The organism is Citricoccus sp. (genome assembly GCF_032154715.1).
GTDB lineage: Bacteria > Actinomycetota > Actinomycetes > Actinomycetales > Micrococcaceae > Citricoccus.
In genome coordinates this window covers 1-51,150 of sequence record NZ_JALDXU010000012.1, presented here as the reverse complement: position 1 = coordinate 51,150, position 51,150 = coordinate 1, and the positions used below count along the sequence as shown (strand labels likewise).

Genomic DNA, 51,150 nt, shown 5'->3' with positions numbered 1-51,150 from the left:
GGTCCCACCGCGGGCCGGCGGTCTCGCCGGTTCCGGCAATATTCCGTGCGACGATCCCGTTATGCCGGACATGACATCGCACCCCGCCACCAGCCTGCCCGTGTCCGTCCTCGACCGCGCCAACGCGATCGAGGGGGCCACCGAGTCCGAGGTGCTCACCGGGGTCATCGCCCGGGCCCAACGGGCGGAGCAGCTGGGATACTCCCGGTTCTGGGTGGCCGAGCACCACGGCGTGCCCGGCATCGCCGGCTCCTCCCCGACCCTGCTCATGTCCGCCATCGCCGGGGCCACGGACCGGATCCGGGTGGGCTCCGGCGGGGTCATGCTGCCGAACCACCAGCCGCTGGTCGTGGCCGAACAGACCGCCACCCTGCAGGCCTTGTTCCCCGGGCGCATCGACCTCGGACTGGGCCGCTCGGTGGGATTCACCCCGGCCGTCCGGTCGGCGCTGCGCCGGGACAAGGAGGCCGCGCAGCGGTTTCCCGAGGACCTCACCGAACTGCTGGGGTTCCTCGGCAGCACCGGCCCGTTCACCGCACGCCCGCAGGACCATGCCGCCACCCCGGTGTTCGTCCTCGCGACCGGGCAGGGACTGCGCTGGGCCGCGGAGGCCGGTCTGGCCGTCGTCGTGGGCGGGCCTTCCCTGTTCCAGCGCGACGGCGAGGCAGGGCATGAGGGCCTCGCCCGCTATCGCCGCGACTTCCGCCCCTCGCCATGGTTCGCCGAGCCCTCGGTGATCGTCTCGGTGAACCTCGCCGTGGCGGAGACCCGCGAGGCGGCGCGGGACCTCGCGCTGCCCGAGGCCTGGGCGCTGGCCCAGTCCAGGGTGAAGGGAGAGTTCCGCGCCCTGGAGCCCGTCGCGGGCATCCGGGCGAGGCTGCGCGGCGACGCCGGTTCCGTCACCGACCGCGACCGGCGGCGGGTGGGGGAGAACCTCGCCTCCGGGATCCACGGCACCCCGGACGAGGTGCACGAGGCAGTCCGATCCCTGGTGGACTTCACGGGCGCCGATGAACTGCTGGCGACCGGCGGCATGAGCGATCCGGCCGGCCAGCGCCGCTCGGACGAACTCGTGGCGGAGTTGTTCACCTGAGAAGGTGACCCACCGCGTCTCAGACCCCGCTGGCCTGGCCTCAGACCAGGGTGGCGTCCACGGTGATGTCCTTGACGCCGGCGAGCGCCTGGGACACCGGGCACTGGTCCTTGGCCTGGTCCGCGATCTTCACGAAGTCCTCGGTGGAGATCCCCTCGACCTGTCCCTTGACCACGAGCACGATCCCGGTGATGCCGACGCCGGCCTCGAAGGTGACGTCCGCGGTGGTCTCCAGGTGGGTGGGGGCGGTTCCGTTCTCCTTGAGCATGTTGGAGAACTGCATGGTGTAGCAGGTGGAGTGGGCGGCGGCGAGCAATTCCTCGGGGCTCGTGGTGGCTCCGGCCTCCTCGGCCCGGGCCTTCCAATTCACGTCAAAGGTGGCGGCCTTGGACGTCTCGAGGGCGGTGGTCCCGGAACCGGTGAACAGGTCACCGTCCCACTGGGTGCTGGCCTTGCTGACGATCGGACGGGGCATGGTGTTCCTCCTGTGACGTCGGGGACTTCTCACGGTGGCACTCAGGCCACCACGGCTACCGTATCCACGATGACCGGATTCTGTCAGGGCCGATGGTCTGCGCTCTCCACCCCACTCACCACCACATTGCCCACGGGGCTGCCGGATTCGACGGCGGCCACCGCCTCCGCCGCGTCCGAAAACGGATAGACGGCGGAGGCCACGGGGGTGAAATGACCAGCGGCCACGAGCTCGGCGACCTGCGAGTAGACCGCGGTGGTGCGGCGGCGGGTGACGGGCGCACCTCCGAGCTCCCGAGCCAGGTCGTAGTCGGCCACACTGCGCAGCGGCAGCACGCCCGAACGGTTCGGGCCGGCCTCAACGAGTCCGGCTGCCTCGCGCAGGGTCTCACCACCCACGGTGTCGATCACGCCGTCCACCCCGTCCGGGGTCAGGGCCCTCACCCGCTCGGTCCAGCCGTTCCCCTTGACCACATGTCGCGCGCCCAGTTCCTCGACGATCGGCCGCTTGGATTCCGAGGCCACGCCCAGCACAGTCAGTCCGCGGTCCCGGGCCAAGCCGCAAGCAGCCGTTCCCACACCGCCCCCAGCGCCGAGCACCACGAGCGTGGCACCCTGGGGAAGATCGAGCTCGTCCAGGGCGTCGAACGCGGTGCACACGGACACCGGCAGGGAGGCCGCCTGCTCCGCGGACACCGCCTCGGGCCGCAGTGCCGTGCCGGCCGCACTGAGCAGGACCTGTTCGGCAAACGCACCGGTCCCGGCCGCCGTCGAGCCGAACACCGCGTCTCCGGGACGGAGCCCGGTGACCCCGGGGCCGACGTCGAGCACCTCCCCGGCCGCCTCGCGGCCCATGGCCATGGGGAACCGGACCTCGATCCGATCCCGGCGCAATCCAGAGCGCACCTTGATGTCCGCCGGGTTCACGCCAGCCGCGGCCAGGCGGATCAGCACCTGCCCCTCACCGGGCGTCGGGTCCTCCATCTCGAGGTGGTGCATGACCTCAGGACCGCCGTACTCCGTGTATCCGAAAGCTCGCATGCGGTCATCTAACCAGGTAGTCCGGCACCAAATGTCCACGGAATGCGGGCATTCGAGAGCTTGACATCACCTGACATGGTCTGTTGCTGCCGCCGGACCGGGGCCGGTCCGGCGGCAGATTTCCGGGCGGTGGCCGGGGATGGACCGGCCTGCCTTCTCGGCCATACTCTCCTGCTGTTCCCGCGCACTGAAGGCCTCCCCCGGCTCCGCGCGCAGGCACTGGCCCGTCCCGCCCGGGACGGTCCACTCGCAGCCGTTTCACCCTTCGGAGGACCCCCATGCGCACGTCCCGTGCGGCAGCCGCGGCCAGTTGTCTGGCCCTCGCCGTCACCCTCACCGCAGCACCCGCCCAGGCCCATCCGCCCACTCCACCCGCTCCTGAGACGGTGGCGCAGGGCCTCGTCGGCCCCCTGTCCGTCGCAGCCGGGCACCACGGTTCGGCCTACGTCACCCAGAGCTTCACGGGCACCCTGTCCAAGGTCAGCAGACGAGGGACTGTGACCACCATCCACCAGATGCGGCCTCCCGTCAGTGAAGAGCTGGGCAACGAACTGGTCGGCATCGACGTGTCGAAGGGCTCGACCTTCCACCTCGAGTCTGATCTCGGTCGCGGTCCCACCAGTCATCTCGTCAGGACCTCCGAGCGCGGAAAGCGGACGGTGGTCAGCCGGGACTTCATCGCCTACGAGAACCGCAACAATCCCGATCGTCGGCAGACGTACGGGCTCCGCGGGCTGGACGCCAGCTGTGCCGCCGAGGTGGCGGTACTCGAGGAGGCCACCGGTCTGCCCCTCAATCGCTACCGGGGCATCGTGGAGTCCCACGCCTACCAGCTCGATGTCCACGGCAACACCGCCTATGTGGCCGACGCCGCCGCGAACGCGATCCTCAAGGTCGATCTGAAGACCCGGCGCATCTCCACCGTGGCCGTGCTCCCCACCACCACCATCACGATGACGCCGGAACTGAAGGCCGGCTTCGATGCTCAACTGGGTGCCCCGGAATCGGGCTTGGCCCTGCCGGACTGCGTCGTCGGGGCGGACTACACCGTTGAACCGGTGCCCACGGACGTGCGGGTCGGACGCGATGGGAACCTCTACGTCTCCACGCTCCAGGGCAGCGCCGGAGAGATGGTGCCGATCAGCACGGTGTACAGGGTCAATCCTTGGTCAGGGAAGGCCCGGACCGTGGCCAGCGGCATGCACGGCACCACCGGCCTGGATGTGGACCGGAACGGGGACATCGTGGTGGCCGAGATGTTCGGCGGGGAGGTCTCCCTCATCAGGAAGGGCAGCACATCGGCCAAGACGCTCTTCGCGGCGGAGTCACCCGCAGACGTGTCCTTCGGCGGCTCCACGCTCTATGCCACCACGGGCACCTTAGGTGACGGCGCCCTGGTGACATTCGAGCGGAAAAGGGGGCGCGGCTGATCCGACTTCGTCGACTGGGCCGGGTTGCGCGGGTCCAGACCCGCAGAGCCCGACCCAGCGGCGGGCCGCGCTGGCGCGGTGTACCGCTGGCACCAGGTACCACTCCCGCCGGAGCCACAACGGACAACCCTAGGCCCCTACGCCCGGGTCGCCTCCTTGATCAGTTCCATGACAGCCCTGACCTTGCGCAGCCGTTCCGCCCCTGGAGCGTGCAAAGCGCACAGGTGATTGGGCAGCAAGTCATTGGAAAGCGGCTTGTACACCACCTCGAGACCGTCCACCGTGGTCGCATTGGCGGGTGGTGTATTTGTCAGGGAGTATCCGAGGCCGCGGGCCACCAAGGATCGAATGGTCTCCATGGAGGACAGCGTCCACCGGATGTTCAGCTCCAACCCCAATCGGTGAGCCTGAGCCACGATCCGTTCCACCACCGGGGGACCATCCAGCAGGATCGCCGGTTCAGCAGCGATCTGACCCCAGTCAACGGATTCTGCCTGGGCTGCGGGATGACTGGCCGGCAGGACGGCGTGAAGCCGGACCTCCCGCAGGGGCGTCATCGAGAGATCCGCCCCCACCTGGAGTGAGTACACCACGGCCAGATCGAACCTGCCCGCACGCAACTCCTCCTGGAGCCACACGGCGGAGCCCTCCACCAGCTGCAGTTCCACCTGCGGATACCGCTCATCGCAGAGCTGAGCCAGAGGCGGCAAGACCAGCTTGGCGAGGGAATGGAGACATCCCACGCGCAGTCTCCCGGAGAGCTCCTGCAACGTGTCCGTGGCGGCAGCTTGAGCCGACTCGGCCGCCTCCACGCACGTTCGAGCGTGTCCTGCGAAGGCCAGGGCCACGGGCGTCGGAACCAGGGAAGTGCCATGGCTCCGCAGGAACAACGGGGCGCCGAGTGACCTCTCCAATTGGGCGACAGCCATGGATGTGGCTGATTGGGACGCGTGGCAGCGCTTGGCCGCCTTGGTCATGGAACCCGTGTCCAGGGCTGCCAGGAAGTACTCCATCTGGCGCAACGTCAGATCCATCATCAACTCCTCTGATATCCATCATCAAATATACAAGCTTGGTGGATGATGTGATGTGGATCATGCTGGAACACAACGGTTTAGAAACTCTACGATTTGGCCGCCCCTCTCTCGAGAAGGGCGATGGAAGGACATCCGGCATGCGAACACCTATGCCTGCATCCGCAGAGTCTGCACTCAATCCGCACATCATCACCCTGGGCACGGCGGGAGGCCCTCGGTGGTGGACTCGCGGCAAAGCCCAACAGCGGTGTGGCATCTCCACAGCGGTCGTGGTGGGAGACGGGTTTTATCTCGTCGACTGTGGCCACGGCGTGGGCCGGCGTCTCAACGAGGCTGGGTTGACTATGGGCGACTTGCGCGGGGTGTTCATCACCCATCTGCATTCCGACCACACCGTCGACCTCGGCAGCCTGGCGCTGTTCGGTCTCTACGAAATGCTCGACCGCCAGGACCGCCCGGTCAAGATCATGGGCCCCGGTAATCGCGGCATGCTGCCGGATGTCTCGCCCCGCGCCGTCCGGCAGCCGCAGCCGCTGAACCCGGAGAACCCCACTCCGGGCACGCGAGACATGTTCAGGACCCTGATGAACGCTCATGCCACTGATCTCAATGACCGCATCCTCGACAGCCTGCGGCCCAATCCCTTGGACCTCTTCGACGTCGAGGACATCGAACTCCCCGAGGGCCTCGACTATCACCCGAACGACCGCCCCACACCGGAGATGGATCCCTTCGTCATCTACCGGGACGAGTACGTCACGGTGAGTGCCATCCTTGTGGAGCATCCGCCGGTCGCACCGGCCTTCGGCTTCCGTTTCGAGACGGCGGAAGGGTCGGTGACGTTCTCCGGTGACACAGCAGAGACAGCGAACATGGTCCGATTGGCCCAGGGCACCGACCTGTTGCTGCACGAGGCCATCGACTTCGGATTCGTAGAGTCGATGTACGCGGACAAGGCCGATGAGGCCTCCCGCGCCTCACGTGACCACCACTACAAGTCCCACACATCCGTCGAGGGTGCGGCCCGGATCGCGACGGCCGCCGGAGCCGGCCAGTTGGCCCTGCATCACCTGGTCCCCGGTACGGCGGACCGGTCCGTCTGGGAGCGTGGCGAAGCACTCTTCAACGGCCCCTTCCATGTCCCTGACGATCTTCAGGTCATCCCCTTCGGGCCCTCTCACCACGCAGCCCCATCCACCGCCGGAGTTGGCCTTCCGGCCGCTGCAGAGACGCGTCAGGACGTGATGATTCCATGAGCGAGACCACCGCACCCACACCGTTCACCCCGTCCGATCATTCCAGCAGCGGGCCCGAGAGGACAGTGACCACGGCGACGTCCTTGAACGACAAGGACATGCGCCGGATCCTCTCTTCTAGCTTCATCGGCACGGCCATCGAGTATTACGACTTCATCCTCTACGCCACCGCCGCATCTGTCGTCTTCAACCAAGTGTTCTTCAACGGCCTGGATCCGGCCGTCGCCATGTTCGCCTCGTTCGGGACCCTGGCGGCCGGCTACCTGGCGCGGCCGCTCGGCGGGTTGGTGTTCGGCCACTACGGTGACCGCATCGGGCGCAAGAAGATGCTGGTCTTGTCCATGATGATCATGGGTGGGGCGACCGTACTCATCGGACTGCTGCCGACCACGGCCACCATCGGCATCGCGGCACCTGTCATCCTGATCTCCCTGCGCGTGATCCAGGGTGTGGCGGTCGGAGGAGAGTGGGGCGGTGCCGCCCTCATGGCGTTGGAGCATGCTCCGAAGAAATCCCGTGGGTTCGCTACGTCCTTCGCCAATGCGGGAGGTCCAGCCGGCGCCATCATGGCGACGCTGGTGGTGTCTGCCGTCTCGGCGGCCACCGGTGACCAGTTCCTTGCGTGGGGATGGCGGATTCCTTTCCTGCTGTCAGCAGTATTGATCCTCGTGGGCATGGTGATCCGCCTCAAGGTTTCCGAATCACCGGTCTTCCAGAAGCTCTCGGAGGAGAGTGAGGAGCGCAAGCTGCCCATCGTGGAGGTCATCCAGAATCACTGGCGCGCCGTGGTCCTGGCTTTGGCCGCGGCCATGGGATTCTACGTCTGCCAGGCGATCCTCACGGTGTGGGGCGTCTCCGTGGCGGTCGAGCAGGGCCTGGACCGGTCAGCCGTCTTGAACTGGAAGGCCGCTGCAGCCGCCCTCACGCTCGTCGTCACCTTCTGGGCCGCACGCATGTCGGACCGCATCGGACGTCGGCGGATGCTGACCATCGCCGGGGTGGTCGGCATCGTCTCGGCCTACCCGCTCGTCTTACTGCTCACCGCCGGAACCATGTGGAGCTTCGCCCTCGCCATGATCCTCGGCAATGGACTCGTGCAGGGCCTGCTCTACGGACCGATCGGCGCCTTCGTCGCAGAACAGTTCCCGGGAAAGGTGCGGTACACCGGAGCGTCTCTGGCGTACCAGGGCGCCTCCGTCGTCGGTGCCGGCTTCACCCCGATGATCGCGGCAGGCCTCATGATCCTCGCCGGTGGTTCGGTGATCCTCGTCGGAGCCTTCTGGGCCGGGATGTTGGCGATCTGCACGCTTGCCGTCCTACTCACCAAGGAGTCCAGCCGCAAGGACCTCCTCTGACCGCACGGTCTGAGGGGTGCCCCCTCACCCGAACGGGATTTCACCGCGCAGAGAATCGAGGTCCCTGACCGGCTCGAGCCCCGTCCTCTCGATGAGCTTCCGGGCCGGTTTCACCGACTCCCAGACGTTCCACAGCAGAACGCCCCGGACCGCGCCGATCTGATTGACGTAGTAGACCACACCGGTGGAGTGGTCCGGTTGGCGGTCATCACCCACGGCCCAGTCCTCGACCATCCGGTGGCGGGTGTCCACCTCGCCGACGGCCTCATAGCCGAAGTCGAACAGATCAGACCAGAAGAACGGCGTGGTGCGGTAGGGGCGGTCCGCCCCGGCCATGTTGCGCCCGGCTACCGTGCCCATGGTCTCGGCCGCGGCCGCGTGCTCCACGCGGCGGACCCCCAGCAGCCGGTCCGGGTAGCGGGCCACATCTCCCGCCGCGTAGATGCTGTGCGCCCCGGTGCGCAGGTGGTCGTCCACCAGAATTCCGTCGTCCACCGCGAGCCCGGCGGCCCGGGCCAATTCGGTGCGCGGGGACACGCCCACCCCGACGACGGCCGCGTCCGCCGAGATCTCGGTCCCGTCCTCGAGACGGACCGTCACCCCCGCCCGCCGGGTGGAGCCGCCGGCGAGCCGGCCGAGCATGAGTTCGACACCGCGGTCGCTGAACTCCCGGGTCACCGTGTGGGCCAGCGACTCGGGGAACAGGTGGCCCAGCAGCGGGACGGAGGTGACCACCAGGGTGATCCGGACCCCGTTCTGGGTGAGGGCGGCGGCGAGCTCGGTGCCGATGTACCCGCCGCCCACCACCACCACGTGGAACCCGGGCCGGGCGAGCTCGCGCAGCCGCCGGTAGTCGTCCACGGTCCGGTAGTAGAGGACTCGCGCGCCGGGTTCGAGGCCGGTGAGACGGGGTTCGGCCCCGGTGGCCAGCAGCAGCTTTCCGTAACGGACCCGTTGCCCGCCGCCGAGGGTGAGCGAGCGGTCGTCCGGGGTCAGGGATGTCACCGTGGTGCCGAGGTGCAGTTCGGTGCGCTCGTCCGGGGCCTTCGCGGCACCGGGCGCCTCGGAAAGCAGGAGGGATTCGTCGAGGCGGGCGTCCTCCTGCAGCCACAGAGTCTTGGAGAGGTCCGGGCGGTACACCGGGGCGGAGGAGTCCTCGCCGAACACACCGATGCTGCCAGCCTGGTCCTCCTGGCGGATGCCGTCGATGGCCTTGGCGGCGGCCATCCCAGCACCCACGATCACGTAGTCATAGGCGTCCCGGACGGCGTGCGGCCGGGTGCCGGCCAGCCACTGCTCCAGCGTGACCTCGTCCACGATCCCACCCTCCGGAATGAGCCCGCCCGAGGCGATGGCGCGGCCGAACAGGGGCACCTCGAGGATCCTCTTCGGGCTCTTCCCGCCGAGGGAACCCCGCACCGCCAGCATCCGCCGCGCCACGTCGGCCGCCGTGGCGACCTCCGGTCCGCGGATGGCCACCTCCCGCACCTCGTGCCCCGCCCGCCCGTCCGGCTTCCGGGCCACCTCGTCCGCCACCAACCGGGCCACGGAGGCCGCGGAGACGGCCGCCATGCGCATCGTCGGAAGGATGGCGACCGGTCCCAGGGTGGTCCGCCGGAGGATGGTGGGGACCAATTGGAACCACTGCGTCGAATGGATGATGGTCACGGGCAGCCCCGAGGAACGGTAGGCGTGCTCCTGAGCCGCCTTGCCACGGTAGTACCCGTATGCCTTGTTCACGGCCGGATCGGCCGCCCCCGCGATCGAGACGCAGACCAGCCGCCCGACGCCGGCCCGGCGGGCCGCCGCGCAGATGTTGCCGGCCGTCGTCGTGAAGTATTCGATCGCCGCGGCCGCGCTCAGGGTCTCCCGGTTCAGCGCATCCACCACGGCGTCCGCGCCGGCGAGCGCCGCCTCGAGCCCCTCGCCCGTCACCGCATTCACCCCGGAACTGCGGCTGGCGGCGAGAACCTCGTGGCCGAACTCGCGCAGGCGCGCGGTGATGAGAGTTCCGATGGTTCCGGTGGCCCCGAGCACGACGACCTTCATGGTCCGCATGGTAGGGGCGCTGGCCCCGCGGATGTCAGGTTCCGTCGCCGTGCGTGTCCACAGGCCGGGAAAGGCTCGACCGTGTCAGGGTCGGCGCCAGGCCTCGCTGTCCAGGTGCGATCCGGCCATCGGGCCCATGGTGAGCATGCCGCCGTCGACGGCCCAGGAGGCACCGGTGACATAGCCGGCGTCGGGACCGCACAGGAAGGCCACGGTCGCCGCCACCTCCCGGGCATCCCCCGGGCGGGCGACGGGGATGCCGGGGCGGCGCTTGCCCTGCGTCACCGACTCATCCTCCTGGCCCGTCATCGGGGTGGCGATCTCCCCCGGGGCCACGGCGTTCACCGTGATGCCGTACTCCGCCAGCTCCAGGGCCGCCACCTTGACCAGCAGACCCAGCCCGCCTTTGGCAGCACAGTACGGTCCGGCACCCACGCGGGGCGCGTGCTCATGGACCGAGGTGATGGCGACGATGCGCCCGGCCATCCCGTCGGCCACCATCCGCCGCGCAGCCGCCTGCAGGCAACAGAAGGCGCCGTCGAGGTCCACTCGCAGCACCTGTTGCCACGTCTTGAGGTCTAAGTCCAGCAGCCTGGTCGCCGTACCGGTGCCGGAACACAGGACCAGCGTGTCCACCCCGCCCATCGCCTCGGCGAGGTCGTCCACCAATGCGGTCCCGTGGGTGGGATCAGTCAGATCCAGGTGACGGACGTGGGCCGTCGCGCCAGCGGCCTCCACCTCGGCGGCGGTGGACTCAGCGCCGCTGCGGTCCTCATGCCAGGTGAGGCCCACCTGGCGCCCCGTTCGGGCCAACGCGACGGCGGTGGCCTTCCCGATGCCGGAATCCGCACCGGAGATGATGATCCGCCGGGGCTCGAAGGCCGGCGGACGTTCTGCCGGGGCCCAGGCCGCCATCATCGGGAGACCAGCTTGAAGGTGGCAGGCCTGCCATCGTGTTCCTCCACCCAGCGGCGGATCTCTTCGTGGTCGGTGGTCGTGGTACTAGTCGATGCCATGGTGTCCCTCCCGGGGCAGATCGTCCTCGGGGCGTGCCCCGCGTGGGTCCACCGTGGAGCGCCGTGGCCGGGGCAGTCAACACCTCTATGACCGCACGGGCCACAGCATCCACCCGCCGGCCACCAGGCAGCCGGCGCAGACGAGCCAGAACACCCCGGTCCACACCACGGCCGGCACCTGCGTCAGACGGGACAGCTGGTCGACGTCGCTGGCCAGGCCCGCCGTGGAGCCGCTGCGGCCACCGGCCGTGGCGCGCATCCGGCGCCGCTGCCTCTGCAACTCCATCACGGAGCGAGGCGCCGCCAGCAGTAAGGAAAACACCACCAGGTACGCCGCCGCCACGAGGATCACGGGAGGGGCCAGCCAGGACAACGCCCCCACGGCCACCCCGGTCGCCAGCACCACCCACAACCCGTAGAGGTTGCGGATCATGAGCAGCATCAGCGCACAGGTCAGGGCCAGCAGCCACAGCCACCCGGCGGCATAACCGGCCCCGACGAGCCAGGCGCCCGCCAGTCCCACCAGCGCGGGGGCCGGATAGCCGGCCGCTAGGGTCAGCACCATCCCGGGCCCGCGCGGCCTGCCGCGGGACAGGGTCACGCCCGAGGTGTCCGAATGCAGGCGGATGCCACTGAGCCGCCGACCCGCGAGCACCGCCACCGACGCGTGCCCGGCCTCGTGCACCAGGGTCACCCCGTGGCGCACCACCCGGTAGCCGGGCGGCGTCCAGGCCGACACCAGCGCGACGACGGCCATGGCCAGTACGATCCGCCAGTCCAGTGGTGCGTGGGCAGTGGTGGCCCGCGCCCAGAGATCCGCCACGAGATCCATCAACAGGTCCATCGGCGGTGCGAGGGGCACGGAGGTGCCGTGGGCACCGTCAGAACCCGCCGGCGTCGGGGGCCATGTTGGAGAATCGCGAGTAGTGGCCCTGGAATCCGAGCACGATGGTCTTCGTGGGGCCGTTGCGGTGCTTGGCCACGATCAGGTCCGCCTCGCCCGCCCGCGGGGACTCCTTGTCATAGATGTCCTCGCGGTGCAGCAGGATGACCATGTCCGCATCCTGCTCGATCGAACCCGATTCACGCAGGTCGGACACCTGCGGCTTCTTGTCCGTGCGCTGCTCGGACCCACGGTTCAGCTGGGACAGCGCGATCACTGGCACGTCGAGCTCCTTGGCCAGCAGCTTGAGGGCACGGGAGAACTCGGCGACCTCCTGCTGGCGTGACTCAACCTTCTTGCCGGAGCTCATCAGCTGCAGGTAGTCGAGGATCACGAGCTTGAGGTCGTGCTTCTGCTTCAGGCGGCGGCACTTGGCGCGGATCTCCATCATGGACATGTTCGGGGAGTCGTCGATGAAGAACGGGGAGTCGTTGAGCCGGCCGACGGTGGCGGCGATCTTGGACCACTGCTCGTCCCGGATGGTGCCCTTGCGCAGGTCCTGCAACGCGATGGTGGCCTCGGCCGAGAGCAGGCGCATCGCGATCTCGTTCTTGCCCATCTCGAGGGAGAAGAACACGGAGGTCATGTTGTTCTTGATGGCGGCGGCCCGCGCGAAGTCCAGGGCGAGGGTGGACTTGCCGACGGCGGGACGGGCGGCGATGACGATCATCTGGCCGCCGTGCAGGCCCTGGGTCAGCTCGTCGAACTCATAGAAGCCGGTGGGGACACCGGTCATGCCCTCGCCTTGGGACCCCGCAGCCTCGATCTCGTCCACCGTGTGCTCGAGGATCCCGGACAGGGCCACATAATCCTCGGACTGCCGGGTCTCGGCGACCTTGTAGATCTCCGCCTGGGCCTCGTTGACGATCTCCTCGACCTCGCCGTCCTGGCCGTAGCCCATCTGGACGATCTTGGTGCCGGCCTGGACGAGGCGGCGGAGCACGCCCTTCTCCCGGACGATCTCGGCGTAGAAGCCGGCGTTGGCGGCGGTGGGGACCGATTGGATGAGTTCGTGGAGAACGGCCGGGCCGCCGATGCGGGAGAGTTCCTGCCGCTTGTTGAGCAGGTCTGCCACCGTGACGGCGTCAGCGGGCTCACCGCGGCCGTAGAGGTCGATGACCGCCTCATAGATCATCTCGTGGGCCGGCTTGTAGAAGTCGTTGCCCCGCAGCAGTTCCACGACGTCCGCGATGGCGTCCTTGGAGAGCATCATGCCCCCGAGCACGGACTGCTCGGCCACCAAATCCTGCGGTGGAAGAAGATGGGCCCGCGAGCCGCCGGCGCCGTCGGTGGAATCAAAATCCTCTGATGCCAAGTACTCGATTCCCTTTCCCATACCGGACGGCCCGGCAAACTCCTCGCGGTGCGAATGTCCCCAGAGGAATCCGCCGCACCGGTTGTCCCGAAGCGACGGATTCCGCAGACGATGTCGTGCCGGATGTGCGCCGTGAACCCCAGCCAATACCCGGCTCCGCCTGAAGGGGATACCCCGAGACACTACTCGCCGGTCGCCCCTCCCTCAACCGGGTATTCCACACGACCTGTGGATAACGTGTGGATTCAGCGGCGTGTTGTGTGCACAGTGTGGGGACAACTTCGGGGATTAACCTGTGTATTCCTGCGCATTCGTTGTCTGACAAGGGCTTACAGGCTTTTCAGGCTGTGGATAGAAAAGAATTTGCTTGGGGATTACGGGCGGTGATCTAGCACCACCAGCGCCATTGATGCAACCCGAGGGCCTCACTCTTCAGAGTTATCCACAGTTTGTCCACATGGTTTGTACCCGCGGTTGTATGCTCCAATACCGCTGGTTGCGGCCACCCGGGGAGCCTATGACCACCCGAGTTGTCACATCTGTCACGCCGGACACCCGTTCAGCGCCTATCGGCCTCCTGGCGATTTCACATTCCCTCCCGGTGAAGGGACTGGAATGATAGGCGCATGGCCGGCTATGAGAACAAGACGAAACCCACCCAGGCACCCGTCCAGGAGTTCATCGCGCAGGTGGAGCATCCCGTCCGCCGTGCCGATGCCGAGGTCCTGGACGAGATGTTCCGACGCGTGACGCGAGAGGAACCCGTCATGTGGGGACCGACCATGGTCGGTTACGGCAGCTACCACTACGAGTATGAGTCTGGGCACCGGGGAGATGCCCTTGCTGTCGGCTTCGCCCCGCGGAAGGCCAGCCAGTCCCTGTACGGCCTCCTCGTGCAGCCGGAGGCCCCCGAACTGCTGTCCCGGCTCGGCAAGCACAAAGTCGGCAAGGGGTGCCTCTACGTGAACACCCTGGCGGACGTGGACCTGCTGGTTCTGGAAGAACTCATGCAGACGGGCTACCGCCACATGACGGAGGTCGTCGATCAACCCCGCACCGACGGCTAACGCGGACCCGAGCCCACGGGCGGGCCGACAATTCCGGTGAGCCGGTTAAAGGCCGCGGGGGGTCCTGAGAACCGACGTGGACCATCTGGCCACTCCGTCGGTTACATCTGCAACTACTTCTGCAGTTACTTCTTCTTTGCCTTGGCTGCGACGACGTCCAGGTCGATCACGGCCAGGACATCCTCGTGCAGACGTGCGTGGGCCTGGAACCGGCCGGTCGCCTTGATGGCGGACGGCAGGGTCACGACGCGCTTGTCGATGCTGCCGCGGCCTGCGGCCTCGACAGCATCAGCCACGTCGGCGGCCTTGACGGCGCCGAACAGGCGGCCGCCCTCACCGGCGGTGACCTCGAGCTTGACCGCGGACGCCTGGAGCTGTGCAGCCAGGGCCTGAGCCTCCTCGAGGGACTTCACGGCGCGGATCTGGCGGGCCGTCTTGATCGACTCGACCTGCTTCTCCCCACCCTTGGTCCACGGGGTCGCGAAACCGCGCGGCAGCAGGTAATTGCGGGCGTAGCCGTTCTTGACGTCGACGACGTCACCGGCGGAGCCCAGGCCAGTCACTTCCTGGGTCAGAATGAGCTTTGCCATCTGGTATCTGTTCCTTCCTCGACTCGGTCGATCAGCCGCGGCCAGCGCCGGAGTAAGGAAGCAAAGCAACCTCACGGGCGTTCTTGATGGCCTGGGCGATCTTGCGCTGCTCCTGCACGGTCACGCCGGTCACGCGACGCGCGCGGATCTTGCCGCGGTCGGAGATGAACTTGCGCAGCAGTGCAACGTCCTTGTAGTCGATGACGGTGATGTCAGCGGCCTTCAGGGGGTTGGACTTTGGTTTGGGCTTACGGATTTCAGCCTTCGCCATCGTGGTGCTCCTTCGATATTCGGGAGCCCGCAGAACGGTTCTGCGGGATGGGATCGCAGGTGGATCGCCACCTGCTGTGCCGTGCGGGAAACGGTTCCCGACGACATCCGGTCAGTCAGTGCCCGAGGGCACCGGAGGCCGGTGGGTGGGGCTGGTGGAACACCAGCCCTGGATGATGCGGTGTGGGCGCAGGTCCGGGATCAGAACGGAGGTTCGTCGTTGCCCGGGGTCTCCCAGGATCCGGCGGAGCTGGAAGAGCCACCCCACGGATCGTTCTGCTGGCCGCCGCCGGCACCCCAGCCGGCGTTCCCGCCGCCCTGGCCGCCGGGGCTGCCCCCCTGGTTGAAGCCGCCGCCACCCTGACCGCCGCCGAAGCCACCACCGGAGTTGCCACCGAAGCCGCCCCCGCCGGAGCGGTTGGACTTGGTGACCTTGGCGGTGGCGTAGCGCAGCGAGGGACCGATCTCATCGACGTCCAGCTCGTACGACGTACGCTTCTCGCCCTCACGGGTCTCGTAGCTCCGGGCCTTCAGCCGCCCCTGGGCGACCACGCGGGTGCCCTTGGTCAGCGATTCGGCCACGTTCTCCGCCGCCTCGCGCCAGATCGACGCGCGGAGGAACAGGGTTTCCCCGTCCTTCCACTCGTTGGACTGGCGGTCGAACGTCCGAGGCGTGGAGGCGATGGTGAAATTCGCCACGGCAGCACCCGAGGGGGTGAACCGAAGCTCCGGGTCGGACGTCAGGTTTCCAACAACGGTGATGACGGTTTCTCCGGCCATGATGCCTCCTGTAGTGCCTAACGTCCGTGCCGTCCGGCGGTGATATCGGCGTGGGTGTGCGGCTTCCCAGAGGATGCCAACACGGGAATTACTCTGCGGTCTCCGCGGAGATCTTCTGCTCTTCCGGGCGAGTGATCTTGGTGCGGAGGATGGTCTCGTTCAGACCCAGCAGTCGGTCCAGCTCCTTGGAGGTCTCCGGGGAGCTGGTGAAGTTGATGACCGCGTAGATGGCCTCAGCCTTCTTCTGGATCTCGTAGGACAGGCGACGCCGGCCCCAGAGATCGAACTTGTCCACGGAGCCGCCGTCCTTGGTGACGACCTCCAGGTACTTCTGCAGGGTCGGTTCAACGGTGCGCTCATCCACTTCGGGATCAACCAGCACCATCAGTTCATATGCACGCATGCGAACCCACCTCCTTTGGGCTGACGGTCACGGTACTTCCGTAACAGGAGGTTCTGTGCGATGGATCTGCGCGGAGCCCGTCATGGGACGGCACGCAGAAAACCTTGGCTATCCTACCCTGTGCCCGCGCTGGCCGCGAACCGGAATCCGGGGGATCGATCCCAGTCTCACCCGCTCCGGCCCACCGGCACCAGCCCCGGGCACAGCACTGTGGACAACGCACCGCACCCCTGCCTTCGGTGCAGTGGTGCTGATCAGACGCCGTTGTAGAAGGCGGTGGCGGCCCCGGCCAGCCGTGCCGGGTCTTCGGCGCCGCACATCTCGCGGGCCGAGTGCATGGACAACAGCCCGATGCCCACGTCCACGGTCCGGATGCCCAGCCGGGTCGCGGAGATCGGGCCGATCGTGGAACCGCACGGCACGCCGTTGTTGGACACGAACTCCTGGAACGGAACCCCGGCCACCCCGCACCAGCGGGCGAAGGCGGCAGCCCCGGCGGCATCCGTGGAATAGCGCTGGTTGGCGTTGATCTTCAGCAGCGGGCCGCCGTTGGCCCGGGGGTGGTTCACCGGGTCGTGCCGTTCGGCATAGTTCGGGTGGACCAGGTGCCCGGCATCGGCCGAGAGCAGCCACGAGCCCGCGAACGACCGTGCGGCTCCCTGACCCGACACGCCCATGACGTCCAGCACCCGGCGCAGCACGTCCTCGAGCACGGGACCGGCCGCACCGGAGCGGGACGCGGAGCCGAGTTCCTCGTGGTCGAAGGCCGCCAGCACCGGGATCACCGGCGCCCCGGCGGACTCGCCGGACACTCCGTCCGCCACCACACCCCCCGCGCTGGCGTCCGCACCGGAGGCGCTCAGGGACTCCAGGGCCACCAGACCGGCGTGGACGGAGGAGAGGTTGTCCAACCGGCCGGAGGCGAAGAGCTCACCGGAGGCCCCGAACACCCCAGGGGCCTGGGTATCGGCCATCACGACGTCGAAGCCGGCCACCTCGTCAGCGTCCAGTCCGGCGGTGCGCGCCAGGACGGCCAGGATGTCGGTCGGCAGGTCCGCGTTCCGTCCGCCGTGGTCTCCCACCGGCACGGCGCCCCAGACCGGATGCAGGTGCTGCTGCCGGTCCAGCTTCAGGCCGTTGTTGACCTCACGGTCCAGGTGGACGGCCAGTTGCGGGAACCGGGCGATCGGCCCGGTGCGGACCAGGTGTTCCCGTCCGTCCACGGTCACCATGCGGCCGGCGAAGCAGAGTTCACGGTCCAGCCAGGAGTTCAGCAGGGGTCCGCCGTAGACCTCGACTCCGGCCTGCAGCCAGCCCTCCCGGGCGGTGGACGGCCGTGGCTTGAGTTTGAACGTCGGTGAATCGGTGTGCGCTCCCAGGATCCGGAACACCGGGGTGGCGGAGGTGCGGCCGGCGTCGGGAATCCGCCAGGCCATCACGGCACCGTCCCGGACCAGGACATACCCGCCCGGCTCCGCCGGGAAATCCAGGCGCTCGTCCACGCGGGCATAGCCGGCGGCCTCGAGGCGGCGGGCCACCTCGGCGGCGGCGTGATAGCTCGAGGGACTGGCCATCACGAAGTCGGCCAGATCCTGCAGGTACGCGGGAAGGTCCGGGGTCAAGCGGGGTGCGTCGGTGTCCGGTGCGGTCATGGCCCTACCGTACTGGGGCGTGGCCCTTGAGCAACCAGGGGGCCCGGTCGGGAGCATCGTCGTAGAGCCCTCCCAAGGGATCGTCCACGGGGAGCCTGCGGGCCTCGGAGGGATCGAAGCCGAGCGATTCCAGCCGGGCGGCGGCCGCAACCCGCCCCTGTCCGGCGTTGCCCGTTCGCCAGATCCGCCCACCGGGCAGGGACGCGCGCACCGGGTCCTCCCAGGGGTGGAGCATCTGCTCGACCACCCGGAACATCAGGTAGAGGGTGGCGGCCATGTGGCCGAGGATCGCCAGCACGTAGAACGTGTCGTCCATGGAGTGCTGGACCTCGGAGCCCGAGGCCCCCTTGGCCAGGTACATCCAGATGGCCCAGAAGTGCAGGACCTCCAGGAACTGCCAGATCAGGAAGTCGCGCCAGCGTGGGGCGGCGAGCGCCGCGAGGGGGATGAGCCAGATGACGAACTGGGGCGAGTACACCTTGTTGCAGAGCACGAACGCGGCCACGATCAGGAAGGCCAGGTGAGCCACCCGAGGCCGGAAGCGGCACAGCACGCCCAGCGCGAAGATGGCACAGCAGCAGGCGAAGAAGGCGCCGTAGGCCAGCAGGGACAGCTGCTCGGCGTTGATGGTCGGCCCGCCGATCTTGCCCATGGTCACGTCCCATGCGTGCCAGACCGAGCTCAGCCCCGGGCCGCGCTCCCCGGAGAAGGTGAAGAACACGCTCCACGCCTGGACGTTGCCGATCATCATCGGCAGGTTGACCGCCAACCAGGCCGCCACGGTCCCCAGTGCGGCCCAGAGGAACGGCGCCCACTTCAGGGAGCGGACCGCCAGGATGAGCAACGCGCCGAGGATCAGCAGCGGATAGAGCTTCATGGCGGCACCAAGGCCGAAGAAGATCCCGGCCAGCAGAGGCCTGCGGCCGCCGAACAGCCACATCCCCACCGCCAGCAGCGCGACCGCCCAGAGATCCCAGTTCACGGAGCCGGCCAGGATGATGCCCGGGGCCACGGCCACCATGAGCGCATCCCACGGCCGCCTTCCGGCGGACTTGGCCGTGACCACCACGGTGACGATCCACAGCACCGCGGTGAACACGAAGTTCACATCCCAGTAGGCCAGCGAGGGGTTGAGGTCCGAGAACGGCAGCGTCTGGGAGATCACCGCCGCGATCGAGGCCACCACGGACATCAGCACCGGGTACTCGAAACTCGCCCCCGCGGCAAAGGGGGCGAACGGGTCCTCGGCGAAGCCGCGGCCGCCGTAGAGGGCTGACCAGTCCGAGTAGCAGCCGGCGTAGTACACCGTGGGCTGGCCCCAGCCGTTCAGCCGGCAGGGGGACTTCAGCAGCACAGCGACGATCGCCGAGAGGGTGGTCAGCAGGATCAGGACCCGCATGGGCGTGAAGAAGGTGCCCGCCATCCGCCCGGGGACGGTGTGCCGGCCTACTGGCCCGCCGAGCATCTCGCGCATCCGGCGCACCAGCCCGTCCGTGCGGGACGGGACGGAGGCCGGGAGCGGACGGCCGGCGTCGTGACCGCCGGGTGTGGTGGACGGGGCGGCCCCGGCCTTCCGCGGGCCGGGGGCCGGGGTGCGCAGGCTCATGGGCCCCATCCTACGGAGGGGGAACGGCCCCGAGGGGAGGCGGGGAACGGCCGGAAGCCGAGGGCGGGAATAGCAAGGGTCCCAGCACCGTTGGACACGATGCCGTCCGCGGGCGTCATCCGGCGTAAAGTGGATGGGGTTGTGCCGCGCCCACTCGGATCGTCGGCACCCACCAGCGTTGAGTCCCGGAGTGCGGGACCCGGTCCGCCGCGCCCGGCGTGCGGCCCCAGGACCATCAGGACAACAAGGAGTACCGGTGTCTAAGAACCCGATTCGTGTGGCCATTGCGGGCGTGGGAAACTGCGCCACCTCGCTGATCCAGGGGGTGGAGTATTACCGCAATGCCTCCGTGGACGAGAAGGTCCCCGGGCTCATGCACGTGAAGTTCGGTGACTATCACGTGGATGACCTCGAGTTCGTGGCCGCGTTCGACGTGGACGCCCAGAAAGTCGGCCTGGAGCTCTCCGAGGCCCTGACCGCCTCCCAGAACAACACCATCAAGATCGCCGATGTCCCCGCCACCCAGGTGACCGTGCAACGGGGTCCGACCCTGGACGGTCTTGGGAAGTACTACCGCGAGACGATCGAGGAGTCGGACGCCGAGCCGGTCGACGTGGTCCAGGTCCTCAAGGACACTCAGGCCGACGTCATGGTCTGCTACCTCCCGGTCGGCTCGGAGGAGGCCGCGAAGTTCTACGCCCAGGCCGCCATCGACGCGAAGGTCGCCTTCGTCAACGCCCTGCCCGTCTTCATTGCGGGGACCCCGGCTTGGGCCGAGAAGTTCACCGCCGCCGGCGTGCCGATCGTGGGCGATGACATCAAGTCCCAGATCGGCGCCACCATCACCCACCGCGTGATGGCGAAGCTCTTCGAGGACCGCGGTGTCACCCTGGACCGCACCTACCAGCTGAACGTCGGCGGCAACATGGACTTCAAGAACATGCTCGAGCGTGAGCGCCTGGAGTCCAAGAAGATCTCGAAGACGCAGGCTGTCACCTCCAACACCTCCGCGAAGCTCGGCGAGGATGACGTGCACATCGGTCCCTCGGACTACGTGTCCTGGCTGGATGACCGCAAGTGGGCCTTCGTCCGCCTCGAGGGCCGCAACTTCGGTGACGCCCCCGTCTCCCTCGAGTACAAGCTCGAGGTCTGGGACTCCCCGAACTCCGCCGGCGTCATCATCGACGCCGTCCGTGCGGCCAAGATCGCCCTGGACCGCGGCATCGGCGGGCCGATCCTCTCGGCCTCCTCCTACTTCATGAAGTCCCCGCCGGTCCAGCACCATGATGATGAGGCCCACGAGCTCGTGGAGGCCTTCATCCGCGGCGAGATCGAGCGCTGAGCCTCCTCACCACTCTGCTCGACTGGCGCTGAAACTACCCACCGGTAGGGGTGTCGCACGCCACAAGTCAGGTGCTATCCTCCAATGGTGCCCTGATCCGTCAGGATTCGGCGCGCTTCCTTGTCGGCTTTTCCGCTCTTCACGGGCGGACAGACTCATCTGAAGGAGGTGGGGAAATTGATGATCTATGGAAATGACTCTGAGAACGGTGGCTACACCGCGTCCGGCGTCCCTCTGGCCTGGCCAGGAGTCGCCGCCATTCATCTGTCCAACCCCGCCTCCGCGCTGACCGCAACCAGCTGAGCTTCCCCTTCCCGGACCCTTCCCGTCCTGGAAGAACCGTAGAGCAGGACTCGCCTCCAGACACCCGTCTGGTCGACGTCCCCCAGCCGCTTGCCCATCGCTGAGGCCCCCACCCAGGGAATCCCAGCCATGTCTGTCCATCTCTTCACAGCGTCCGACGCCCCCACGTTCCTGACCGGACCCCCTTCAGCCACGGAAGGGGGTGACAGCACGTGAGTGAGCACTTCGATGACCACCGCGGCAAACGCCGGCGGTCCGGCAAGCAGCGCTTCGGGACCATCTTCCGCCCGGCACCCTTCCTGCCTGACCAGGAACGGTCCCCGAGCCGGGACGACATCCCCTTGCCGCCCGACTTCATCATCTTTCCCCGGTGACCAGCCGTCCCGATCCGCATCCGGCGGTCGACGGAGACCTCGGATCGGCCCCCGCGGCCGGTTCGAGGTCCTCCGTCGGCCGCCACGCTCGTTTCCGGGACGGGGGGGCAGGGCCCGTTCCCCGCTCCGTAACGTCTATGCGAGGATCACCCCCATGAACAACGCCGAGATCTCCGCGGCCGCGACGCTCGAACCGGTGGCCGACGTCGCCCGCCGGACCGGGATCCCCGCCGACGCGCTCATCCCCTACGGCCACTACATGGCAAAGGTGGACACCCGGCTCCTCCCGGGTGGCGCCGGGAACGGCACTCCCAGCACCCCGAACCGGCTCGGCCGGGTCGTGCTGGTGACCGGCATCAGCCCGACGCCGGCCGGTGAGGGGAAATCGACCGTCACCGTCGGCCTCACGGACGGCTTGAACCTCTTGGCGCAGGCCGGGGACGCCCCCGCGGCCTGGGCGGGCAAGACCGCCATCGCCGCACTCCGTGAGCCCTCCCTCGGCCCCGTTTTCGGCATGAAGGGCGGCGCCACTGGCGGCGGATACGCGCAAGTGGTGCCGATGGAGAACATCAACCTGCACTTCACGAGCGACTTCCATGCCATCACCTCAGCCCACAACCTGCTCTGCGCCCTCGTGGACAACCACCTCCACCGGGGCAATGCCCTCGGCCTCGATCCGCGGACGATCTCGATCAAGCGGGCCCTGGACATGAACGACCGAGCCCTCCGCGAGACCATCATCGGCCTCGGCGGCCGCACCGAGGGGGTCCCCCGGGAGAACGGCTTCGAGATCACGGTGGCCACCGAGACCATGGCGGTGTTCTGCCTGGCCACCGACCTCGAGGACCTCAAGGACCGGTTGTCCCGCATCATCATCGGCCGGACCCGTGACCAGCGGCCGGTCACGGTCGGGGATCTGGGGCCGCACGGTGCGCAGGGGGCCATGGCGGTGTTGCTCAAGGACGCGCTCCACCCCAACCTCGTCCAGACCCTGGGCGGCTCGGCCGCCTTCGTCCACGGTGGGCCCTTCGCCAACATCGCCCACGGGGCCAACTCCATCACCGCCACCAACACCGCCCGGAGGCTCGCCGACCTGGTGGTCACCGAGGCCGGATTCGGCGCGGACCTGGGGGGTCAGAAGTTCATGGACATCACGTCCGTGGCCGGGGGCTTCCCGCCGGCGGCCAGCGTCATCGTCGCCACGGTGCGGGCCCTCAAGCTCAATGGCGGGATGGCCCTGCGGGAGCTCGACCGGAACTCCGGGGGCGCGGAGCAGCACCATCTCGAGGCGCTGGAGGCCGGTGTCGCCAACCTGGCCCGGCATATCGAGAACATGGCCGCCTACGGGGTGCCCGTGGTCGTCGCGATCAATCGATTCCCCCAGGACACCGAGGCCGAACTGGACTGGCTGACCGGCTGGTGCGCGCGCCGGGGCGTGCCCGCCGCGGTGGCGGAGGTCTGGGCCCGCGGCGGGGCGGGTGCCCTCGGCGTGGCCCGCCGGCTCCTCGAGGTGCTGCCCGCCGAGGGCGTGGACTCCGGCTGGCATTCCCTCTGGACCGCGGACATGACGGTCGCGGAGCGGATCGAGGCCGTGGTGACCCAGATCTACGGCGGATCCGCGGTGGAGTATGCACCCGCCGCCGCCCGGCAGCTCGTCGAACTGGCCGAGGAGGGCTGGGACCACCTGCCCGTGTGCATGGCCAAGACCCAGTACTCGTTCACCGATGACCCGGCGGTCCTGGGGGCACCCAGCGACTTCACCGTCCTGGTCCGGGAATTGCTCCTGCGGCCGGGCGCCGGCTTCGTGGTCGCCCTGACCGGCGCCGTGATGACCATGCCCGGGCTGCCGAGGGAACCTGCGGCCGACTCCATGGACGTGGACGCGGACGGCATCGTCACGGGCCTCTTCTAGCGGACTGACTCCGGCTGCTCGGCCCACCAGCGCAACAGCTCGGCCGTCGCCGTCTCCTCATCGTGCGGACCCTCGTCCAGGCGGTACTCCAGCAGGTGCTGGTAGGCGCGCCCCACCACGGGTCCGGGCTTGATCCCGAGAATCCGCATGACCTGGGACCCGTCCAGGTCCGGCCGCACCGCCTGGAGCTCCTCCCTCTCGGCGATCTCCACCATGCGCCGTTCCAGGTCGTCGTACGCGAACGCCAGCCGCTCGGCCTTGCGGCGATTGCGCGTGGTGACGTCCGAACGGGTCAGGGCGTGCAGCCGCGGCAGCACCGGGCCGGCGTCTGCCACGTAGCGGCGCACGGCGGAATCGGTCCACCCCGCGTCTCCGTAGCCGTAGAACCTCATGTGCAACTCGACCAGCCGGGCCACCGCCTTGATCGTGTCGTTGTCGAACTTCAGCGCCCGCATCCGCTGCTTGACCAGCTTGGCCCCCACCACGTCGTGGTGGCGGAAGGTCACCGCCCCGTTCGGTTCGAAGCGCCGGGTCGCGGGCTTGCCGACGTCGTGCATCAGGGCCGCAAAGCGCAGGACGAAGTCCGGCGCGGCAACATAGGTGCCCGAGGGCGGTGCGAACCGTTCTGCGTCCGCCTCACCCTCGCGGTCGTCGGCTGGCCCGCCGCCCTGGGTGGGCCCCCCGGCCCCGGCTGGCCCGTCGGCCGACGCTTCCGGGTGCTCCGCCTTCCACCGCTCCTCGAGCTCGGCGGGGTACTCGTGGTCCATCGCCTGCTCCAGGACCGTCAGCGAGTGCTCGTAGACGTCCTTGTGGCGGTGGTGCTCGTCCGTCTCCAGCTCCAGTGCCGGCAGCTCGGGCAGCACGTGCTCGGCCAGGCCGGTATCCACGAGCAGGTTGAGGCCGTCCCGCGGACGGGTTCCGTTGACCAGCTTGACCAGCTCGTCCCGGACGCGTTCGGCGGAGATGATCGTGATCCGCTCGGCCATCTCGGTCATCGCCTCCACCACGGAGGGGTCCACGCCGATGCCCAGCTGGGAGGCGAACCGGGCGGCACGCATCATCCGCAGCGGGTCATCGGAGAAGGAGTCCTCGGGCGTCCCGGGCGTGCGCAGCAGTCCGGCGGCCAGGTCCTTCACCCCGCCGAACAAATCCACGAGGTCCAGGGAGGGCAGCCGGATGGCCATCGCGTTGACGGTGAAATCGCGGCGCAGCAAATCCTCCTCGAGGGAGTCCCCGAAGGCGACCTGCGGCTTGCGGGAGTCGCGGTCGTACTTCTCCGCGCGGTAGGTGGTGACCTCGAGTTGCCAGCCACCCTTCGAGAAGCCGATGGTGCCGAATTTCCGGCCGATGTCCCAGTGCGCATCCGCCCACTTCCGGGCGATCCTCAAGGTGACATCCGGGTCCGCGTCGGTGGTGAAGTCCAGGTCCGGGGACACCCGGCCGAGGAACAGGTCCCGGACCGGGCCGCCCACCAGGGACAGCTCGTGTCCGGCGGACTCGAACAGCCGCCCCAGTTCCAGGACCACGGGGGGAAGACCGGCACCGGTCGGGAACCCCACGGGCAAGGCGACGAGGTCGGTTCGGTCAACCAGGTCGGCGAGGTCACCGCCGGAGGGCTGGACACCGGCGCGGGCGGGCGAGCCGGACGAAGGAGAGGAGGGAGCGGTGGGATTCATCGTGTGCTTAAGGGTGCCAGATCCAGGGGCCCGGTGAGGACCACCGGTGTGCTGACTCCAGTGGTGCCGGATGCGGTTCCGGTTCGGCCCGCTACAGTGGAATGCATGGCTCATCCCGTTCCGAGCGCCCCCAAGCGCACTCCGCTCACCGCATCGGTGGGCCGGCGTGTGCCCCGGCGCCCGGGACAACCGGGCACGCCCGGCGAGTCCCCCCAGGGCTCCCTGCCCACGGTGGAGGAGATCTCCGCCGGCGGACTGGTGGTGCGCCGGTTCGGCGGCCGGCTCGAGGTCGCCATCATCGCCCGGTACAACCGCGGCGGCCGGCTGGAGTGGTGCCTGCCGAAGGGCCATCCGGAGGGCGTCGAGTCGCACGGCGCGGCGGCCATCCGCGAGGTCGAGGAGGAGACCGGGATCGCCGGGGACATCCTGGCGTCGCTGGGATCCATCGACTACTGGTTCACCGTGTCCAGCCACCGCGTGCACAAGACCGTGCACCACTACCTCCTCCGGGCCACGGGCGGCGAGCTGACCACGGAGAACGACCCGGACCATGAGGCCGTGGACGTCGCCTGGGTCGGCCTGGACGTGCTCAACGCCAAGCTGTCCTTCCCGAACGAGCGCCGGATCGTGGACCTCGCGCGGGACGTGCTCCCCGACTATGAGGACAGGTTCCAGGACCTGTCGGACTCCGAGCGGTGAAGAACACCCCCACCACGACGCCGGACACCCCGGACCGCGGCGATTCCGCCGGTCCGCGGCGCACCGGCTCCGTGCCCCCACGCCGTCCCGGGAACACCGCCCGTCCTTCTGCTCCGGTTCCCGCTCCTGACCCCGCTCCCGTCACCGCGTCCGACCCCGCTTCAGCGTCCGCTTCTGTCACGTCCTCGGCCGCTGCCTCCGAGGCGGACAGCACGGCGAAGTCCAGTGCCATCATGGCCGCGGGCACGCTGGTGTCCCGCATCCTCGGTTTCGTCCGCACGGCCCTGCTCACCGTGGCCATCGGTTCGACCGCCATGGCCGCGGACATTTTCGAGTCCGCGAACACCATCCCGAACATCATCTACATGCTGCTGGCCGGCGGCGTGTTCAACGTGGTGCTGGTCCCACAACTCATCAAGGCGGCCAAGAAGCCGGACAAGGGCTCCGACTACACCTCGAGGCTGATCACCCTCGCGGTGCTGGTCATGGCCGCGGCCACCCTGGTCATCACGCTCGCGGCCGCCCCCATCATGGTGGCCCTGACCAGCAATTGGTCCCCGGCGATGCTGACCCTGGGCACGGCGTTCGCGCTGTGGACCTTTCCCCAGATCTTCTTCTATGGCGTGTACGCGGTGCTGGGGCAGGTCCTCAACGCCAACGGCCGTTTCGGCGCGTACATGTGGGCCCCGGTGGCCAACAACGTGGTGGCGATCGGTGTCATCGGCCTCTACCTCGCGATGTTCGGCTCCTACCAGGCCGGCGGCGATCAACTGGCGGAGTGGACCACCGGCCAGACGGTCCTGCTGGCCGGCGGGCACACCCTCGGGATCGTGGTTCAGGCCCTCGTGCTCTTCATCCCGCTGAGCCGGCTCGGGCTGGGGCTGAAGCCGAAGTTCGGCTGGAAGGGCATGGGACTGCGGTCCACGGGCAAACTCGCCGGGTACACCCTCGTGACCATGATGGCCGGCAACGTCGTCAACCTGCTGGTCGCCCGCCTGGTCTCCGGTGCCACGGAGGCCCGTGCCTCCCTGGGGGAGGCCAGCACGTCCGGAGGGCCGTTCGAAGGTCTGGACCCCGCCGTCGTCGAGGCCTCGATTCCCGGGCTCATGGCGTTGAACATCGCCCAGCTGATCACCGTGCTGCCCCATTCGGTGTTCGTCCTGTCCCTGGCCACCGTGCTGTTCAACCAACTCGCACGGTCACTGCACCGGGACGATGTCCCGGGGGCCCTGGCCACGATCAGCCGGGGCCTGCGGAACTTCGCGGTGCCGATGATGTTCTCCACCGTCGTGGTGCTCGTCCTCGCTGGGCCGCTGGGACGCGTCTTCGCCGGCTCCTCGGAGACCGCTGCGGCCTCCGCCGTGGCCATCGGACAGCTGCTCATCCTGCTCGCCCTGGGCATGCCGTTCCGCTCGGCGCACATCTATCTGATGCGCCTGTTCTATGCGGCCGAGAACGCGCGGATCCCCATGCTGGTGCAGGTCGGGACCGCGGCGTGCACGCTGGTCATCGCCTACGTTGCCTCGATCTTCATGCCCAGCTGGACCATGGCCTACCTCATGGTCTCCGTGTTCACCCTCCTGCACGTGGGCCAGTTCGTCGCCGCCCATATGCTGGTCCGCCGCCACTATGGGGACTACGGCTCCGGCGAGGTCCTGGACGCCTACCTGCGCACCGGTGTGGCCGCCGTCGTCTCCGGCCTGGCCGGCGCCCTCGTGCTGTGGCTGATCGGAGGGTACTCCGGCGGGTTCCCGTGGTCCACGATCATCACCGCCCTGGTGAGCTGCGCCGTTGTCGGACTGGTCATGATGGTGGTGTACTTCGTGATGCTCCGCGCCATGCGGCTACCCGAGCTGACCGAGTTCCTCGGGCCGCTGGCCCGGAAAATCCCCGGGTTGGCCCGGTAATTTCCTGAACGGCCGTCCGGCGGTTCACCGCGCACCAACCCACCCGCGGCCGTAGCATGGACCCGACCGCACCCGGGCCCGCCCGTGGCCGGCCACTGCCCGCAGTGGCGCCAGAGGCACCCCCGTCCACCTGGACGGCCATACCCAACCGTTGGCCCGGGCCACCGACCTGGAGGAACACCGTGCCGCAGCCCATTGAAGAGGGAATGGTCCTCGGGGGCCGATACCTCGTCACCGGACATGTGCTGACGTCAGCCGACCAGGACATGGTGCTGGACGGCCGCGACCAAGTCCTGAACCGCGATGTCTCCATCCTGGTCGCCTCCTCCGAGCACGCCTCCCAGGTGGCCGCGTCCGCCCGCGAACTCGCCACCGGTGAGCGCCAGGGCACCATCCAGGTCCTCGACCTCGGCCTGAGCGAGGGCCGCACCTACCTGATCGCCGGCGGCAATCCGGCGCCCGAGGACCTGCTGGACATGACCCGTGAGCAGCAGGTCTACGTGGAGCCCTTCTATACGGACACCCTCGGCTCGGAGATCTTCGGCGAGGCCCGCACCTACGAGCCGCAGGTGTACGAGGACGATGAGGAGTACTACGAGGAGCTGGACGACAGCTATACCGGACCGGAGACGGAGACGCGCCGCCCCAAATTCCTCCGCGGCATCTCCGACCGCCTGAGCCAGCGGCTCGGCTCCGATGACGCCGCCCGGGACGCCGTGGACGGCAGGACCGCCGCCGGTGCGGTGGGTGCCGGTGCCGCCGGCGCCACGGCGGCGAGGAACGCCCAGGGGCACGACGACGGCCCTCGGGACGGGCACGATCCGTACCGATCCGCGGTACTCCGACCCGATGACACACCCTTGCCGGAGACGGTCAACGACACTGATTGGACCGGCGCCCAGGACGAGGTCACCGCGACGTCTTCGGCTGCCGACCGGAACGCTGCCGCGACCTCCGCGTCGCCCGCGATGGGCTCCACCTCCGATGAGGGGCGCGATGCGGGGCGCGAGGATTCCTCGGAGGACCGCGTCGAGTTCCAGGACACGGGCGAGGACACGGGTGAAAAAACGGGCGAGACCCCCACGGCCGCGGTCGCCGCGCCGGCCATCGGCCGCCACAGCCCGAAGCCGGGGCGGGAACCGCAGCAGCGCGCCGCTGAGCGTCCCAAGGTCACCCTGTGGGACGACGCCCCCCACGAGCCGTCCCGCGACGATCACGCGGCTGCGACGGGTGAGCCCCACCCCGACGACCGCCGCGGTGCCGGTGTCCTCGGGGCCGGCGTCGCTGGCGCTGGGCTGGCCGCCGGTGCTGGTGCTGCCGGCGCCGGCGGCTCCCGTGGTGGGACGGCAGGCGGATCGAGCCGCCATCCGGGCACGGACCACAGCGACGACGATGACTACCCCGAGTTCGACGACTACGAGGAGCATGAGGACGACGACAAGCCGAGGGGTGCCCGCTGGCTGGTCGGCGGAATCCTCGTGCTGCTCCTCGTCCTCGGAGCGGTGTTCGCCTTCAACATCCTGGACAACAATCGCAATCCGGAGGCGGGCGGGGGCGAATCCACCACCCCGGGGTCGTCGCCGGCCGAGTCCTCGCAGGAGCAGACCCCAGGGTCACAACTGCCGGAACCGGCCATCGTCTCGGCCACCCGCGTGGTGCCGGACGACGACGGCCTCAGTGCGGAGACGGACTCCACCCTGCCCAACGCCATCGACGGCAATCCCGCCACGGCCTGGCAGACCTACACCTTCGCCCAGCCCGCCTTCGGCGGCTATGCCTCGAGCATGGCCCTGGTGATCGAGCTGGAGGAGCTCAGCGCCGTCTCCCAGGTGGACATCACCCAGAACAACGGCAGCGGCGGCTCGTTCTCAGTGCTGCTCAGCGACACCCCGGAGATCGACGACGCCCGGCAGATCGCCGAAGGTTCCCTCACCGGGCCCGAGGTCAGCGTGCCGATCCCAGATGAGGGCGGCGCGCCGGCTCAGGCACAGTACGTGATCATCAACTTCACCGAACTGCCTGAGCTCTCCAATGCCACGTCCGACCGCCCCTACGGACTGAGGATCGCCGAGGTCGAGGTCAACTGACCGGGGACTGCGGAGGGCCTCACCCGCGCCCTCCGCAGGACGGAAGACGTGCCTCCGCGTCCAGTGGAGCACGCCTAGGATGGGGGAAGCGATAGCCCGGCTGTCCCCAGGCCGTCCAGGTGACGAGGGAACGTCGAGGTGATGCCAGGACATCTGCTGGACGGGAACAGGCTTGGAATAGGTTTCTCCCGGGGGATGTTCCACCGTTAACAGTTCCAGTTGCCTACCCCTGAAGGAATCACCGTGACCGAGGCTCCAGAGTCCCGCGACGTCGTCCGGGACGTCGTCATCATCGGATCGGGCCCGGCGGGCTACACCGCCGCCATCTACGCCGCACGAGCGAACCTGAACCCGCTCGTGGTCGCCGGATCCGTGACCGCCGGCGGTGAGTTGATGAACACCACCGATGTGGAGAACTTCCCCGGATTCCCCGAGGGCATCCTCGGTCCGGAACTGATGGGCCACCTGGAACAGCAGGCCACCCGCTTCGGCGCCGAAGTCCAGTATGAGGACGTCGTAGCCGTGGATCTGAAGGCCTCTCCGAAAGTCGTCACCCTCGGCAACGGCTCCGAATACCGCGCCCACGCTGTGGTCCTGTCCACGGGTTCGGCCTACCGAGAGCTGGGTGTGGAGGGCGAGAAGCGCTTCTCCGGCCACGGAGTGAGCTGGTGCGCCACGTGTGACGGTTTCTTCTTCCGCGACCAGAACATCGCCGTGGTGGGCGGTGGCGACTCCGCCATGGAGGAGGCGCTGTTCCTCACCAAATTCGCATCCAAGGTCACGGTGATCCACCGCCGTGATGACCTGCGTGCCTCGAAGACCATGGCCGATCGGGCCTTGGCACACGAGAAGATCGAGTTCATCTGGAACACCGAGGTCACCGGCCTCGATGGTGAGGAGAAGCTCAAGACCCTGCACCTGCGCAACCTGAAGTCCGGCGAGGAGTCCACCCTGGACGTCACCGGCCTGTTCGTGGCCATCGGCTCGGATCCTCGGACCGACCTCGTCAGGGACCAGGTCGAGCTCCATGCCGATGGCACGGTCCGGATCGACCATCCCAGCACCCGCACATCCCTTCCCGGCGTCTTCGCAGCCGGGGATGTCACCGATCCGACCTATCGTCAGGCCATCACCGCCGCCGGCAGTGGCTGCATCGCAGCCCAGGACGTCGAGCACTACCTCGCGGACGTCAAGGAACTGGTAGCAGCGGCCGTCGTCTAGGCCACTGGACCCCACAGACCCGAATACCGGCCCCCTGCCGGCATTTCAGACCACATCCATCAGGAGGAACCATGAGCACCATTGACGTCACCGACCAGGACTTCCAGGAGAAGGTCCTGAACTCGGACAAGCCCGTCATCGTCGATTTCTGGGCAGAATGGTGCGGCCCCTGCCGCATGCTGAGCCCCATCCTCGAGGAGATGGCCACCGAGCACGCTGACAAGATCACCGTCGCCAAGCTCAACGTGGACGACAACCCCCAGGCAGCGTCCAACTACGGCATCACCAGCATTCCCGCGGTGATGGTGTTCCAGGGGGGCGAAAAGGTCGCCACGTCCATCGGCGCCAAACCCAAGCAGGTTCTGGAAACGGAGTTCGCAGAATACCTCAAGTGAGCATTAGACACTGACTCGCCTAGCGAGGAGGGCCCCGTTCCATGCGGAACGGGGCCCTTTTGAATCTAAGAACCTTTCTGAGGCCAGATACTCAGTGTCTAATGATCCTTAGCTTTGCGAGTTGGTTGCACCGGATTGACCGATCAGGTCCATAATTCGATTGAGGTCATCCACCGACGCAAAGTCGATGGCAATCTTTCCCTTTCGGGCTCCCAGGGTGATCTTCACCGTGGTATCCAGGCGATCCGTCAGGGAGTTCGCCAGGTAGTCCAACCGTTCGTGCCGGTCGCCCCTCGGTGCGCGGTTCTTCGACTTCACCTGGCGGACGCCATCCTGCAGTGACACCAGCTCCTCTGTGGCTCGGACGGAGAGGCCTTCCGAGACGACCTTCTGCGCCAGACGCTCCATCTCGGCCGGGTCCACCAAGGCCAGGAGCGCACGCGCATGGCCTGCGGAAAGGACACCGGACGCCACCCGGCGCTGCACCAACGGAGGCAGCCTCAGCAGTCGCAGGGTGTTGGTGATCTGCGGCCGGGATCGTCCGATGCGCGAGGACAACTCCTCCTGGGTGCAATTGAAGTCCTCGAGAAGCTGCTCATAGGCGGCAGCCTCTTCGAGGGGATTGAGCTGGCTCCGGTGCAGGTTCTCCAGCAGGGCGTCCCTGAGCAGGTCCGTGTCCGCCGTATGCCGCACGATGGCAGGGATCTCCGCGAGGCCGGCCCGCTGCGCGGCGCGCCACCGCCGTTCACCCATGACGAGCTCAAAGGGAGAGGCCCCCTCCACCGGTCGCACCACGATGGGCTGGAGCACTCCCACCTCGGCGATGGACGCCACCAACTCGTCCATGTCGTCCTCGTCGAACACCTCGCGAGGCTGACGTGGGTTGGGATGGATATCCCCGGTCGGGATGGTTCGCAGCTCTGCGTCTCCGATGGCGCCATGGTGGTGGACCCGGGTCGGAACCTGCCCGTCCCCATCCGCCGGAGACTCCACCGGGGTGGCTATACCTTCAACCTTTCCAGGTTGTTCGACTGAGGCATGGACGTCGATGGGATCAGCCTCAGAGCCTGGACCATGGGTGCCGACGGACTTGACTCGCGGCATAGTCGGACGCGACTTCACCTTTCGATCTGCCGTCGACGCCCCGGTTGCGGCCGATGCAATTGACAGATCAACTCCGTCACCGTCATCTGCGCTTCGACGATCCGGGAAGAAGACGTCAACAGGCCGTCGTGTTTCACGTGCAACGGGCATACGAGCAGTGTCGGAGCCACGACCGGTCAGGTACCGACTCGTCAGGTCGAATGCCCCAGTCCGCCCGTTGCCGTCCTGATCATTGGACGATGGCACCGAGGCCTGCTTGGCACGGGCCGAGTCCATCATCCCGTCGCCCTCGGAAGTGTCCACCGCTTTCGCCGAGACAGTCTCCCTCCGGTCGTTCACCTGAGGGGATGATTCGCCGAGGTGACCGACGTCAGTTGCGTCGACGGGTCCGGCCTCGACTGCCTCGGATGGTCGCTCCGGAGACCGCACGGATGGCCCCTTCGGATCAACACCTTCTTCGGAGCTGGTGTTCTGAATGAGTGCCTCAAGGCCTCTGCCCAGACCGCGTCGGTTCTTCTTCACGCATACTCCTTAGATCGCGCCCTGCATCGAACCCAAGTCTACTGCCGTTTCACGTGGAACCAGATTCTTAGTCGGCCTCACCCAGGCGTCTCGCTGGGGCCAGCTGGCGTCCATGAGGTGCTCTGCGGTGACATCAGGCCTCTGGTAAGCCTCAGGATGTTGAACTCCAGTGGGCCCCAGGGATACCGGCGGAATCGCCGCAGCAGATGGAGGCCCGAGAAGGGGAGGCTAGGTTGCACACCAAAGGGGCGCGTCATTGTTTCACGTGAAACCATCCATATCTCGCCATAGCCGCCCGCGATCCCGTTGACTCCGTCGTTTCACGTGAAACGACGAGAGACGACGCCGGTTGAGGCCGCCAGGGTGCCTGATGACACAGTCACCATCCATCTTCGCCGCCGAATTGCCACGATGAAACTTAGCGTTGTGTGGGAACCAACCGCACCACAAAGACCGCGTCACGCGGATAAGTGTCACCACAGGAATTTCCGCCGAGTGCCATCGGTATGGAGGTGCACGGCGGTCCGGAAAGTCCACGCGCAGGTGCCACTGTCCCTCCGCGGCGAGCGGGAGTCCCTCCATCCCAACGCTAGCGCCGAGGATTGCCGATCACTTGATCGCAGCCTCGCTCCCGGGGCGGGGGCTGACCCCTTCTCGGTACGACGACTACATCGGTCCACGTGAAACTACTGATGGCCAGCCTGGTGGAGGGGAAGGCCTGCTGAGCGTGGGTCAGGCAGCACGGATCAGACCTCGCTGAGGCGGGTCCAGATTCCTCCACCACCGCCCCGGCCCTTGCCAGTCGTTCGTCGTCGCGTTTCACGTGAAACATCGACCACCTGGTCACCTTCCTGTTCACCGCCGTAGGAAGTAGTCCGGGTTTCACGTGAAACGGTCTGCACCATTGAGGGCACCCGGGAGGCGTGGCCCACGTGGAACCGGGGCAGTCTCCACTGCAATCCTGCGAATGCCAGATCCGGCGGCCGACCAAAGTCCCCGCTGTCGCCGGCAACTTCATGCCGTGCAAGGGTTCGGAGTCCAGACTGCCCCCGATCGGCCGCACCGACAACCTTGATCCTGAGATAGGCGTTGTCGCGCGACGAGGGCAAATCCAAGCCAACATGATGTCACACTGCGCATCGGATCACACGACCATCAAGCGTCTTGGACCGAAATGGCGCCTACCGACGGTCCCAGCTTGCGCTCTGCACTACGAAAGGTGCCGCGCTTCAGGCCCATCAGACCCGTCGCGGCGATCGAACACGGGCCCGAGGCCGCTCGCGGAGGACGTTTCACGTGAAACGTAGGGTCTCGTCATCGTCGCAACAGCATTGACTCCATCTCCTTCGCCTCACGCTGGCGTCCCTCTAGACAGGGTCAAGCCATCCATGGTCAGTCCGTCAGGCCGCTCACCGTGATGACAGGGCTAGAGCAGGGACGCGCACGGCAAAGAGCCGCTCTCGCTCCTGGCCCCGATTGTGTGTTGCACGTGAAACCAGGTGCAGGCGCCGATCCGCACTGGGACCATTCCGCTCGAGATACACCAGTGCCCGGACCACGGCGGCGAATCAACTCGACGACGCCTGCGACGAAGATCACCGGCACATGCGAGGCCCGTCCAGGGCCGCCAGTCGGCCTCATTCTGGGCTGTGAAGCCCGCTTCGCCGCGTCAACACTCGGTCGGATCCTCAACACGGCTACGGAGGCGGGCACCGGCTAACGGCTGACAAGGAGCCGGTTTCACGTGAAACGTACCTGGTGCCAGGGCTGCCGACGGGCGGGAGCCCACAGCCTCCCTCGCCCTCGAGGACGGCTGGTGTGGGCATCTCAGATCCGGACAGCGCCGCACACCGGCGGATCCTCCGGCCTGGTGACACCCTAGTCCCGCACCACGTTTCTGGTCAGAAATCAACCGACATTGGCAGATTGCATACGTAGACCTGAGTCGCTCCTGCGAATCAGATCCCCGCTGCGTGGCCCCGATCAGCGATCTCCACGGCAGCTTCCCGGTAGGACAGCGCCCCGGTGGACTGAGGATCATAGGTGAGCACCGTCTGTTGGAAGCTCGGCGCCTCGGAGATCCGCACGTTGCGGGGGATCACGGTCTTGAGCACCTCGTCCGGGAAGTGCTCACGCACTTCGTCGGCCACCTGGGTCGCCAAGTTGGTGCGTCCGTCGTACATGGTCAGGATGATCGTGGACACCTTGAGCGACGAGTTCAGATGCTTCTGGATCATCCGGATGTTGTTGAGCAGCTGCGAGAGCCCCTCCAGGGCGTAGTACTCGGTCTGAATGGGGATGAGCACCTCGCTCGCGGCAACAAAGGCGTTGACTGTCAGGAGTCCGAGGCTCGGAGGACAATCGATGAAGACATAGTCGATCCGCGGAAGACCCTGCTTCTCCCGGTAGTCGAAGTACTCTTTCAGCGCACGAGCCAGTCGTTGTTCACGGGCCACCAGGGAGACCAGCTCGATCTCCGCTCCGGCCAGGTCGATGGTAGCCGGAGCCACCACCAGCCCATCGACATCAGGGCAGGGTTGGACCACGTCCGCCATGGGGAGCTCGTCGATGAGGACGTCGTAGACACTGTCCACATCCGAGTTATGGGGGATGGCCAGCGCGGTGGAGGCGTTGCCCTGGGGATCAATGTCTACGACAAGGACCTGTAGGCCCGCGCGCGCCAGGGCGGCCGAGAGGTTGACCGTCGTCGTGGTCTTGCCGACCCCGCCCTTCTGGTTGGACACGGTGACGATGCGCGTCTCATTCGGCGTGGGCAGTCTGCGACCCTTCAGCTTGTCCCGTCGACGGTTCTCCTGGGCCAATTCACGGGCCAAGGGCGTCTCCATGTCATCCGCCACGGACGAGTCCACGGTGCTGACGGTTTCCCGTGAAACTTCCGACTCATTGGTCAATGAGACAACCTCCCGAGGTTGATAGACGGCGAAACGAACCTTCGGCCGCGGCATCCAGCGCCTCCAGCCTACTGGTCAGCGTGAGGAGCCCACACGCACGCGTACCACCGTGGTGGGCTCGGCCAGCAGATCCTCGCCCACGGTCTCGATGACCGGCGCGGATCCCTTGTGCTTCTTCAGGACCTTGGCCGCGGACTTGATCTCCTCGGCCGCGCTGCGGCCCTTGATGGCCAACAGCTGACCGGACCCCTGCAGCAGCGGAAGGGTCAGGGGAATCAAGGTCTTCAGAGCGGACACGGCGCGTGCGGTCACGATGTCCACGACCACGTTGCCCACCACCTGTTCCGACCGAGCCCGGACCACGTCGACGTTGTCCAGCCCGAGGTCGTCGACCACCATGTCCAACCAGGTCACCCGGCGTTCCAACGGTTCGATGAGGATGAACTGGCAATCCGGTCGGGCCAACGCGAGGGCGAGGCCGGGCAGACCGGCGCCGGAGCCGACGTCGGCCACCAGCGCGCCGTCCGGCAGCAGGTCTCCGACCACGGCGCAATTCAGGACGTGCCGTTCCCACAGCCGCGGCACCTCGCGCGGGCCCAGAAGCCCCCATTCGATCCCGGTGGAGGACAGGTGCTCCACGAAACGAACGGCGAGATCGGTGCGGTCGCCGAAGAGCTCCTCGGCCGCCCTCAACAGGTCACCGGTGAGTTCCGGGGGATCCTGGGCCTCGATCGTGGGCTTCTCGGCATCCCGGGCGGACTGCGGAGCGGGCTGGTCGTTCTCTGGTTGGGGCAGATCAGACACCGGCGGTGACCACCACATGGCGGCGCGGGCCTTCGCCCTCCGATTCGCTCACGAGACCGCCCTCAGCGATGACATCGTGAACGATCTTGCGCTCGTAGGCGCCCATCGGCCGCAGGTGCAGCGGCTCTCCGGTCTCCCGGACCTTCACGATCGCCTCCTGGGCGAGCTGCTCCAACTCCTGTGCGCGCTCCGTCCGGTAGCCTGCGACGTCCAGGACAAGGCGGGATCGGTTGCCGGTGGCTGACAGCACGGCCAGTCGCACGAGCTCTTGCAGAGCCTCCAGGCCCTTGCCGTCCTTGCCCAGCAGTCCGCGCAGGCGGTCGTCCCCCTCCTCTGCGATCACGGAGACGTAGGTGCGGCCATTGCGGATCTCGATGTCGATGTCACCGTCAAGGTCAGAGATATCCAGCAGTTCCTCGACGTAGTCCGCTGCGATATCCCCCTCTTCCTCGAGGCGGCTGGCGGACGGGGCGGAGGTGTCCTCGGACGCCTCCGGCGACGCAGTGGCTGCGTGTCCGGCCTCTGCGGACTCCTCGGCCCCTGACTCGTCCGCGGCTGCAGGGGAGTCTGAGGGTGCCTCCGCAGAGGTGGATGCGACCGCAGCGGTGGGTGTCTCCGCAGCACTGTCCTCAGGATGGGCGACAACCTGCTCGGTGGCCTCCCCTTCACTCTGTTCCATGGACGGATCAGCGGTCTGTCCGACGGCCTGTTCTGCGGTCACAGCCGACGCTGCGGCCTCCCCGGACGGCGCACTGGACGCGTCACTCATGGTCATCTCCTCTTCTTGGTCTTGCGCTTGGGCTGCTGGCGCTGACCGGCCTGTTGGGGCTTGGCTGCCTCGATCTCCGCCTTTGCGGCCGCCTCCTGGGCAGCCTTGCCGACCGGCGGAAGGCCCTTGACGGCACGGCGTTCATTCAGCTCCTGCTCAGCCAGGGAGCCTGGGGTCGGGTTGTTGCGGATGATCCACATCTGCTGTGCCACGGCCCAGAAGTTCGTGGCAGTCCAGTAGATCAGCACGCCGATCGGGAAGTTGATGCCACCGATGCCGAACACCAGCGGAAGGATGTACAGCATGAACTTCTGCGACTGGGCGAAGGGCCCGGTCATCGCCGCCTCGGACATGTTTTTGCTCATCAGCATCTTCTGCATGAAGAACTGCGAGCCGGACATGAGGATGATCATGACAACGGAGACCATGATGACGGCCACGTTGAGGTTCTCGCCCACGGACCCCAGGAATGTGGCCTGCATGGGAGCGCCGAGGAAGATCGCGTCTCCGAAGGAACGGATCTGGTCCGCGGTCAGCGCGGCCTCGCCCTCACCTCGCTCGGCGGCGGCCCCGGCTCCGGTCAGGATCTGGAACAGGGCAAAGAAGAACGGCATCTGCACGAGCATCGGCAGACAGGCCGCGAAGGGGCTGGTGCCGTGTTCCTTGAACAACGCCTGCTGTTCCATGGCCATGGCCTGACGGGACAACTGGTCCGTCTTGCCCTTGTACTTGGCCTGGAGCTTCTTGATGTCCGGTTGGAGCGCCTGCATGGCACGCTGCGACTTGATCTGTTTGACGAACAGCGGAATCAGCAGGGTACGCACGAGCACCACGAGCAGGATGATCGACAGGGTCCAGGTGAACCCGCTGTCCGGGTCCATGCCGACCAGTTCCAAGACCGTGTGGAAGGCGCCGAGGATCCAGGACATCACCCACTTGAAGGGCCACAGAATGATTTGGAAGAAGTCCATGATCTCCTACTGTTCCGCCGGAGGATCCGGGGGGATGACGGGATGGTTTAGGTCAATGATCTTGGGTCGGCGGCCCGGTGGCCAAATCCTCCGGCCGGGTGGGACCGCATCGACGCCGCCCTCCGACCACGGGTGGCAGCTGCCGAGTCGGCGCGCCGAGAGCCAGGAGCCCTTCAGGGCCCCGTGGACGTGGACCGCCTCGAGCGCATAGGCCGAGCACGAGGGGAAGTACCGGCAGACCTGGCCATAGAGCGGGGAGATCACGGCGCGGTAGGCCATCAGCAGCCAGGCCAGCACGGTGGACGGCAGGGCACGGAGCCAGCCCCATTCAACAGCGCCGGGCCGGGTGGTGAACGGAGACTGCGTGATCATGCGGTCATCTCCGTCCCCGACCGCTGGGCACGTGATGCGGACCGGGCCTCAAGCACAGGATCCGCGGGACGACGCCGGCCGGCTTCCTTCCGCAGGGCACCCGCCAAGGCCGCATCCAGATCTTTCCTGAGCTCGTCCCAGTCGGCTGATCCCGACGGCGGCAGGGCACGGACCACGACGGTCCCGCCCGGGTGCTGCGCCAGTGGTCCGTTGAGCTGATCGGCCACGGCGGCCCGAAGCCGGCGCTTGACGCGATTGCGCACCACCGCGTTCCCCACGGCCTTGGAGACGACGAAGCCCACGCGCACCGGTCCGGCCGAGCCATCGGCCTCGCTGGGGAGCGTGGGATCGAAAAGGTGTGCGGACACGACAACGTTCCGGCGCCCTGTTCGGGTGCCGGAACGCAGTGTCTGGGAAAAATCCGCGGGGGTGCGTACCCGTTTCTCGCGGGGCAGCACGCCGTATCGTCCGCTCTGCTGATCGGCCTCAGGCCGGATCAGGCGGACAGTTCCGTGCGGCCCTTGGTACGGCGGGTTGCCAGGATGGCGCGGCCGGCGCGGGTACGCATCCGGGCGCGGAAACCGTGCTTCTTGGCCCGGCGGCGGTTATTCGGCTGAAAAGTCCGCTTGCTCACTTGATATCTCCACAACGTGTGTATGCGCCCGGACCCGTTGTACCTGGGGGAAGAACCGGTAGACGCTCTGACTAGGACTTCCCCGCTGAAGACACCGATCCAACAGGCCTGGGCCTTCGGTTGTCCGCTGGTTGACTGCACTCTGGGGTCGATCCGGATGATTCCAGTCGGTTCAGAGCACGGCTAATACAACCCCGCGGGGACCAATCAAGTTTAGGGATGAGGAGCTGCCAGCGTCAAATTACACCCTCCGGTGGCCTCCCGGGCCGCTGGGCCTGTACCCTCGCCCGAGTTATCCACTGCCTGTGAATAACTCTGTGGATTGCCGTTAGACTCGGTTCGACGCCGACGGAAGGACCCCAGCCCCCATGGTTGCAGATGAGGCTGTCAGCAGCTCGTGGCGCAAGGTGGTTCGCACCCTGGAGGAAGACGACCGCGTCTCACCCCGCCAGCTCGGCCACGTGGGCCTCGCCCAGCCCCAGGGGCTGATCGGCACGACTTTGTTGCTCGCGGTACCGAACGAACTGACCCGTGAGGTCCTGCAGTCCCAGCTCAAGGACTCTCTGGCCGAAGCGCTCGGGAACGTGTTCAGGACTGAGATCTTGTGCGCCTATTCGATTGATTCGACCCTGATGGCGCAGACCGTTGAGGACTACCAGCTCCCGACGGCGGCCGTGCCCCCGGTCCGCGAGGTCCAGCACACCCGTTCGGCCCCCTCCCCCCATGCCCCGGTCCGCTCGGCTGCACCGGCTCCTGCGCCGCCGTCGACCTCGGATGAGACCAGCCGCCTGAACCCGCGGTACCACTTCGAGACCTTCGTCATCGGTTCCTCCAACCGATTCGCCCATGCCGCCGCGAACGCCGTGGCCGAGGCTCCCGCGAAGGCCTACAACCCGCTGTTCATCTACGGTGAGTCCGGGCTGGGGAAAACCCACCTGCTGCACGCGATCGGCCATTACGCCCGTCATCTGTATCCGGGGCTGCGCGTGAGGTACGTGAACTCCGAGGAGTTCACCAACGACTTCATCAACTCGATCCGTCACGACGAGGGTGCGAGTTTCAAACAGGTGTACCGCAATGTGGACATCCTGCTCATCGACGACATCCAGTTCCTCGCGGACAAGGAAGCCACCGTCGAGGAGTTCTTCCACACCTTCAACACCCTCTACAACAACAACAAGCAGGTCGTGATCACCTCCGACCTTCCCCCGAAGCAGCTGTCCGGCTTCGAGGAGCGCCTGCGTTCCCGCTTCGAGTGGGGCTTGATCACGGACATCCAGCCTCCGGACCTGGAGACACGCATCGCCATCCTCCGGAAGAAGGCAGAAGCCGAGGGACTGACGGCCCCACCCGAGGTCCTCGAGTACATCGGCTCCAATATCTCCACCAACATCCGCGAGCTGGAGGGCGCCCTCATCCGCGTCACCGCCTTCGCGTCGCTGAACAAGCAGCCGGTGGGGATCCAACTGGCCGAACAGGTCCTCCGTGACCTGATCACCCATGAGGACGCACACGAGATCACCGCGCCCACGATCCTCAACGAGACCGCGGCCTACTTCAACCTGACCATGGAGGAGCTGACCTCCAAGTCACGGACCAGGACCCTCGTCACGGCCCGGCAGATCGCCATGTACCTCTTGCGTGAGCTCACGGAGATGTCCCTGCCGAAGATCGGTCAGGAGCTGGGCGGACGGGACCACACCACGGTGATCCACGCCGACCGCAAGATCCGTGAGCTGATGGCGGAACGCCGGACGATCTACAACCAGGTCACCGAGCTGACGAACCGGATCAAGCAGCAGCAACGCGCCCGCTGACCACTGCGGTCGTGGCGGCCGGACTCCGCCCGTGCCGTCCCTCATTCTGAGGCAACCTTGATCCTTAACCGCAACGTCGTTCCACAGGCAGAACCCCGGAGTGAACGCTCTGAACTTCGGCTTATCCACCGTTGTCCACAGATATCCACAGGCTGGGAGAGAGCTTTGCCGGAGACAACCCACAGCTGTGGACAAACCTGTGGATGCTTAAGTGGAGTGTTCGGGCGATTCTCTGGATAACTACACGCTCCCCTGTGAATTCGGAGATGTGCGGCCGAAAGTTGTGCACCGACGGTGCACAGGGCAAGCGGAAGGAGTCCACGACGGGGTCCACAGGAAGAAGGCCGGAACCACACGGACGGATCGGGTTATCCACAGTATCCACAGGACTTATTAACACTACTGATCCCTGTTAAGAATGAATCCCAAGAACATTCACCCCTGCCTGCCTAATACCGCTCGCCGAATCCGACGAGCCCGTCGAAACCTGGGACGCTACGAGGACGGATTCGCCGCCACGGCGAATCCCTGAACCACATCCGTGGCACAAATGCCAACATTCGCGCCCTCGGCGAGTCACGGTAAGCTGACACAGCACACGGCTCAGACGTGTGATTCAAAGGATGCCCGGCGGGGGTATCTGGAGGAAGACCACCATCACCTGCCGTCTACGAGAAAGGCGGAAACTTCTGTGAAGTTCACCGTTGAGCGAGACATCCTGACGGACGCCGTCTCCTGGACCGCACGTTCCCTGTCCCCTCGCCCGCCGGTACCGGTGCTGTCCGGGCTGCTGATCACTGCCGAGGACAACCTGGTCTCCATCGCCAGCTTCGACTACGAGACCTCGGCGCAGCTCGAGATCGAGGCAGACATCGAGACCCCCGGCAAGATCCTGGTTTCCGGCAGACTGCTCAACGACATCGTCCGTTCGCTTCCAGCAGCTCCCGTCACCGTGGAAACCGATGGTTCCAAAGTCGTGCTGACCTGCAGAAACTCACGCTTCGCCCTGGCCACCATGCCCGTCGAGGAATATCCAGCCCTTCCGGAGATGCCTGAGACTGCTGGCACCGTGGACGGCGACGCCTTCGCCCACGCGGTGGCCCAGGTGACCGTGGCCGCTTCCAAGGACGACACCCTGCCGATCCTCACGGCCGTCAAACTGGAGATCGAGGGCGACCGCATCACCTTCCTCGCCACGGACCGGTACCGGCTGGCCATGAAGGAACTCAACTGGTCACCAGCCAATCCCTCCATTTCCACGTCCCTGCTGGTCAAGTCGAAGACCCTCACGGAAGTCGCAAAATCATTGGCTGGCGGCGGGGACCTGCAGCTGCGGTTGCCCCAGGAGTCATCCACCTCAGACCTGGTGGGCTTCGCCTCCGGAGGACGACGCACCACAAGCCTGCTGGTGGACGGGGAGTACCCGAAGATCCGGGCACTCTTCCCGGAGTCCAGTCCCATCCACGCCGTGGTTCCCACCGGCCCGCTGGTCGAGGCCGTCCGCCGCGTGGCCCTGGTTGCCGAACGCAACACCGCCGTACGCATGATGTTCAATGACGGTCACGTCACCCTGGACGCCGGTGCCGGCGATGACGCCTCGGCGAACGAATCCCTGGACTCGGTCCTCGACGGCGACGAGATCACCGTGGCGTTCAACCCGTCCTACCTGGGTGAGGGACTCAACGTCATCAACGCCCCCTACGTGAGGTTCTCCTTCACCACGGCGCCGAAGCCGGCGCTGATGACCGCCCAGCAGGAGCAGGACTCACCCGAGCAGGACGACTACCGGTACCTGGTCATGCCGGTGCGCCTGGCCAACTGACCCGACTGCCAGCCCCCGTCAGGTCACCGACTCCGAAACGTGTTCCTCTCCCACCTCTCCCTCACCCAGTACCGCTCCTACCACCAGGCCGAGGTCTCCCTGGTGCCAGGCCCGAATGTGCTGGTCGGGTCCAACGGGGTCGGGAAGACGAATATCGTCGAGGCCGTGGGTTACCTGGCCACCCAGGTGTCACACCGGGTGTCCACTGACACCCCCTTGGTCCACTTCGGTGCCGCACAAGCGATCGTCCGCGGTCGCATTCACCGCGGCGACCGCGCCCTCTCCCTCGAACTGGAGATCAATCCCGGGAAATCAAACCGGGCCGCCGTCAACCGGGGTGCCCCGCAACGAGCTCGCGAGGGACTCGGACTGCTGCGGTCGGTGCTCTTCGCTCCGGAGGATCTGGCCCTGATCAACGGGGACCCGTCCGTGCGGCGTCGATTCCTCGACGATCTTGTGGTGCAGTTGCGCCCGGCGCTCGGGGATGCCCGCAGCGACTACGACCGGGTCCTGAAGCAACGCAACGCGCTGCTGAAGAACGCCAAGCATTCCGGACGCTGGACAGAGGAACACGGCCACACCCTCGGGGTCTGGGACGAACATCTCGCCCGTGCCGGCGCCCGGGTCCTCAACGGCCGGCTCCATGTGCTGCAGATGCTCGCGCACCCCCTCACCGAGTCCTACACCACCCTGGCGGATAGCGCGAAGACCGCAGGGTTCAGCTATGAATCCACGGTCCCGCTGGCAGGGGGCCAGCATCAGGAGATCCCGGACGAGCAGGCCCTCCACGAAGCCCTGCTCGCAGAACTCGAGTCCCGGCACCGGCAGGAACGGGACCGCGGCGTCACCCTGGCCGGCCCGCACCGGGACGACCTGGCCCTCACTCTCGGCCCGGCAGCGGTGAAGGGCTTCGCCTCCCACGGCGAGACCTGGTCGATGGCACTGGCACTCAAGCTGGCCAGCTACCAGGTCTTGGTGGCGGACGATCCAGATCCGCAGGCCCGGCCCGTGCTGATCCTCGACGACGTCTTCGCTGAACTGGATGCCGCGCGGCGCAGCCGCCTCGCGGCGCTGGCCTCCGGCGCAGAGCAACTCCTGGTGACGGCCGCCGTCGCCGCAGATATCCCGGACGAGTTGGCCGGGCCGAGGATCACCGTCAACCTGGGGGACGACGGGAGCGTGGTCCACCAGGCCGAATCCACCGGTCCGCCCGCACCCGAGCAGGAGGACTCTGCGTGAGTGGCCCCGACGAGCCGCTGCCCCCGCCAGAGCGCGAAGCCTCCCCGGATGGGATCGAGGACGATCCTGATGCGGCGATCGTGGCACTCAACCGAGTGCGCCAGGCCGCGGAGTCCCGGGGTGAGGTCCGCCGTCGCCGTCCTGCAGCCAAAGGCCGGGGGGCCACCGAGGCCCCGGGGGCCGGGAGCAGGGCGGTCCCCGGCCGGCGTCGGGGTCCGGACGCCCGGGACCCGAGGATGGTGGGCGATGTCTTCGGCAGGTTGGTCACTGAACGCGGGTGGTCCTCGCCCGTGGCGGTGGGATCCGTCCTGTCCCGGTGGGACGATCTGGTCGGCGCGGACATCGGACTGCACTGCCGGCCCGAGAGCTTCGAGAACGCCGTGGTGACCGTCCGTTGCGATTCCACCGCGTGGGCGACCCAGCTCAAGCTGCTGACACCGGCCCTGCTCCAGCGGTTCGAACAGGAACTGGGCCCCGGCATCGTGACGAGCCTGCGCGTGGCTGGTCCAGCCGCTCCCTCATGGCGCAAGGGTCCACGGGTGGTCAAGGGCCGCGGCCCGCGGGATACCTACGGCTGATCGGAACAGGCAGGCACCGGTTCCGGAGGCCTAGGGATTCTCCGGAGAACCCGCCAACGGCGATTTGGCGAACTGGAACCCCGTCGGGCGGATCGGGACCGGAAGGGGGTACCCCGGGTGGTGGGAATCGCCGATTCTGTCCCTTAGAGGCCATGTTTTATCTCTGGAACACCCCCCTGAAGACGAACGAATGGGCGTGTCGGGGGTAGAATGAGACGGAATCGTGCCGAAAGGGACACCTTCCGTGCGCCCCGGCGCCAGGACCCTCTTGGTACATGCGATGTGAATCCCAGTACCCCAACAGAGGAGCCGTAGACGCCCGTGGCCGAAGAGAACAACGGCACAGATCAGAGCGGCGCCCCGCAGGATCCCACCGTCGAGACCCCCGCCCCGGCGGAGACCGACGCGGGGACCTCGGAGGCATCCACCCCGTCGACGCAGATCACCGAGGCGAACCGCAAGGTGGAGCACGAGTACGGTGCCGGGGACATCACGGTCCTCGAGGGATTGGAGGCCGTCCGCAAACGCCCCGGCATGTACATCGGTTCCACGGGACCCCGCGGTCTGCACCACCTGGTGTCCGAGGTCGTGGACAACTCCGTGGACGAGGCGCTGGCGGGGTACTGCGACACCATCCACGTGACCCTGCAGGCGGACGGCGGCGTGCGAGTGGAGGACAACGGCCGTGGCATCCCCGTGGACATGCACCCCACTGAGGGCCGGCCCACCGTAGAGGTGGTCATGACCATCCTGCATGCCGGCGGCAAGTTCGGCGGCGGCGGCTACGCGGTCTCCGGTGGTCTCCACGGTGTGGGCATCTCCGTGGTGAACGCGCTGTCCACCCGCGTGGACACCGAGATCCGCCGCCAGGGAAGCCTCTGGAAGATGAGCTTCGCCGATGGTGGCGTACCGCAGGGCGAACTCGTCCAGGCCGGGGAGACGGACAAGACGGGCACCACGCAGACGTTCTACCCGGACCCCGAGATCTTCGACACGATCGATTTCGACTTCGAGACACTCCGCGCCCGGTTCCAGCAGATGGCGTTCCTCAACAAGGGTCTGCGCATCACCCTCACGGATGAGCGGTCGATCGAGACGAACGAGATCCAGCAGGATGAGATCGCCGGAGACACCGACGGCGACGGCATCCCGGGCACCGATTCGGACCGCCAGACGGAGAGCGAGGCTCAGCCCGACACCATCGGCGAGGATCTGGTCAGCGCGAAGAAGCGGATGGTCGACTACAAGTACGACAACGGACTGCTGGACTACGTCCAGCACCTGAACTCGAACAAGAAGGTCGAGATGGTCCACGAGGACGTCATCGCCTTCGAGACGGAGGACACCGACCGCAAGATGGCGGCCGAGGTGGCCATGCAGTGGACCACGGCGTACTCCGAGTCCGTGCACACCTACGCCAACACCATCAACACGCACGAGGGCGGCAGCCACGAAGAGGGCTTCCGCGCGGCTCTGACCTCCCTGGTCAACCGCTATGCGCGGGAGAAGGAGATCCTGAGGGCCAAGGACGAGAACCTCTCGGGTGACGACGTCCGCGAGGGCCTGACGGCCGTGCTGTCCATCAAGCTCTCCGAACCGCAGTTCGAGGGACAGACCAAGACCAAGCTCGGCAACTCCGAGGCCAAGGGCTTCATCCAGAAGATCGTCTCGGACCAGCTCGGTGACTGGCTGGAGCGCAACCCCGGGCCGGCCAAGGACATCATCCGCAAGGCCCAGCTGGCCTCCCAGGCCCGGATGGCCGCCCGCAAGGCACGGGACAACGCTCGCCGCAAATCCCCGCTGGAGTCCTTCGGGATGCCCGGCAAGCTAGCCGACTGTTCCTCGAAGAACCCCGTCGAGTGCGAGGTCTACATCGTGGAGGGTGACTCCGCCGGAGGTTCGGCCAAGCAGGGCCGCAACCCCGGCACCCAGGCCATCCTGCCGCTGCGCGGCAAGATCCTGAACGTGGAGCGGGCCCGCCTGGACCGGGCGCTGTCCAACGCCGAGATCCAGTCGATGATCACGGCCTTCGGCACCGGTATCGGCGAGGAATTCGATATCACGAAGCTGCGGTACCACAAGATCGTGCTGATGGCGGATGCCGATGTGGACGGTCAGCACATCACCACGCTGCTGCTGACGGTGCTGTTCCGCTACATGCGTCCGCTGATCGAGCACGGGTTCGTGTTCCTGGCGCAGCCGCCGCTGTACCGGGTCAAGTGGTCCAATGCGCCGCACGACTACGTCTTCTCCGATGAGGAGCGGGACCAGGCGGTGGCCGCGGGCCTCGCCCGGGGCTGGCGGTACCCGAAGGAGAACGGCATCCAGCGCTACAAGGGCCTGGGCGAAATGGACTTCAAGGAACTGTGGGACACCACCATGGACCCGGAGCACCGCACCCTGCTGCAGGTCACCATGGACGACGCGGCTGCGGCCGACGAGATCTTCTCCATGCTCATGGGCGAGGACGTCGAATCACGCCGTTCGTTCATCCAGCAGAATGCCAAGGACGTCCGCTTCCTGGATATCTGAGGCACCTGAGGCCCTCCGCTACCCACCCCCGGCCTGGAACGTGCGCGGCCCGGCGGCACCGAATGATCGGCGCCCCGGCCGTGGCGCCGGCCCACACTTTGAGACCCGAGGACACCGCGCGTGACTGACGAGCAGAACCCTGAGAACGAGAACGTGAACCCGGACGACACGGGGAACCCCGATGCCGGCCTGCCGGCTGCCGAGGGTGAGTCCCCGGTGATCGCCCCGGCCCTGACCGAGCATGACAAGGTCGAGCAGGTCGACCTGCAGACCGAGATGAAGCGGTCCTACCTGGACTACGCCATGGCCGTCATCGTGGGCCGCGCCTTGCCGGACGTCCGGGACGGGCTGAAGCCCGTGCACCGCCGGGTGCTGTACGGCATGTTCGACGGCGGCTACCGTCCGGACCGCTCGTTCAACAAATCCGCCCGCGTGGTCGGTGAGGTGATGGGCAACTACCACCCGCACGGCGATTCGGCGATCTACGACGCCCTGGTCCGTCTCATCCAGGACTGGGTCATGCGGTACCCACTGGCCCTGGGCCAGGGCAACTTCGGGTCCCCCGGCAACGACGGCGCCGCCGCCCAGCGTTACACCGAGACCAAGATGGCTCCGCTGGCCATGGAGATGGTCCGGGACATCCAGGAAGACACCGTGGACTTCCAGGACAACTACGACGGCAAGCAGCAGGAACCGGCCGTCATGCCGGCCCGGTTCCCGAACCTGCTGGTCAACGGTTCCTCCGGCATCGCCGTGGGCATGGCCACCAACATTCCGCCGCACAACCTCCGCGAGGTCGTGGACGGCGTGCAGTGGTACCTGGAGAACCCGGAGGCCTCCCGCGAGGAGCTCCTGGCCGCCCTGATGCAGCGCATCAAGGGTCCGGACTTCCCCTCCGGTGCGCAGATCCTCGGGCGCAAGGGCATCGAGGACGCCTACCGCACGGGCCGCGGTTCCATCGCCATGCGGGCCGTGGTCAACGTCGAGGAGATCCAGGGCCGGACCTGTTTGGTGGTCACCGAGCTGCCCTACATGGCCAACCCGGACAATCTGGCCGCCAAGATCGCCGAGATGGTGCGCGACGGCAAGCTCTCGGGGATCGCGGACATGCGCGACGAGACCTCCGGCCGCACCGGTCAGCGCCTGGTGATCGTCCTCAAGCGGGACGCGGTGGCCAAGGTGGTGCTCAACAACCTCTACAAGCACACCCAGTTGCAGGAGAACTTTTCCGCGAACATGCTGGCCCTCGTGGACGGTGTCCCGCGGACCCTGTCCCTGGACGGGTTCGTGCACCACTGGGTGATGCACCAGATCGAGGTCATCGTCCGGCGCACGGAGTTCCGCAAGCGCAAGGCCGAGGAACGCGCCCACATCCTGCTCGGACTGCTCAAGGCCCTGGACATGCTGGACGAGGTCATCGCCACCATCCGTGCCTCCGCCAGCGCCGATGCCGCCCGCGAATCCCTCAAAACGCTGTTGGACATCGACGACGACCAGGCCAAGGCCATCCTCAACATGCAGCTGCGGCAGCTGGCCGCACTGGAGCGCCAGGGCATCCAGGACGAGTACGACGAGTTGCAGGCGAAGATCGCGCAGTACAACGAGATCCTGGCCTCCCCGGAGCGCCAGCGCGAGGTGGTCTCCACCGAACTGGCCGAGATCGTGGCGAAGTACGGTGACGACCGCCGCACGGAGATCATGTACGGCTACGACGGCGACATGTCGATGGAGGACCTCATCCCCGAAGAGGAGATGGTGGTCACCATCACCCGCGGCGGCTACATCAAGCGGACGCGGATCGACAACTACCGCGCCCAGAACCGCGGCGGCAAGGGCGTGCGTGGTGCCTCCCTGCGTAACGACGACGTGGTGGAGCACTTCTTCACCACGTCCACGCACCATTGGATCCTGTTCTTCACCAACCTGGGCCGGGTCTACCGCATCAAGACCTACGAGCTGCAGGAAGCGGGACGCGACGCCAAGGGGCAGCACGTGGCCAACCTGATGGCGTTCCAGCCCGAGGAGCGGATCGCGCAGGCACTGCCGCTCGCCGACTACGGGAGGGCTCCCTACTTGGTGCTCGCCACCCGTCGGGGTCTGGTCAAGAAGACCCTGTTGGCGGACTACGACACCAACCGTACTGCCGGCGTCATCGCCATCAAGCTGCGCGATGACGATGAGGTCGTCTCGGCCAAGCTGGTCTCGGAGGAGGACGACCTGATCCTGATCTCCAAGAACGGCCAGTCGTTGCGCTTCAACGCCACCAATGAGGCGCTGCGGCCCATGGGCCGCGCCACCTCCGGCGTCACCGGCATGAAATTCCGTCAGGGTGACGAGCTCCTCACCGCGGACGTGGTCCGCGAGGACGCCTTCGTCTTCATCGTCACGGACGGCGGCTATGCCAAGCGCTCCACGGTGGATGAGTACCGCGTGCAGAACCGCGGTGGCCTGGGCATCAAGGTCGGCAACATCGTCGAGGATCGCGGTGAGCTGACCGGCGGCCTGGTGGTGGAGGACCAGGATGAGGTGCTGGTGGTGATGAACTCCGGCAAGGTGGTCCGCTCCGCCGTCGCCGGTGTCCCGGCCAAGGGCCGCAACACCATGGGCGTGATCTTCGCCAAGCCGGACAAGAACGACCGGATCATCGCCGTCACGCTCAACAACGAGAAGCAGCTCAACGGTGTGACGGACGAGAATCCCGAGGGCGAGGTCGCGGGGGATGTTACCGAGGGTGAAGTACCCTTGAACTCTGAGACGGCCGCCCCCGCCAGTGCGGAGGGGACCGATACGACCGTGACAGCCACCGAATCCGCAGCGGTCGATCCTGACCCGGACGCGGAGATTGACGGAGGACAGCAGTGAGCACATCCGGAACGCCCCGACCTGCAGGCCAACGCCCGGCCGGCGGTTCGTCGGACAGGGGAGCCACACCCCGAGGGACGCAGCAGCGTCCCTCGGCGCAGGGTTCCCGTCAGCCCGGCCAGCGTCCGCAGAATGCCCGTCCCGCTGGATCCACGGGATCCGGTCAGAAGCGCCCCGCGCAGCGACCTGCCGCCCAGGGATTGGTACGCCCAGCGCCCAAGGCCAAGGTCCGCAAAGCCCGGCTGCTCGTCTCCAAGGCCGATCCGTGGTCGGTGCTGAAGATGGCTTTCCTGCTGTCGGTGGCACTGGGCATCGTGACCGTGGTCGGAGCCGTGGTGCTGTGGACCGTCATGGACCTGACCGGCATCTTCGACCAGGTGAATGATCTCTTGGCGCAGGTTCTGGGCTCTGAGGGCGGATCGTTCACGGTGCAGCAGCTGATCTCCCTGGGCCAGGTCGCCTCCTTCGCGACGATCATCGCCGTGGTCAACGTGGTGCTGCTGACGGCCTTGAGCATGCTCGCAGCCGTGCTGTACAACATCTCCGCGACCCTCGTCGGCGGCATCGGGGTCACTCTGACCGACGACTGAACACCGCTGGTTCGCCGTGCGGGCAGAGTTGAGGGGTGAGCACCTCCGACCACGCAGTCCCCATCCGGCCGCAGGCCGGGGAAGGCGGCACCATGAAGCCGGTAGTTCGACTGGCTGCCCTGGCAGCTGGCGTGGCCGCAGTGCTCGGGATCCGCTTCTGGCGGGAGAACGAACGCGGCAAGCAGGTCTGGAGTTCGGCCACGGATGCACTGGGCAGCCCGGGAAGAACACCTGAGAATCATCCGGACGCTCACAACTGAACACCCCTCGGGGGCATGGCGCAATTGGTAGCGCACCTGCTTTGCAAGCAGGGGGTTAGGGGTTCGAGT

At 67.1% G+C, this 51,150-nt stretch carries 42 protein-coding genes; 20 read left to right on the top strand and 22 right to left on the bottom strand.

Translation table 11 applies throughout. The annotated features are described in order from the left end of the window. Positions 1-70: 70 nt before the first annotated feature. Positions 71-1,093: an MsnO8 family LLM class oxidoreductase gene (locus RUH65_RS03940; RefSeq protein ID WP_313815889.1), complete on the top strand. Its 1,023-nt coding sequence runs from the start codon at positions 71-73 to the stop codon at positions 1,091-1,093. Between the two features lie 40 nt (positions 1,094-1,133). On the opposite strand, the gene RUH65_RS03935 is transcribed toward RUH65_RS03940, so the two are convergent. Together RUH65_RS03935 and RUH65_RS03930 are read right to left on the bottom strand one after the other, a co-directional pair. Then, complete coding sequence (locus RUH65_RS03935; protein WP_313815888.1) at positions 1,134-1,568, bottom strand: OsmC family peroxiredoxin; 435 nt, start codon at positions 1,566-1,568, stop codon at positions 1,134-1,136. Positions 1,569-1,651: 83 nt separating this feature from the next. Further along, positions 1,652-2,608, bottom strand: a complete 957-nt coding sequence (locus RUH65_RS03930; protein ID WP_313815887.1) for an NADP-dependent oxidoreductase — start codon at positions 2,606-2,608, stop codon at positions 1,652-1,654. A 278-nt stretch (positions 2,609-2,886) separates the two neighbouring features. On the opposite strand from RUH65_RS03930, the gene RUH65_RS03925 reads away from it, so the two are divergent. Then, positions 2,887-4,038 (top strand): ScyD/ScyE family protein, encoded by a 1,152-nt coding sequence (locus tag RUH65_RS03925; protein WP_313815886.1) that lies wholly within the window; start codon positions 2,887-2,889, stop codon positions 4,036-4,038. Positions 4,039-4,175: 137 nt separating this feature from the next. Here RUH65_RS03925 and RUH65_RS03920 read toward each other — a convergent pair whose 3' ends face one another. Next, positions 4,176-5,075 carry a LysR family transcriptional regulator gene (locus RUH65_RS03920; RefSeq protein WP_313815885.1) on the bottom strand — a complete coding sequence of 300 codons (900 nt, stop codon included), beginning with the start codon at positions 5,073-5,075 and terminating at the stop codon, positions 4,176-4,178. Positions 5,076-5,212: 137 nt separating this feature from the next. Between RUH65_RS03920 and RUH65_RS03915 the strand changes: the two genes are divergently transcribed. After that, positions 5,213-6,331 carry an MBL fold metallo-hydrolase gene (locus RUH65_RS03915; protein WP_313815884.1) on the top strand — a complete coding sequence of 373 codons (1,119 nt, stop codon included), beginning with the start codon at positions 5,213-5,215 and terminating at the stop codon, positions 6,329-6,331. Continuing rightward, positions 6,328-7,686 carry an MFS transporter gene (locus RUH65_RS03910; RefSeq protein WP_313815883.1) on the top strand — a complete coding sequence of 453 codons (1,359 nt, stop codon included), beginning with the start codon at positions 6,328-6,330 and terminating at the stop codon, positions 7,684-7,686. The genes RUH65_RS03915 and RUH65_RS03910 overlap by 4 nt, the downstream gene beginning before the upstream one ends. Positions 7,687-7,710: 24 nt before the next feature. Here RUH65_RS03910 and RUH65_RS03905 read toward each other — a convergent pair whose 3' ends face one another. The 4 genes from RUH65_RS03905 to dnaB form a co-directional block, all read right to left on the bottom strand. Then, a complete protein-coding gene (locus RUH65_RS03905; protein WP_313815882.1) occupies positions 7,711-9,735 on the bottom strand; it encodes an FAD-dependent oxidoreductase in 2,025 nt (674 codons plus the stop codon). 84 nt (positions 9,736-9,819) lie between these two features. Further along, positions 9,820-10,653 (bottom strand): SDR family oxidoreductase, encoded by an 834-nt coding sequence (locus RUH65_RS03900; RefSeq protein ID WP_313815881.1) that lies wholly within the window; start codon positions 10,651-10,653, stop codon positions 9,820-9,822. Positions 10,654-10,836: 183 nt separating this feature from the next. Continuing rightward, entirely contained in the window at positions 10,837-11,613 is a 777-nt protein-coding gene (locus tag RUH65_RS03895; RefSeq protein WP_313815880.1) for a M50 family metallopeptidase, read from the bottom strand. A 19-nt stretch (positions 11,614-11,632) separates the two neighbouring features. Continuing rightward, the gene (gene dnaB, locus RUH65_RS03890; RefSeq protein WP_371300600.1) at positions 11,633-13,030 is read right to left on the bottom strand and encodes a replicative DNA helicase; all 1,398 of its coding nucleotides are present in this window, start codon (positions 13,028-13,030) and stop codon (positions 11,633-11,635) included. A gap of 605 nt (positions 13,031-13,635) precedes the next feature. On the opposite strand from dnaB, the gene RUH65_RS03885 reads away from it, so the two are divergent. Continuing rightward, positions 13,636-14,076 carry a DUF1801 domain-containing protein gene (locus tag RUH65_RS03885; RefSeq protein WP_313815879.1) on the top strand — a complete coding sequence of 147 codons (441 nt, stop codon included), beginning with the start codon at positions 13,636-13,638 and terminating at the stop codon, positions 14,074-14,076. 125 nt (positions 14,077-14,201) lie between these two features. Here the strand turns inward: RUH65_RS03885 and rplI are convergent, their stop codons facing one another. The 6 genes from rplI to RUH65_RS03855 all read right to left on the bottom strand — a co-directional run bounded on the left by rplI (position 14,202) and on the right by RUH65_RS03855 (position 19,377). Next, a complete protein-coding gene (gene rplI / locus RUH65_RS03880) occupies positions 14,202-14,666 on the bottom strand; it encodes a 50S ribosomal protein L9 (RefSeq protein ID WP_313815878.1) in 465 nt (154 codons plus the stop codon). Positions 14,667-14,697: 31 nt separating this feature from the next. After that, a complete protein-coding gene (gene rpsR, locus RUH65_RS03875; protein ID WP_010144869.1) occupies positions 14,698-14,937 on the bottom strand; it encodes a 30S ribosomal protein S18 in 240 nt (79 codons plus the stop codon). Positions 14,938-15,137: 200 nt separating this feature from the next. Continuing rightward, complete coding sequence (locus RUH65_RS03870) at positions 15,138-15,716, bottom strand: single-stranded DNA-binding protein (RefSeq protein WP_313815877.1); 579 nt, start codon at positions 15,714-15,716, stop codon at positions 15,138-15,140. Between the two features lie 88 nt (positions 15,717-15,804). Next, positions 15,805-16,119, bottom strand: a complete 315-nt coding sequence (rpsF, locus tag RUH65_RS03865; RefSeq protein WP_115932459.1) for a 30S ribosomal protein S6 — start codon at positions 16,117-16,119, stop codon at positions 15,805-15,807. 254 nt (positions 16,120-16,373) lie between these two features. After that, complete coding sequence (locus tag RUH65_RS03860) at positions 16,374-17,771, bottom strand: M18 family aminopeptidase (protein ID WP_313815876.1); 1,398 nt, start codon at positions 17,769-17,771, stop codon at positions 16,374-16,376. A 4-nt stretch (positions 17,772-17,775) separates the two neighbouring features. Continuing rightward, on the bottom strand, positions 17,776-19,377 hold the full coding sequence (locus RUH65_RS03855; protein WP_313815875.1) for a glycosyltransferase 87 family protein: 1,602 nt from the start codon (positions 19,375-19,377) through the stop codon (positions 17,776-17,778). A gap of 256 nt (positions 19,378-19,633) precedes the next feature. Here RUH65_RS03855 and RUH65_RS03850 point away from each other — a divergent pair, with 256 nt between their 5' ends. The 3 genes from RUH65_RS03850 (at position 19,634) to RUH65_RS03840 (ending at position 23,308) form a co-directional block, all read left to right on the top strand. Beyond that, complete coding sequence (locus tag RUH65_RS03850; RefSeq protein ID WP_313815874.1) at positions 19,634-20,719, top strand: inositol-3-phosphate synthase; 1,086 nt, start codon at positions 19,634-19,636, stop codon at positions 20,717-20,719. 515 nt (positions 20,720-21,234) lie between these two features. Then, a complete protein-coding gene (locus RUH65_RS03845; RefSeq protein WP_170144596.1) occupies positions 21,235-21,396 on the top strand; it encodes a hypothetical protein in 162 nt (53 codons plus the stop codon). A gap of 154 nt (positions 21,397-21,550) precedes the next feature. Further along, positions 21,551-23,308, top strand: coding sequence for a formate--tetrahydrofolate ligase (locus RUH65_RS03840; protein WP_313815873.1), 1,758 nt, complete (start codon positions 21,551-21,553; stop codon positions 23,306-23,308). Here the strand turns inward: RUH65_RS03840 and RUH65_RS03835 are convergent. Continuing rightward, a complete protein-coding gene (locus tag RUH65_RS03835) occupies positions 23,305-24,984 on the bottom strand; it encodes an HD domain-containing protein (protein ID WP_313815872.1) in 1,680 nt (559 codons plus the stop codon). The two genes, RUH65_RS03840 and RUH65_RS03835, sit on opposite strands and share 4 nt — an antisense overlap. Before the next feature lie 105 nt (positions 24,985-25,089). Here RUH65_RS03835 and RUH65_RS03830 point away from each other — a divergent pair, with 105 nt between their 5' ends. The 5 genes from RUH65_RS03830 to trxA all read left to right on the top strand — a co-directional run bounded on the left by RUH65_RS03830 (position 25,090) and on the right by trxA (position 31,293). Next, positions 25,090-25,683 (top strand): NUDIX hydrolase, encoded by a 594-nt coding sequence (locus RUH65_RS03830; RefSeq protein ID WP_313815871.1) that lies wholly within the window; start codon positions 25,090-25,092, stop codon positions 25,681-25,683. Beyond that, a complete protein-coding gene (gene murJ / locus RUH65_RS03825) occupies positions 25,680-27,590 on the top strand; it encodes a lipid II flippase MurJ (RefSeq protein ID WP_313815870.1) in 1,911 nt (636 codons plus the stop codon). Before RUH65_RS03830 ends, murJ begins: the two co-directional genes overlap by 4 nt. Before the next feature lie 182 nt (positions 27,591-27,772). Next, entirely contained in the window at positions 27,773-29,677 is a 1,905-nt protein-coding gene (locus RUH65_RS03820) for a hypothetical protein (protein WP_313815869.1), read from the top strand. 243 nt (positions 29,678-29,920) lie between these two features. Further along, positions 29,921-30,898, top strand: a complete 978-nt coding sequence (gene trxB, locus RUH65_RS03815; protein ID WP_313815868.1) for a thioredoxin-disulfide reductase — start codon at positions 29,921-29,923, stop codon at positions 30,896-30,898. Positions 30,899-30,969: 71 nt separating this feature from the next. Then, entirely contained in the window at positions 30,970-31,293 is a 324-nt protein-coding gene (gene trxA / locus RUH65_RS03810; RefSeq protein ID WP_159553498.1) for a thioredoxin, read from the top strand. 108 nt (positions 31,294-31,401) lie between these two features. On the opposite strand, the gene RUH65_RS03805 is transcribed toward trxA, so the two are convergent. The 8 genes from RUH65_RS03805 to rpmH all read right to left on the bottom strand — a co-directional run bounded on the left by RUH65_RS03805 (position 31,402) and on the right by rpmH (position 39,381). Then, entirely contained in the window at positions 31,402-32,673 is a 1,272-nt protein-coding gene (locus RUH65_RS03805; protein WP_396179562.1) for a ParB/RepB/Spo0J family partition protein, read from the bottom strand. Positions 32,674-34,877: 2,204 nt separating this feature from the next. Next, entirely contained in the window at positions 34,878-35,765 is an 888-nt protein-coding gene (locus RUH65_RS03800) for a ParA family protein (protein WP_313815895.1), read from the bottom strand. Between the two features lie 141 nt (positions 35,766-35,906). Then, positions 35,907-36,635, bottom strand: a complete 729-nt coding sequence (gene rsmG, locus RUH65_RS03795) for a 16S rRNA (guanine(527)-N(7))-methyltransferase RsmG (RefSeq protein ID WP_396179552.1) — start codon at positions 36,633-36,635, stop codon at positions 35,907-35,909. Continuing rightward, positions 36,628-37,314, bottom strand: coding sequence for a R3H domain-containing nucleic acid-binding protein (locus RUH65_RS03790; protein WP_313815893.1), 687 nt, complete (start codon positions 37,312-37,314; stop codon positions 36,628-36,630). The genes rsmG and RUH65_RS03790 overlap by 8 nt, the downstream gene beginning before the upstream one ends. A gap of 92 nt (positions 37,315-37,406) precedes the next feature. Further along, a complete protein-coding gene (gene yidC / locus RUH65_RS03785; RefSeq protein ID WP_313815867.1) occupies positions 37,407-38,375 on the bottom strand; it encodes a membrane protein insertase YidC in 969 nt (322 codons plus the stop codon). 6 nt (positions 38,376-38,381) lie between these two features. Further along, on the bottom strand, positions 38,382-38,747 hold the full coding sequence (yidD, locus tag RUH65_RS03780) for a membrane protein insertion efficiency factor YidD (protein WP_313815866.1): 366 nt from the start codon (positions 38,745-38,747) through the stop codon (positions 38,382-38,384). Further along, complete coding sequence (gene rnpA, locus RUH65_RS03775) at positions 38,744-39,205, bottom strand: ribonuclease P protein component (RefSeq protein ID WP_313815865.1); 462 nt, start codon at positions 39,203-39,205, stop codon at positions 38,744-38,746. Before rnpA ends, yidD begins: the two co-directional genes overlap by 4 nt. A gap of 38 nt (positions 39,206-39,243) precedes the next feature. After that, complete coding sequence (gene rpmH, locus RUH65_RS03770; protein ID WP_115932474.1) at positions 39,244-39,381, bottom strand: 50S ribosomal protein L34; 138 nt, start codon at positions 39,379-39,381, stop codon at positions 39,244-39,246. A 368-nt stretch (positions 39,382-39,749) separates the two neighbouring features. Here rpmH and dnaA point away from each other — a divergent pair, with 368 nt between their 5' ends. The 7 genes from dnaA to RUH65_RS03735 all read left to right on the top strand — a co-directional run bounded on the left by dnaA (position 39,750) and on the right by RUH65_RS03735 (position 50,821). Further along, entirely contained in the window at positions 39,750-41,198 is a 1,449-nt protein-coding gene (gene dnaA / locus RUH65_RS03765) for a chromosomal replication initiator protein DnaA (RefSeq protein ID WP_313815864.1), read from the top strand. Between the two features lie 691 nt (positions 41,199-41,889). Continuing rightward, the gene (gene dnaN / locus RUH65_RS03760; RefSeq protein ID WP_313815863.1) at positions 41,890-43,020 is read left to right on the top strand and encodes a DNA polymerase III subunit beta; all 1,131 of its coding nucleotides are present in this window, start codon (positions 41,890-41,892) and stop codon (positions 43,018-43,020) included. 39 nt (positions 43,021-43,059) lie between these two features. Beyond that, on the top strand, positions 43,060-44,259 hold the full coding sequence (gene recF / locus RUH65_RS03755) for a DNA replication/repair protein RecF (RefSeq protein WP_313815862.1): 1,200 nt from the start codon (positions 43,060-43,062) through the stop codon (positions 44,257-44,259). Continuing rightward, positions 44,256-44,837, top strand: coding sequence for a DciA family protein (locus RUH65_RS03750; RefSeq protein WP_313815861.1), 582 nt, complete (start codon positions 44,256-44,258; stop codon positions 44,835-44,837). The genes recF and RUH65_RS03750 overlap by 4 nt, the downstream gene beginning before the upstream one ends. Before the next feature lie 441 nt (positions 44,838-45,278). Beyond that, positions 45,279-47,369 (top strand): DNA topoisomerase (ATP-hydrolyzing) subunit B, encoded by a 2,091-nt coding sequence (gene gyrB, locus RUH65_RS03745; RefSeq protein WP_313815892.1) that lies wholly within the window; start codon positions 45,279-45,281, stop codon positions 47,367-47,369. 120 nt (positions 47,370-47,489) lie between these two features. Next, positions 47,490-50,231: a DNA gyrase subunit A gene (gene gyrA / locus RUH65_RS03740; protein WP_396179548.1), complete on the top strand. Its 2,742-nt coding sequence runs from the start codon at positions 47,490-47,492 to the stop codon at positions 50,229-50,231. Beyond that, positions 50,228-50,821: a DUF3566 domain-containing protein gene (locus RUH65_RS03735; RefSeq protein WP_313815860.1), complete on the top strand. Its 594-nt coding sequence runs from the start codon at positions 50,228-50,230 to the stop codon at positions 50,819-50,821. Before gyrA ends, RUH65_RS03735 begins: the two co-directional genes overlap by 4 nt. Positions 50,822-51,150: the final 329 nt, after the last annotated feature.

What these genes read in the sequence shown, in the direction of transcription:
- RUH65_RS03790 (WP_313815893.1), bottom strand. Translation starts at nt 37,314, where the DNA reads ATGGAACAGAGTGAAGGGGAGGCCACCGAGCAGGTTGTCGCCCATCCT.
- rpsR (WP_010144869.1), bottom strand. Translation starts at nt 14,937, where the DNA reads ATGGCGAAGGCTGAAATCCGTAAGCCCAAACCAAAGTCCAACCCCCTG.
- RUH65_RS03940 (WP_313815889.1), top strand. Translation starts at nt 71, where the DNA reads ATGACATCGCACCCCGCCACCAGCCTGCCCGTGTCCGTCCTCGACCGC.
- RUH65_RS03860 (WP_313815876.1), bottom strand. Translation starts at nt 17,771, where the DNA reads ATGACCGCACCGGACACCGACGCACCCCGCTTGACCCCGGACCTTCCC.
- RUH65_RS03800 (WP_313815895.1), bottom strand. Translation starts at nt 35,765, where the DNA reads ATGGAGACGCCCTTGGCCCGTGAATTGGCCCAGGAGAACCGTCGACGG.
- RUH65_RS03935 (WP_313815888.1), bottom strand. Translation starts at nt 1,568, where the DNA reads ATGCCCCGTCCGATCGTCAGCAAGGCCAGCACCCAGTGGGACGGTGAC.
- yidC (WP_313815867.1), bottom strand. Translation starts at nt 38,375, where the DNA reads ATGGACTTCTTCCAAATCATTCTGTGGCCCTTCAAGTGGGTGATGTCC.
- RUH65_RS03835 (WP_313815872.1), bottom strand. Translation starts at nt 24,984, where the DNA reads ATGAATCCCACCGCTCCCTCCTCTCCTTCGTCCGGCTCGCCCGCCCGC.
- yidD (WP_313815866.1), bottom strand. Translation starts at nt 38,747, where the DNA reads ATGATCACGCAGTCTCCGTTCACCACCCGGCCCGGCGCTGTTGAATGG.
- RUH65_RS03900 (WP_313815881.1), bottom strand. Translation starts at nt 10,653, where the DNA reads ATGATGGCGGCCTGGGCCCCGGCAGAACGTCCGCCGGCCTTCGAGCCC.
- dnaB (WP_371300600.1), bottom strand. Translation starts at nt 13,030, where the DNA reads ATGGGAAAGGGAATCGAGTACTTGGCATCAGAGGATTTTGATTCCACC.
- RUH65_RS03920 (WP_313815885.1), bottom strand. Translation starts at nt 5,075, where the DNA reads ATGATGGATCTGACGTTGCGCCAGATGGAGTACTTCCTGGCAGCCCTG.
- RUH65_RS03840 (WP_313815873.1), top strand. Translation starts at nt 21,551, where the DNA reads ATGAACAACGCCGAGATCTCCGCGGCCGCGACGCTCGAACCGGTGGCC.
- dnaA (WP_313815864.1), top strand. Translation starts at nt 39,750, where the DNA reads ATGGTTGCAGATGAGGCTGTCAGCAGCTCGTGGCGCAAGGTGGTTCGC.
- rpsF (WP_115932459.1), bottom strand. Translation starts at nt 16,119, where the DNA reads ATGCGTGCATATGAACTGATGGTGCTGGTTGATCCCGAAGTGGATGAG.
- RUH65_RS03805 (WP_396179562.1), bottom strand. Translation starts at nt 32,673, where the DNA reads ATGGACTCGGCCCGTGCCAAGCAGGCCTCGGTGCCATCGTCCAATGAT.
- RUH65_RS03830 (WP_313815871.1), top strand. Translation starts at nt 25,090, where the DNA reads ATGGCTCATCCCGTTCCGAGCGCCCCCAAGCGCACTCCGCTCACCGCA.
- RUH65_RS03870 (WP_313815877.1), bottom strand. Translation starts at nt 15,716, where the DNA reads ATGGCCGGAGAAACCGTCATCACCGTTGTTGGAAACCTGACGTCCGAC.
- RUH65_RS03905 (WP_313815882.1), bottom strand. Translation starts at nt 9,735, where the DNA reads ATGAAGGTCGTCGTGCTCGGGGCCACCGGAACCATCGGAACTCTCATC.
- trxA (WP_159553498.1), top strand. Translation starts at nt 30,970, where the DNA reads ATGAGCACCATTGACGTCACCGACCAGGACTTCCAGGAGAAGGTCCTG.
- RUH65_RS03885 (WP_313815879.1), top strand. Translation starts at nt 13,636, where the DNA reads ATGGCCGGCTATGAGAACAAGACGAAACCCACCCAGGCACCCGTCCAG.
- rplI (WP_313815878.1), bottom strand. Translation starts at nt 14,666, where the DNA reads ATGGCAAAGCTCATTCTGACCCAGGAAGTGACTGGCCTGGGCTCCGCC.
- RUH65_RS03910 (WP_313815883.1), top strand. Translation starts at nt 6,328, where the DNA reads ATGAGCGAGACCACCGCACCCACACCGTTCACCCCGTCCGATCATTCC.
- RUH65_RS03915 (WP_313815884.1), top strand. Translation starts at nt 5,213, where the DNA reads ATGCGAACACCTATGCCTGCATCCGCAGAGTCTGCACTCAATCCGCAC.
- RUH65_RS03855 (WP_313815875.1), bottom strand. Translation starts at nt 19,377, where the DNA reads ATGAGCCTGCGCACCCCGGCCCCCGGCCCGCGGAAGGCCGGGGCCGCC.
- RUH65_RS03930 (WP_313815887.1), bottom strand. Translation starts at nt 2,608, where the DNA reads ATGCGAGCTTTCGGATACACGGAGTACGGCGGTCCTGAGGTCATGCAC.
- RUH65_RS03925 (WP_313815886.1), top strand. Translation starts at nt 2,887, where the DNA reads ATGCGCACGTCCCGTGCGGCAGCCGCGGCCAGTTGTCTGGCCCTCGCC.